This is a genomic window from Lysinibacillus sphaericus (assembly GCF_006864135.1).
In the GTDB taxonomy this organism is placed as follows: Bacteria; Bacillota; Bacilli; order Bacillales_A; family Planococcaceae; genus Lysinibacillus.
On sequence record NZ_SADV01000002.1, the window covers coordinates 173,014 to 230,684 of the forward strand.

Below are 57,671 nucleotides of genomic sequence, written 5' to 3' on the forward strand. Positions count from 1 at the left end.
GCCCTCTTTCGAACGAACGACACGGATCATTTCTTTCTTTGGTAGCATTTCTCCGGTTGCTACGCATTTTCGAAGAGGTACTTTTTTATTAATAGCCATAAGAATCACCTTTCCTCTCTGAAGCTTGTCGTAAGAGGTGGACTAGCCATGCACTACATTGTTATATATTCGGAATTAAACCATAATATTTTCCAATGTAGGCTCTGCCATTATTCAGTCGACGCAGCCCAACGCCCACTGAATAATGGCAGCTAACAAGTCACACGGGCTTTCTTACTTATTCTTCGTCGTCTTGATATAAGTCAACTGTCACATCATCAAAATCACTTTCTTCATCCTCAGCAGGTATGAAAGTGCTTGTTGCAGATGGATAAATGCCTAATTCACGTGCATCTGTTTCACTCTTAATATCAATTTTCCAGCCAGTTAGCTTAGCAGCTAAACGAGCATTTTGACCACGTTTACCAATTGCTAGTGATAGTTGATAGTCTGGCACAACAACAGTAGTAGATTTTTCTTCTTCATTGACTTGAACATCTAAAACTTTAGATGGGCTAAGAGCATTTGCTACAAATACAACCGGGTCTTCTGACCATTCAACGATATCGATTTTTTCGCCGTTTAATTCATTTACAATTGTTTGCACACGAGCGCCTTTTGCTCCTACACATGAACCTACTGGATCTACCTCTTCGTTATGTGCATAAACAGAAATTTTAGAACGATCTCCTGCTTCACGAGCAATTGATTTAATTTCTACAATACCTTCATAAATTTCAGGAACTTCCATTTCAAATAAGCGGCGTAATAAACCAGGATGTGTACGTGAAACAATAACTTGCGGTCCGCGCGTTGTACGTTCAACCTTTGTAATATAAACTTTGATGCGCTCGTGTGGATGGTATGTTTCACCTTGAATTTGTTCGTTTTGTGGTAATGCAGCCTCTACTTTTCCAAGACCTACGTAAATATTACGAGCATCTAGACGCTCAACTACACCCGTCACGATATCATCTTCACGGTCGACATATTGCTCGTAAATTAAACCACGTTCTGCTTCGCGAACACGTTGTGTTACAACTTGTTTCGCTGTCTGTGCAGCAATACGACCAAAGTTTCGAGGTGTTACTTCCTGCTCAACCACATCTTCCAACTGGTATGCAGGGTTGATAGCCTTAGCATCTTCTTCAGAGATTTGTAAACGGTCATCTTCTACTTCTTCAACAACATCTTTGCGTGAAAAGACACGAATAGAGCCCTTATCTAAATTTAAGTCAACACGAACATTTTGTGCTTGATTGAAGTTGCGTTTGTAAGCTGTAACTAATGCCGCTTCTATTGCTTCAATTAACACATCTCTTGAAATTCCTTTTTGTTCTTCTAGCGCATTTAGCGCATCTAACAAATCACTACTCATTTTTGTTTTCACTCCTAAATATGCATTATGCTTAAAAATCGATGGCTAGTCGTGCCAATGCGATTTTTTCTTGTTCAATTGTTACTGTAATTTTACGCGTTTTAATGCGTACTTCCATCACTAATGTATGTTCATCGTATGACGTTAAGTAGCCTTGGAATTCCTTCATGTCCTTGATGGGCTCATAGGTTTTAACATAAATAAATTTGCCAATCGCATTTTCAAAATCAGTATCTTTTTTTAATGGACGTTCTGCTCCAGGTGAAGAAACTTCTAAATAATAGTTTTGTGTAATTGGATCATTTTCATCCAATAGCAAACTTAGTCGTTCACTAACTTGAGCACATTGTTCAATGTCAATTCCACCTTCAGGTGTATCCACATAAACACGTAAAAACCAGTTACGTCCTTCTTTTACGAACTCGACATCTACAAGTTCAAGATTTAACTCTTCAACAATCGGTTTGGCGAGCTCTTCAATTAAAGATGGTACTTTGCTCATTATTTCCTCCTGTATCTATCAAATTCTGGCGTAATAAAACAGAAATTCCACCAGTAGCTTTGGTGAAATTTAACGGTCTTACCTGCTGTTAGTCAAAAATTTGTTTTGCTACGGTATAACAACAGAAAAGAGCGGGAAGGTCCCACTCTTTTGCTGGAAAAATATCAACAAATTATTACCATAAGGATAGCATAGTTTACAGCATAATGCAAATTTCCTTCAACTAGACAACATTTGTATATAGCCATTGATATGTCTGAAATTTGAATAGACACTTTATTTAGTCAAAAGAATTCACTTTATCCGTATTATTTGCATGAACATTATATCTGATACCTTAATTTAATCCCACATTCGATATTAGAAAAGCGTCAGCTGATTAGTATCAGTCATCCCCTCTAAGCAGCCTAGCCGATTCATGTATTCGATGATTAATGTTTTAGAGATACGACCTCGTTGCTATATATCTTTTCTATTAAAGTCAATAGTATTAATTTCTCCCTCTTCTCGTGCGAAATGATTGTTAATCCCAGGTAATATAATCTTTTAATTTTGCTTCTCGATGATAAAAAGAAACAGTAGATGCGTACATTACTCCGTCTGTTAGTTCTATACTAGCAAGATTTCATAAGCTGATTCAATTGCCCTTGACACGTAACTAAGTCTGCAGAGGAACTTGCTAACCCCTTCCTACAGGAATATCACTATTTCTAATGTACCTCCTATTGAGAGGTTATTATCTCTCATAGAAAATAATAAATGATAATTCCGAGATCTTCATTTTCCCCCTAACATTGACCGGAATTTAAAGGCCGATGATTTTTTGTAACTAGTTCATTTTCATATCTTGTAATATACAAAGCACACAATATTGGACATCATGTGAACCCTACTTGTTTTAAAATAAAAAGTTTGGGAGAGACACTTTATTTAAGCTAAATTTTCAGTTCAAACTTATATTTCCTGATTTAGTTTCAATTTTCATTTTATTTTCTCCATTACCCGAGGAACCTTTAAAACCTTTCTTTGTTTGTGTTTTTTCGCTTAGGGACAGGTTTACGGATTGTCTTCCACTGTTTGTAGCGATTTCCAAATTTAGATTAGGTTGCTTTTCATCAAAAGTTACTGAGGCATTGCCACTTGTAGTTGAAAGTTCTACGTCACCATTTATTTCTTTAACGTGGAGTTTAATATCACCACTGCTAGATCGTATGTCAATATTATTTTGAACGAGATCCTGTCCAGAAACATTGCCAGAGGATCCATCCAAAATTATTTTCCTCTTAAATTGATGAGGGATTCTAACCTCTAAAGTAGGTTTTTTTTTGAAATTGATTAAGCGTCTAATATCATTACTAAGATCAATTGATAACCGTTTTGATGACTTATCCAATGTTACACCTGGTCCGTTATCATAAGCCGTTAGATAGGTTTCTAATTCACTTTTTTCGCTTGGCCGGAAATTAACATCGGTACTTGCAAAATTTATAACTATTTCCTCAACATCTTCTATCGACTCTTTATTAACACTTACCTCTTTTTCCCCTGATGAACATCCTGCAAGAATGATTACTATACTAAAAACAAAATTAAAGCAAATTTTTTTAACATGAAATTTCCTCCTTATGCCAATTATATAAAATGACGTAAGGTCATTTTCAATCTTTACGCAGTATAATGTTTAAATTAGTTGAAAGTGACCTAGCGTCATCTTTTATACTGTTAATATACCTTTTACATCATTATCTATAGGAGGGGGAAATTTCCTTTGAAAAAAGAAGATATTGTTATTTATGCTTGCGTTATTATTGGTGCAGGTATAGCTTTTCAATTTGGTAATGGTATTATTGGGGTGCTTATTGGCCTGGGAGTAGGTTACTTATTTAAATCTCTATTTTTTAATACGACGAATAAAGAATAAGGAAGTAGGAATAACATTGTTACATATTAATGAAGTGAAAAAGATGAGTGGTGTGTCCGTTAGAACCTTAAGATATTATGACCAGATAGAACTGCTAAAACCTGCATCAAAAACTCAAGGAGGTCACAGATTATACTCAAATTCAGAGTTAAAAAAATTACAGCAAATACAATTCTTAAAAACGATAGGCTTTCAATTAAGTGAAATCAAAATTATGTTAGAGTCTGAAGAATGGGACTGGTCCATTAGTCTAATGAAACAACTATCTTATGTAATAAATGAAAAGGACCGACTCTCAAATATAGAAATTAATTTAAGAGAACTAATAAATGGGATAGCAATTGAAGGAGAGGAATTTAGAATTCAAAAAATTATGAGTTTATATACTAGGGATTCAAAAGATATTTTGACTCATAATAGTGATGAATTAAATATTAAAAATGCTGAAGTACTATATAGACTTCCGAATATGTCAAGTAGTGATCCTGATTCTTTAGAGTGGATTGCTCTACTTGGTCAATTAAAAAAACATATGCACCTTGGTTATAGTGCTACACGCATACAAAATATTATTAAAAGGATGGATGTGAAAAAAAGTGAAGATTTTGATGACGAAGATGCTTTTTTAGATACCCTTTGGAAAATTAGAATGTCACCTGAGGAGTCAAAAAAACATAACCTTTATCCTATTGATCAAGAGGTCCTCGATTTTATGGAAAAAGCTTATATTCATTACACCGCTAAGAAGTCATAGTTTTTTATCATAATCTATCGATGTGGAGGAATATATGGGAACAGATATTTTGGTTTATATAGGTGGCTTAGCGCTATTAGACACTTTAAGTCCTACAATAGTTGGTGTTACACTATACCTTATTTTAACAAATAAAAGAAATCTAACTTCAAGATTATTTTTATATCTATTTACAGTTGCACTATTGTATTTCTCATTAGGTGTAGCAATGATGTTAGGGTTACATTATATTATTGAAACCTTCTCTAACATATTTCAAAATAAAATATTCAGTTGGATTATTTTTATAGTAGGGGTTATTTTATTTGTGGGTAGCTTTTTTATCCCTACAAATAAAAAAAATAATATTCCCAAACCTAAAACTCAAAGTATATCCTCAATTATATTTATTGGTATTACAACTTTTTTAATTGAGGCAAGTGCAGCTTTTCCGTACTTTGCTGCTATTGGTTTATTAACAACAAATAATATACCGTCTTCTCAATGGTTGCCAATTATCGCCACGTATAACATTATTATGGTTTTACCAGCATTACTTATCTTTTTAGGATATAAATTATTTGGAAGTTGGATAAATTCTAAATTAGTTAATCTTCATCATAAACTATCAAACACTTCAAATTCCGCACTATCTTGGATAATGTGCATTGTTGGGTTAATATTAATTTTTAACACTCTAGATTATCTATAATCAAGTGAATCCACAGCCTAAGTTCTCCCTATGGAGAGTAGAAATAAAAAGAGCATTGACCGGTTGCCCCCGTTTTCAATATAGGAATCAAAAAACATTTAACAGCCAATTGCCGGGATTTGACCGGTGACGGCTGTTTAGTTTCGCTCGAATACATATATGGGATAACAATTTTCGGTAGTTTACACTTCGATGACCCTCTTAAGCGCTTCTCAACTTATCAAGATTTTTCAGACTTTAGCGAGGAATGAAACGATTCGATGGAGGCATTACCATTGGGTTGATACCAATTGAACAAAGAAAACGTTTTAACTCACTTCGAGGCTTACTTGATTCTGGCACCGGTTCAGCCATTGCAGGACTGCTGTTTACGATCGGAACACCTAATATGGCAATTTATTTGAATGCACAGCTTTATTTTTATCAGCGTTTCCGTCGCTTTGGTTCTTCTTTCCGTCGCTCTGATTTCTTTTCTTCGCTTCGATTTCTTTTCGTCACTCTAGCTGTTCTTTCCGCCGCTTTATCGGGGCTATCCACGATTTTGGCCACTCTATCCACGATTTTGACGATTCTATCCGTCACTTCGGCTCTTCTTTCCGTCACTCTATCTTTCCTGCTTGCCATAAGATACTATATCCGATTGTCTAATCACTAAAATTAAATGAAACAACCTGAGCCCTTACAATATAGAACCCAAGTTGATGAAATTTATTAATTCTTTCCTTTAACAAGATGCACTAATCCGGGACGGTAACACCGTTTAACTTTAATACATCTTCTGAAATGTATATGGATATGGCTTTTTTCTTACAGTTTAAAAATGTGACGCTTCCAATCATAACTTTGAGGTTGAAGTTGAGGTTTATCTGGAAAATCAATAATATAGGGTTGTTTATCCCAATCAGAAACTTCTAACACTCAAGCTCTTTAATGTAAGCGGACCTTCGTGATACAGCTTAAAAATTTCTAACCTCTCTTCTTTAGAAAAGGAATGCTTCCTCATAAAAACTCCCCATTTGATAAACAGATTTTATTTTTTAATCTGTCAACCAAATGAGGAGCATATCAAACTTTAGGGGTGCAGGACCTTTTTTTATTCTCTATTACTATTTTCATCTTTTTAAAAGTACTTTGGGTAATCAAAGCAATGTTTCTTATCTTTATCCTTCCGTTTTAGAAGGTAATATAGCTTTTTATCTTGTAAATAGAAATGATTACTAACCGAAAAGTTCTGTCAGTCTATAGCTATTCGTCTCTGGATCATATATACTTTTGCATCCGCATAAGTGACGCTTTTCTTAAAGCTTTTAGAAAAGTGATAATTGATTTGCATCAGGCATTCCTTCTAAACAACCCAATTGATCCATGTATTCAATTAATGTCTTGGATACTCGACCTCGTTGTTGTAAATCTTCCTTCGATAAAAATTCTCCGTCCTCACGTGCTGCCACAATTTGTTTAGCAACGTTTGTACCAAGTCCAGGAATCGCATCGAATGGTGGAATTAAAGAGTTCCCATCAATGATAAATTCACTAGCCTGCGAACGATATAAGTCTACCTTCTGGAAGCTCATGCCACGCTCACACATTTCAAGTGCTAGTTCCATCACAGTTAATAAGTTTTTTTCTTTTGTTGAAGCATCTAAGCCCTTTATATTGATTTCATCAATTTTTGCACGAATCATTTGCGAGCCCTGTACCATGGCAATTAAATCAAAATCATCTGCACGTACTGTAAAATACGCTGCATAATAAAGAATCGGGAAATGTACTTTAAACCATGCAATACGAACAGCCATTAACACATAAGCTGCTGCATGGGCTTTCGGGAACATATATTTTATCTTTTTACATGAATCGATATACCAACCTGGTACTTTATTCGCTAGCATTTCTGCCTCAAACTCTTCAGACAAACCTTTCCCTTTACGTACGGACTCCATAATTTTAAATGCCAGTGAAGGTTCTAGCCCTTGGTAAATTAAATACACCATAATATCATCACGACAGCCAATTACTTCTTTCAGCACACATGTACCGTTTTGAATTAATTCTTGCGCGTTACCAAGCCATACGTCTGTTCCGTGTGAAAGTCCTGAAATTTGCACAAGCTCTGAGAATGTTGATGGCTTCGTATCTTCAAGCATTTGACGTACAAAACGAGTACCGAACTCAGGAATACCGAGTGTCCCGGTCTTACAGCCGATTTGTTTTTCTGTTACACCTAAAGATTCTGGAGTACTAAAGATTTTCATAACGACAGGATCATCTGTTGGAATCGTTTTTGGATCTATCCCTGATAGATCCTGCAACATCCGAATCACAGTCGGGTCATCGTGCCCAAGAATATCAAGCTTTAAAATATTATCGTGAATGGAGTGGAAATCAAAGTGCGTTGTACGCCATTCTGCATCCTGTGCATCCGCAGGGAATTGCACTGGGGAGAAATCAAAAATATCCATATAATCTGGTACTACAATAATTCCTCCTGGGTGCTGTCCTGTTGTACGTTTTACGCCAGTACAGCCTTGCACTAACCGGTCTACCTCGGCACCGCGGAAATGTAAGTTGTTATCATTAGCATAGCCCTTTACGTAGCCATATGCTGTTTTCTCCGCTACTGTGCCGATTGTTCCGGCACGAAATACATAATCTTCACCGAATAATACCTTCGTATAGTTATGAGCTTGTGGTTGATATTCCCCAGAGAAATTCAAGTCGATATCAGGTACCTTATCCCCTTTAAAGCCAAGGAACGTTTCGAATGGGATATCTTGCCCATCTTTTTTATACGGTGTTCCACATTCTGTACAATCTTTATTTGGTAAGTCAAAGCCTGAGCTTACTGAACCATCATTAAAAAACTCGGAATGCTTACAATTTGGACAAATATAATGAGGTGGAAGTGGATTTACTTCAGTAATCTCCATAAAGGTCGCTACTAATGAAGATCCAACAGATCCACGAGAACCTACTAAATAGCCATCCGCTAATGATTTTTTCACAAGCTTCGCTGAAATTAAATAAATTACGCCGAAGCCATGGCCTAAAATTGACTTTAATTCCTTTTCAATTCGCGCCTTCACGATTTCTGGTAGCTCTTCTCCGTATATAAGATGTGCCATTTCATAGGTTAAATTTGTAACCTCATCATCTGAACCTTCAATTTTTGGTGTATATAAATCATCTTTAATCGGCTTAACATCACCAATCATATTTGCGACTTTTTGAGAATTGGTGACAACGACTTCCTTCGCAAGATCCGGTCCTAAAAAATCAAATTCTTCAAGCATTTCATTAGTCGTTCTAAAATGAACTTCAGGTAGCTTTGATCTATTTAAGATGTTGGCACCACCTTGAGAGCCAATTAGTATTTGTCTAAACATCCCATCTGTCGGATCTAAGTAATGGACATTACCGGTAGCTACAACTGGTTTATCAATTTTCTTCCCTAGCTTTACAAGCTTACGAATAATATCTTCAAGTGTCCATTCATCATGTATGACATTGCGCTCAATTAACGGTGCATACACTGCCTTTGGTTGAACTTCAATATAATCATAAAATCTTGCAACTTGCTCGGCTTCCTCTGGGGATTTATTCATCATCGTCTCGAATAATTCGCCATTACTACAACCTGATCCGACTAATAAACCTTCTCTATATTGCTCAAGAACCGCTCGTGTTACGCGAGGTACACGATAGAAAGTTTTTGTATGGGCGTGAGTGACTAATTTAAATAAATTTTTTAGTCCCGCATTATCAACTGCTAATATCGTGCAATGCATTGGTCGTCCTTTTTTATAAGCATCCCCACCGCCAACATGCTTGTTAAAGTCGTCGTGATATTTGATACCTAATTCATCCGCATCTTTTAACAGTTGTAAAAGTAAGAAGCCGGTTGCTTCTGTATCATAAATAGCTCGGTGATGCTGGGTTAAATCGATATTGAATTTTTTACAAAGCGTATTTAAACGATGATTTTTCATCGTTGGATACAGCATTCTCGCAAGCTCCAACGTATCAATAACTGGATGAATCGTTCCCTCAAGCCCATATTTTTTATAGCCTGTGTATAAAAAGCCCATATCGAACGATGCATTGTGGGCTACTACTATGCCATCTCCGATAAATTCATGGAACTCCTTAATGACTTGCTCTACTTCTGGCGCGTTACGTACCATATCATCTGTAATACCTGTCAGCTCAATGGTCGTTGCTGAAAGTGGATGATGTGGATTGGCAAAGCTTTCGTATTTGTCTATAACATTTCCATCTTGAATTTTAACTGCAGCAAGCTCAATGATCGTATCGTAAGCAGTAGATAGACCTGTCGTCTCTACGTCAAACACGACATAAGTAGTATCAGCTAATAATCGGTGCTCAGCTGCATAAGCAATCGGTACACCGTCATCTACTAAATTAGCCTCCAAGCCATAAATAACTTTTATACCATGCTTTTTCCCTGCTGAATACGCCTCTGGGAAGGATTGCACAACTGCATGGTCGGTAATAGCCACGGCTGGATGACCCCACTTTGCCGCCTGCGCAACAAGTCTATCAACTGGTGTCACAGCGTCCATTTGACTCATTGGTGTATGCAAATGTAATTCAACTCGTTTTTCTCCCTCTGACGCCTTATCCTGTCGTGTTTCTTTTTTGATTTCATTGATATCATTTGCCATAACGATTAAATCACGAATGAATGTGTCAGTTTGTACAGAGCCTCGGACTTTTACCCACATGCCTTTTTTCAAATGCTTCATAAGTTCTGCATCATCATTATCACGTGAGAACATTTTTACTACGATAGAATCCGTATAGTCGGTAATTTTAATTTGTAATAAAGAGCGACCACTTTTCAGCTCCCTAATTTCCGTATCAAAAACAAAACCTTCTATGATAACACGGCGTTCTTCCTCAACAATGCGTTTAATTTCCATCGTTTCATCATCTTTAATTAACATACCAAGCTGGAATGGACGGTCACCAAGGTTCGCAAGAGCTGGATTTTCTTTCTTCTCTTGCTCACGTTTTTGGTAATCTTGTACCGCTTGTTGGGCTAAAGCTGCTTCCTCTAAACGCCTCTGTTCCATGAAAGCTTCCTGTGCCGCGATCATTTCTTCCGTTTGATCTTGAAGCACAAAATCTATCACAATGTGTGGAAAGCCGAAGTGACTATAGCTTTCGGAAAGCTTTTCTGCATACTTTGTTTTCAACATCATAAATTCCAATTCTTGCATGCAGGATAAAGTGATTTTTTGCCCATTCCACATAGGCATTTGCGATACTAGACAATGTTTTAAAGGTGGCGCCATCTCATCTATTTGCTCTACTACTGTTAACCAATATTGTTGGACAAGTTCTTCCGTAACATTTTTCTCTACCGTATCAAAAGTTGTGTGGATTTGAGCGATAGCTGAAAATTTTTCAGTCAACCGAGTACGAAATAGTTGGTATAGTGGAAAAGGCAGTACATCTCGTAATTTAATGGTAAAATTCCATAGCCTGTTCTTTTTGTGTACAGTTAGGCGTGATAATTCACCTTCCTCAAAAAAGGACATATACACATCATCTGTTAACTCTAGTTGTTGCAAGAGCATTTGAAACTTCGTTCTTGCTTCTTGTTGCTGTTCCAATCTATTGACACCTACTTTCAGAAAGAGGCAGTCTTAAAAGCCCCTTGTTTTATTTCCTCACCAACGTTTACGAACTAAAGAAAAAATTCGCTCCCTTTCCGCGGGCGATTATCAAGCCTCACAAATCCTAAACGTCTATGAATTCATGCTTGGCTCGCTGTCCCCGAGAAGTGGCGCGAATCTTTATCTATTTAATGCCATTTCATCCTTTTTCGGACAAGCATTTCTAAAGGAAAATCAATTATGCCTCGGCATAATTGCGTCCGGAATCGGCCTTGTACTTAGGCCTACGTATGCAGGTCAGTTAGCCGTTATCGCATGGATGCGATGAATTTAGGCTAGCAACCTTAGCTCCATTCCAATTCCATGACATCCGCCGGAGGCTTTAGGCCATCACGAAGTTGGTCACTCAGTCGTTGCCACAGGATGTGGCGTTCTTTGACTGAGTTCCTCTATTTCAGCGGGTGCTTGGACACCCACTGAAAAGTAGTTCAAACCCGCATTCATCTCACCACCGTTGAAGTGTGAGACTTCAGCTAAAAAGAGTTAATTTTTGCGGAAAAATTCATTTAAGCGATCAATGACCTCTTCTTTTTTCCATTCGAACGTTTCACCTGTTTGACGGAATTTAACCTCAACAACACCTTCTGTTGCTTTTTTACCCACTGTTACTCGGACCGGTAAGCCAATTAAGTCAGCATCTGCGAATTTAACCCCAGCGCGCTCAGCACGATCATCTAATAACACATCATAACGGTATGATTTTAATAAGCCATATAGCTCATCAGCTAAGGCAACCTGTGTTTCATCCTTTGTATTAACAGGGACAACATGGATATCATAAGGCGTTAATTGTGTTGGCCAAACAAAACCATTTTCATCTTGGAAATGCTCTGCAACAGCAGCTAAAATACGTGATACACCAATACCATAGCATCCCATGATAAACGGTTGTGATTTACCTTGTTCGTCTAAGAAAGTACCATTCATTTTTGCAGAGTAAGTTGTTCCTAATTTGAAAATATGACCAACTTCGATACCTTCTGCAAATTTGATCATTCCTTGTCCATCTGGAGATGGATCACCCTCTTGAATAAAACGAATATCTAAGTATTCATTCACTGCAAAATCACGCTCTGGATTAACATTAACTAAATGGAAACCATCTTCATTTGCACCAGCTACACCGTTACGTATAGATTTAATAGCATTGTCAGCCACTACTTTTACGTCTACTGGTAATTTAACAGGACCGATTGAACCAACTCCACAGCCTAATAAATCACGGATTGCCGCTTCACTAGCTAGTTCAACAGAACCAGCATTAAGCGCATTTTTCAGCTTAATATCATTTATTTCGTGATCTCCACGAGCAAGTACAACAACTAATTCACCATCAACATCAAATACTAATGATTTAATGACATTTGAAGGCTCAATATTTAAGAAAGCTGATACTTCTTCAATTGTTTTTTGGTCTGGTGTTGCCACTTTTTCAAGCTCTTTTAATGCTTCATCTGATGGTTGATAGTCTACAAGAACTTCTGCCATTTCGATGTTTGCAGCATAATTAGACGTGTCAGAGTATGCAATTGTATCTTCCCCAATTTCAGAAAGCACCATAAATTCATGTGTACCTTTCCCACCAATTGAGCCAGCATCTGCAATAACTGCACGATAGTTTAAACCTAGACGAGAGAAAATATTTGAATAAGCACGATACATATCATCATATGTTTCATCCAAACTTTCACGTGATGCATGGAAAGAGTATGCATCTTTCATAATAAACTCTCTGCCTCGTAATAAACCAAAGCGAGGACGTTTTTCATCACGGAATTTAGTTTGAATTTGATAAAGTGTTAGCGGTAATTTTTTATAGGATTTAATTTCATCGCGTACTAAAGTTGTAATCACTTCTTCATGAGTTGGCCCTAATGCGAAATCACGATCATGACGGTCCTTTAAACGCATTAATTCTGGACCGTATTTTTCCCAGCGGCCTGATTCCTGCCAAAGTTCCGCAGATTGTAATGAAGGCATTAAAAGCTCAATAGAATTGATCGCTTCCATCTCTTCACGAATAATATTTTCTATTTTTGTTAACACACGTTTTGCAAGCGGTAAATACGAGTATACCCCACTTGTATTTTGACGAATAAACCCTGCACGTAGTAATTGCTTATGTGATTTTACCTCTGCATCAGCAGGTACTTCACGTAGCGTTGGGATAAATGTTTTACTTTGCTTCATTCAGTGTTCCACCTTTTTAATAGATAAGTTTTATACTCTAATTAGCATAAACAAATTTAGCTTTGAACGCAATGTTTCAAAAAAATTGCGCTCAAAGCTATGTTTTTTCAATCAATTTTCACCTTGGCATACTTGCCTTGGCATCTTCTAACTATGTTTCACTTGAAAAACTTAACTTAACTTCATTTATTTAGCTCAATTATACCTCTGCATAATTGCGTCCGGAATCGGCTTTGTGCTTAGGCCATGTTAGCCGTTATCGCATGGATGCAATGATTTTAGGTGACATCCGCTAGAGGCTTTAGGCCAACAAATGTTTTTCGCGCGAAAGCGAAGCGTCAGTGGCACCGAGGTTGGTCACTCAGTTGTTGCCATAGGACGTGGCGTTCTTAGACTGAGTTCCTCTATTTCAGCGGATGTTTGGCATCTGCTGAAATAAGTTAAAAGAAAAATCGTTGTATATCATTCCATGTAACTACGACCATTAAGATCATCAATAGTACGATACCGACAAAATGCACAAGACCCTCTTTTTGACGATCAATTGGTTTGCCTCTTACTGCTTCGAAGCCGAAGAACAATAGACGACCACCGTCAAGTGCTGGAAGCGGTAGTAAATTCATAATTCCAAGGTTAATACTTAACATCGCGGCCCAATTCATTAAATTGATGAATCCATATTGAGCTACTTGCTCTGTCGCTTTATAAATGCCTACTGGACCTGATAAAGCATCAATCGTAAATTTACCGGTAATTAACATACCAAGCAATTCAAATATTTTAGCAGTCATATTATACGTTTCTTGAGCGCCATAAACAACAGACTTTAACGGATTAAATTCACGTGGGCTCTCATACTTAACCCCTATTTGACCAAACTTTTCGCCATTTTGTTCAACTTCTTTTACCGTCATATTCAAGTTAACTTGCTGACCATTTCGTTCAACTGTAACAGCAATATCTTCACCTGGATGATCTTGTACAATGGCAGCTAAATCTTGCCATTTCTCAACCGCTTGTCCGCCAATGTTAACTACTCTATCCCCTGCAAGCATTCCTGCTTGTGCAGCTGGATCATTTTCTACTACTTCTGTGATGATTGGCTCATACGTAGGTACGCCATGAATTAATCCAATCAGCATATAAATAATAAACGCTAATATAAAGTTAAATAACGGGCCTGCAAAGATTGCCATAGCTCGTTGACCGACTGTCTTAGCGTTAAATTGACGATCGTATGGTGCAATTAACGTTTCTTTTCCGTTTTCTACGAGAATACAATCTCTTGCAACATTATAACGAACTAATTTTTCCTCTTCATCATAGCCTTCTACAAACAAATCCTTTTCTAAATCGGCATGCTCAACTTCTAAAAATAACAAATCTGGTAATTGCTTATTATTTTGATTAAAGATAATTTTCTTTACAACATTATCTTCATCTACAATAAGCCCTACTCGATAGCCCGGCTGTAATTCGGCGCCATCCATGTCCTCACCAGCCATACGCACGTAACCGCCGATTGGCAATAAACGTATTGTATAGATTGTTTCACCATGTGTTTTTCCATAAATTTTTGGTCCCATACCGATAGCAAATTCCCGAACCATAATTCCTGCTCGTTTCGCGAATAAGAAGTGACCAAATTCATGGAAGAATACAAGTAGGCCAAATATTAAAATAAATGCAATAGCTGTTTGCATAAAATCCCACCTTTAAAAGCGAATAGTTAACGATATCTTCTCTCTTTATTTTACCATGTCTAACACTGTTTTTCTCGTTTCACTGTCTACATGCAAAATTGTTGGCAAATCTGGCACTAATATGTTGTTATGTGCTTGCATTACACGCTCAATCGTTTCGTCAATTTCAAGGAATGTTATTTTCCCTTGTAAAAATGCCGCAACTGCAGCTTCATTCGCTGCATTCATCGCTGTTAAAATTGTACCGCCTGTACGCCCAGCCTCATATGCTAGTCGCAATGCTGGATAACGTTCAAAATCCATTTCTTTAAAATGTAGCTGACCAATTTGCGCTAAATTAAGTCGTTGTCCGTTATGTAGCGGCATACGATCTGGGTAACTTAATGCATATTGGATAGGTACACGCATGTCCGGCGTACCTAGCTGTGCAATGACACTAGTATCATGATACTCAACTAGGGAGTGAATAATACTTTCTCTATGCAAAAGTACATCAATTTTATCATAAGGCATATCAAATAACACATGTGCTTCAATGACTTCTAGCCCTTTATTCATCATTGTAGCTGAATCTATCGTAATTTTCGCACCCATTGACCAGTTCGGGTGATTTAGTGCATCTGCAACCGTTACATGCTTCAATTCCTCGCGTGTTTTGTCACGGAAGCTACCACCAGAAGCCGTAATAATTAATCGTTCAATATTTTTCGGATTCTCACCATTCATCGATTGAAAAATCGCAGAATGCTCACTATCAACCGGCAAAATTGCTGCGTTATATTTCTTAGCCTCTGCCATCACTAAATGTCCAGCGGTTACAAGTGTTTCTTTATTGGCAATGGCAATTGTTTTGCCCATGCGAATTGCAGCTAATGTCGATTCTAGTCCAACACTTCCAAGAACCGCGTTTACTAGCACTGTCGAATCAGGATGTGTAGCGACCTCTATGAGCCCTTTTGCACCAAACGTAAAGTGTACTTGTGGATATTCTTTAGCGAGCATAATGGCATCTTCTTCTAATTGAACAGATACAAGCTCAGGCTTTAAAGTTTCAATCATTTCACGAGTTTTTTCGATATTTTTTCCTGAAGAAAACGCTACTAAATGAAAGGCATCGCGTTGTTCTTTTAAAATATCATAGGTTTGCCAACCGATTGAACCAGTTGCACCAAGTAAACTAATTTTTTTCACGACGAGTTGTCCCCTTTTTCTATCTCAGCAAAAATGATATAGCACGATTATTACCACTCTGTTTAGAGGTAAATGCTATTGTTATGGCTCATCACCATAACGTAGAGTTGATTTTGTGGTTCCGACTAGACTCTTTCCAAGAGGAGTCCAACGAGCCGCTATTGTTCCTAGTTACCAAAAAGATGTAAAAAATGTAGTAAAGGCACGACAAATAATAGACTATCAAAGCGATCTAAAATACCGCCATGTCCAGGTAAGATATTGCCTGAATCCTTTACGTCAAAATGACGCTTGATAGCCGATTCCACTAAATCGCCCATTTGACCAATAATTGACGCAAAAATTGTGATGAAAATAAGTGAGACATAGCCGTTCGCAAACGGATAAATTGCCTGCATTCCAACAGCAAAGATTACAGCAATGACAATTCCCCCAAGAAAACCTTCCACGGTTTTCTTCGGTGAAATTTCGGGCCATAGCTTATTTTTGCCTAGTTTTCTTCCTACAAAATATGCACCTGAGTCAGTTGTCCAAACTACAAGTAAACAATATACGACAAACTCTAGACCATAGCTTCGTGTTTCGATTAAGTAATGGAAGCCTAACCCGACATAAAACGCACCTAATAATATAAATGCAACTTCATCGAATGTAATTTTATTTTTTACAAGGACTACATATATGAGTAATAGCATCATTAGACCATACACAACCATTAAATTGGAGGAATAGCCAATTGCATCTACTACCTTATTTGACCAGTCTGATGGTATAACAAGAAGTATTAATGTTAGTAACCCTAAAAAACCAGGTACAGAAAAAAGTGAAATACCTTTCATTTTTAGTATTTCATAAAAGCCGACAACAGCCATTGCAAGCACAAGTATTGTAAATGGCACTTTTCCATAAATAACAAATGGAATAAATAGTGCTGCTGCAATTATTGCTGTAATAATTCGTTGTTTCAAGTTGTTTCTTCTCCCTTCAACCCACCGTAACGGCGATTACGTTTCTGGTAGTTTTCCACCGCTGCCAGTAAGTTTTCCTCGCTAAAATCTGGCCACAATGTATCTGTAAACCAAAATTCTGTATAGGCGAGCTGCCATAACATAAAGTTGCTTAATCGCACTTCACCACTTGTACGAATTAATAAATCTGGCTCTGGCAAATGAGCCGTCATTAAATGAGATGTCAAGCATTCTTCTGTTATGTCTTGCATCGTTAATTGACCATCCTGCACCTTCTGAAGCATTATTTTCATGGCGTTAACCATTTCCGAACGACTTCCATAATTCAGAGCAAAATTTAGAATTAATCCTGTATTATGCTTCGTCTCCTCCATCGCTTCATACAACGCTTTTTGCGTATGTGCAGGTAATAAAGATGGATCTCCTATCATCTCAACACGTACATTGCGTTCCATCATTTCAGGTAAAAAGGAACCTAAAAATTCTACAGGTAAACGCATTAGGAAATCGACCTCTGGTTTTGGTCGCTTCCAATTTTCTGTAGAGAATGCGTACACCGTTAAAACTTTAATACCTAAATCTGACGCAAATCTAGTTACCTTTCGTACCGTCTTCATACCTTCATGGTGCCCAGCAACACGTGGCATGGCACGTTTCTTTGCCCAACGTCCATTTCCGTCCATAATAATCGCTACATGGGCAGGAATCGGCTCGTTTTTAGCAAGGGCAACACGTTCCTCCAATGATAGTGAATCTATATTTATTTGTTTACCTAATAGCTTTTTAAACATGCTAACTCCCCCACTACAACTAATCGGACGTATACTAACCTATCATAACAAACAAAAGCGCGTTTTGTCTTTTTTTTCCCTCTAAATTGACTATGTACGAACTACCTTATTTTAGAACTACACACATTTTAAGATATCACCATATGTTGAGTTAATTTTCGTTACAACTGAGTGTAGTCGAAACGAACATCAACTTATCATGACATATTCCAACCTAAGGTGATGAACTCTTTAGTAGAGGGGCTTTTAAGACTTTTATCACGCCCACTCAATTGAAGGGGTAATTGCTTCCCTTATTTTGTTCATAATAATGTATTTCAGTTCACGTAAAGAATAGTTCTTCTTAATCTTAAATGAAAGCAAAAATAGATGAAAGGTATTTCCCTTAAAACAATTAAAGATGCTCTGTCTCGGTAAGTGTTTGAATACCTGCCTGAATAAAGACCCTTTAACAGTAAAGAGAAAAGACGTCCTTTATATATATAGGACGCCTTCATCTCATCAAAAAGTTCCATCATAGATATGCAAAACGAGTTGCTTACACTTCTAGAATTTCTTTTTCTTTTTCTTTCGTCACTTGATCTACTTTAACGATGAAATCATCTGTTAATTTTTGAATATCTTCACCGTAGCCACGTAGATCATCTTCTGTGATTTCGCCAGCTTTTTCAAGTTTTTTTAGATCATCATTCGCATCGCGACGAACATTACGTACAGCGATTTTTGCATCCTCTGCTTCTTTTTTCACTTGCTTCACAAGATCTTTACGACGCTCTTCTGTTAAAGCCGGGATCATTAAACGAATGACAGATCCATCATTTGTTGGTGTAATACCAATATCTGATTTCATAATCGCTTTTTCGATTTCACCTAAGATTGTTTTATCGTAAGGTGTAATAACTAATAAACGCGCTTCTGGTACCGATACACCTCCAAGCTGATTAATCGGTGTTGGTGCACCATAATAATCAACCGTAATGCGGTCTAATAGAGAAGCATTTGCACGACCTGCACGGATTGAAGCTAGTTCACGTGAAAAAGCGGCAATTGTTTTGTTCATTTTGTCTTTAGCTTGTTCTAAAACTTGTTTAGCCATTATGCATTCCTCCTAACAACTGTTCCAATTTTCTCGCCTTGTACGGCACGTTTAATATTACCTGGTTCCGTAATTGAGAAGACAATTAACGGAATATCGTTATCCATACATAAAGTAGAAGCTGTTGAATCCATTACTTGTAAGCCCTGTTGAATAACGTCTAAGTATGTGAGTGTATCATATTTAACGGCAGTTGCATCTACTTTCGGATCTGCAGAATAAACACCATCTACATTATTTTTCGCCATTAAAATCGCATCTGCGTCGATTTCAGCCGCTCGTAACGCAGCTGTAGTATCTGTAGAGAAGAATGGGTTACCTGTACCTGCTGCAAAAATTACTACACGTTTTTTCTCTAGATGACGAACTGCTTTACGGCGAATATATGGCTCCGCTACTTGTGTCATTACGATAGATGATTGCACACGTGTTTCAATTCCTAATTTCTCCAGTGCATCTTGTAACGCTAAAGAGTTCATAACCGTTGCTAACATACCCATATAATCAGCTGCTGCACGATCCATCCCCATTTCGCTACCGATTTTTCCACGCCATATATTACCGCCACCTACAACAACAGCAACTTCTACATCAAGATCTACTACTTCTTTTACCTGTTCTGCAACAGACTTGATAATTTTTGGTGATAAACCGAAGCCCGCTTCCCCAGCTAACGCTTCACCACTTAATTTTATAACTACTCGTTTATATTGTGGCACACTCATTGTAAACCTCCGTCAGACTTTATTTAAAACATCTCTATTCCCTTTTCCATTATAGTATAAATAACAATAATTGCTAGTTGTGAATAAGGCAGAATAGGAAATTATATGGCTCATCACAATAACGTGTGGTTGATTTCCGATCCGGCTGGGCGCTTGTAGCTGACGCTTCGCTTTCGCGCAGAGCAGAGCTTCCTGGGGGCGTCCGATGAGCCGCTTGGGCCAACACGAAGTTGGTCACGAAGGCGTTATCACAGGACGTGATGCTCTTAGCCTTCGTTCCTCTGCCTGCTCGCTCCAGGGTCTCGGGCCAACAGGATGTTGGTCACAAAGGCGTTATCACAGGATGTGATGGTATTAGCCTTCGTTCCTCTATCGCTGATCCCCAAGGAGTCGCCAGCCTCCACTCCAATCAACGTATATACATAGCATACGTTTTAACAAATGTCATCCACAACTTTTGGTGATGAACCCTCATTTCGGAAAAATAGGGAACACGCTATGTTGTGTTCCCCATTTTTTTGTCTAGAAAATCTAGATATTATTTGATTAGGATCAAACGCAAGTAAATTAGTTACCTTTAACTTGGCTCATTACTTCTTCAGCAAAGTTATCTTCACGTTTTTCGATACCTTCACCTACAGCGTAACGTACGAAGCCGTTTACTGAACCGCCAGTTGAAGCAACGAAGTCACGTACTTTTTGATCTGAGTTTTTAACGAATGTTTGGTCAAGTAAGCAAACATCTTCGAAGTATTTACCAAGACGACCTTCAACCATTTTTGCTACGATGTTTTCTGGTTTACCTTCGTTAAGAGCTTGTTCAGTTAATACTTTACGCTCACGTTCAACTTCTTCAGCAGAAACTTCATCGCGAGAAACATAAGTAGGGTTAATAGCTGCGATATGCATAGCAACATCTTTAGCAGCTGAAGCATCTGTAGAACCTTCTAAAGAAACTAATACACCAATGCGGCCGCCCATGTGTAAGTAAGAACCGAATGCATCTGCATCAGTTTTTGTTTTCACTTCGAAACGACGAAGAGTAATTTTTTCACCGATAGTTGCAATTGCTGATGAAATTTGGTCAACAACTTTTACACCTTCAGCATTTGTAAGCTCTAATGCAGCTTCAATTGATGCAGGTTTAGCAGCAAGTAATTGTTCAGCTAGAGAAGCAACTAATACTTGGAATTTATCGTTTTTAGAAACGAAGTCAGTTTCAGCATTTACTTCAAGGATAATTGCTTCGTTACCTTGTTCTAAAATGTAAGTTGTACCTTCTGCAGCGATGCGGTCAGCTTTTTTAGCAGCTGAAGAAAGACCTTTTTCACGTAGGAAATCGATTGCAGCATCTAAATCGCCATCAGTTTGTACTAACGCTTTTTTACAATCCATCATTCCAGCGCCAGTTTTTTCACGTAATTCTTTTACTAATTGTGCAGTAATGTTTGCCATTTAGTGTTTCCTCCTCAAATTGGTTGTACAAATTTTAGTGATAGGTTCTAAAAAAGGTGATAAGGGTCCTGAGCCACTTATCACCTTTTTGTAAACGTGAATTACTCAGCAGCAGCTTCTACAGCTGGAGCTTCTTCTTCACCTTGTTTTGACTCGATTAAAGCGTCAGCCATTTTAGCAGTTAAAAGTTTAACAGCGCGAATAGCATCATCATTAGCAGGGATTACGTAGTCGATTTCATCTGGATCACAGTTTGTATCAACAATACCTACTAGAGGGATGTTTAATTTAATAGCTTCTGCAACAGCAATGCGTTCTTTACGTGGGTCAACCACGAACATTACGTCTGGAAGAGCGTGCATATCACGGATACCGCCTAAGAATTTGATTAGACGTTCGTGTTCTTTTTTAAGTTGGATTACTTCTTTTTTAGGTAGAACTTCAAAAGTTCCGTCTTCTTCCATTTTTTCGATTGCTTTCATACGTGCAACACGTTTTTGAATAGTACCGAAGTTTGTAAGAGTACCACCTAACCAACGTTGGTTGATGTAGTAGTTGCCTGAACGTTCAGCTTCATCTTTGATCGCTTCTTGTGCTTGTTTTTTCGTACCAACGAAAAGAACTTTACCACCGTCTTGACCAACTTGACGCATGAAGTCATAAGCTTCCTCTAATTTTTTAACAGTTTTTTGTAAGTCGATGATGTAAATCCCGTTACGCTCAACGAAGATATATTTCTTCATTTTTGGATTCCAACGACGAGTTTGGTGACCGAAATGTACACCAGCTTCAAGTAATTGTTTCATAGAAATTACTGACATGTGAATTTCCTCCTAGTATGTTTGGTTTTTATCCTCCGCATTTATCACTTGCAACAAGCTACCCTATACTTAGAGCACCACTTACTACATCAAAATGCGTGTGTATTAATAACACCATTTGCAACTATATCATAGCTTTATCCCATTCGCAACTGTTTTAGTGATGAAATTTCAATAAAAGCTCAATCTCTGTTTTTCCTTTTTGCAGCTGCTTGGCAATTTCTTCTGCTGTTTTACCTTGTTTCGCTAATTCAACAGCTTGTTGTTCTATTGTTAAGGGCTTCGCTTCTTCCTTTTTGGTTGCATTAGTTGGCTGCTGGGCCGAATGCACCACTTTAGCTTCTGTTTTAGCTTCAGTTTGCTGCTGACGTGAATAAGCATTGGCTACAATATTTTTGGGCACATAGAAACGCGGTTCATTATCTAGACTAGTAGAACCGTCTACTGTGCTTTCCTTTGGCAAAGAAGGCGATTGCTCCTGCTCCTTTTGTCTCTCAATCTGTTCTTCATGTTTCACAGCATTCGTTTGAGTTTCAGACTTTGAAACTCGTTGTAGCTCTTGAATTAGGCGATCATTTTCATCTTTCATCTCAGCTAAATAAACACTAATGGTGTCATCCATTTCACGCATTAAGCGCTCCTGCTTTTTTTCTAAGTCCTTAAATTTTGCTAGCTTCGTATTTAATATAATAAGGAAATAAAATGAAAGTAGCTGTAAAATAAAAAGAACCGCGATTAGTATGATTGTCATAGTAAGCTCCTATCCACTAAAATCCACAAAATTTCCTTTAAACGGATGCTGCGCTTGCGTTTCTCGCTTCTCGTTATCCTTATTTTTCTTTTTTCGAGTACCTTTGATATACTCGCCACCTGCTTCTTCATCTTCACTAATCTCATCCATACCCTCTGAAGTATTCACAACTTTTTGCTTGCGTTCTATTTCTTTTTTTAACGCGTCATTTGCATGTGCTTGCTGAGCCAAAGTTTGTTGTTGGGCCTGATCCGCCATTTTCCCTGCTTCAAATGTTTTTGGAATAGCTATTTGTAGTTCGACACCCTTTAAACTCATGTGACTCCCTCCTTCAACGATATGTATATAAGGATTATTATGCATTAATCATTTCATTAGATAATAATTTCCGTAGCTTTAATAGCGCCTTTGAGTGGATTTGTGAAATGCGCGATGTTGATAACCCAAGCATTTCTCCAATTTCTGTTAATGTTAATTCTTCAGTATAAAATAAACTAAGCACCAGCTGCTCCTTATCATTGAGCTTTTGGATATTTTCTGCTAAATCCCCAAGCAGTTCAGACTTAACGACAGCTTGCTCAGGTGTCGTTGTTGTATCATCACGAATAACAAATGACTTTCCATCAGTCTCATCTTGATCTTGCTGCTCATTAATGGAAAGAACATTTGAAAAGAAATGCTCCTGTACAGTTTGGTAAACTTCCTCAACAGGTAAAGTCATATGTTCCGCAAGTTCCTCAGGTGTTACATGACGCATATATTTTTGTTCTAACTGTTCAATCTGTGCATCTAATTTTTTTGCCTTCTCACGTGCGGAACGCGGCAACCAATCTTCCTTACGTAAACCATCAATAATTGCTCCTCTTACTCTAAAAGAAGCATATGTATCAAATTTTAAGTCTCTATTAATATCAAATTTATTTAATGCATCAAAAAGACCTACCATACCTAAGCTCGTTAAATCGTCTCGCGATACACTCTTTGGTAAGCTCGATCCAATGCGTTGTACATGATAAGATACTAGAGAAATATATTTTTTTATAAGTAAATCACCAGCATCTGGATCACGTTCATTTATCCAGCGGTTCCACAGCTTTTGTTCATCGTTCAGAATTGGTTGTGTCATGTAATCCACCTCTCTAAGAAAAACGCATTTACGCGCCTGTTTGCCACTGTCTTATATTACCTTGTTGTTTTCTGTTGTACTTCTTCCTAGGAAATTTAGTTATTTACAGAGGGTAACAAAGCGTTACTAGCTATCCAGCCTCTAACATAAAAACCAATGTAATTCTTTCCTATATTATAACAAGAATCGACTTTAATTTCATTTGTTTCTCAGACTCAATCACAGATTCTTTACATTTTTGTGTCAGGCATTTTTTAGTTTGGACATAGTCAAAACTAAAAAATGCACAAGAATTAAGATAACTATAAAAAGAGCCGCTACTCGCGACTCCTATTTTTTAAGCATTATTTAATTGCGGATCATCCTCACGAATCATCATTGTACGTACAACTTGAGCAATTTCTTCTGAGTTTTCATCTTGAAACTCAACGGTAGAGCTGGCCGTCGGTGTTTCTTGATTGTCTTCCTCACGATTGCCGGATTCGTTTTCTTCATGCTCACCTTCAACGACTTCTTCAGCATCCTCTGGTGTGAATAAAATGTAGGCAATTAAAAATCTTACAATATACATGATGAAAAACACAATTATTCCCGCCACAAATGACCCTATGATAATACGTAATGGTGTATAAGGTTTTAGAAAAGTACTAAAAAAATATATAGAAAAGGCAATTAATGCTCCCCATAGGTTATAAAAAATAGAACCAAACATTATATTTCGCTCACTCCTTGGTTAACCGTTCGAATATGTAATATCGAAGTCGCAGGACTAAATTCAATTGTTCTACCACTATTTCCGCCCGTGTCTTCGGCAACTAAACGAATTCCATGACGCTTTAGCTCATGCTTTACAGCTTCTACATTACGCGGGCCGATGCGCATGGAATCTTTATCTGAAGTAAATTGAAACATCTGCGCACCACCCGCAATTTTTGCCTTTAGCTTGAATTTTTGAACGCCTTCTAACTTTAATAAGTCAATCATTGCCGCAATGCCTGTGTCAGCAAATTTAGCCACATTTATTGACTCTTGTCTACCTAAACTCGAATCTGGCAACATCACATGAATTAAACCAGCTATTTTTTTTGATTCATCGTATAAAATAACACCTACACAAGATCCAAGACCTGATGTTCTTATCGTATTTGGTAACTTTACTACATCCATTTGTGCAATTCCAACTTTTATAACTTGCCCATTACCACTGTTTTGCATCATCTATGAAACTCCTAATGCTTTAAAAATAGCATCAAATGAGTCTGGATCTGGTAATAAAAAGAAATGCCCTCTTACTGTTTCCTGATCCTCTACACCGTCTTCAAAAATGGATGTGTTAATGACGATAACATTATCGCTAACGTGTGATAATTCAATCAAACCAATACTAATAATGGCACCAAACATGTCAACACTTAGTCCCGGCACAGTTGGATAAATTTTTAAATTTGTAAAGTCAGATAACGCCGATAAATAAGAGCCAGATAAAATATTACCCATCTCCTGCATAGCTGATAAACCTAACTCTGAAACAGGTCGTTTTTTAAAGTCGAATGATTCATCAAATATGAGACGACGAATAAAACGATTTGCTTGTTCAATTGGCAGAATAAAGAACATACTACCTTCAGCATCACCTTCAATGCGTAGATAGATTCCAACTACGACATTTTCAGATCCGCCAGCAAGCTCCATCATGTCATTAAATGAAACCATTTCAACCTTTGGTACCCGCATATCAATTTTTTTACCGAGTAAATTGGAAAGTGCTGTCGCCGCATGCGCAGCACCTATATTACCAATTTCCTTTAATACATCTAAATGTAGTGATGTAATCTTTTGATTATATGTCATTATCGATCCCTACTTTAGTGGATTTAGTACTTTTTCTAAATGCAATAAAATTAATAATCGTTTATCTATTTTAGCCACCCCTGAAATAAACTCTTCTTCCAATGAACCTACTACTTCGGGCTGTGGTTCAATAGAGTCAGCAGGGATGTCTAACACATCATTTGCAGAGTCTACGACGAAACCTACTTCCATATCTTCTAATGAAATAATGATAATACGCGTTGTTTCTTCGTGCTCAGAGATAGGTAATTCAAACCGTTCACGTAAATCTACAATTGGTGTTACGACACCACGTAGGTTAATAACACCTTTTACATATTTCGCCGTTTTCGGTACGCGCGTAATATGCATTAGTTTTTCAATTCCTTGTACATGTGACACCGGAATCGCATATTCTTTATCAGCTAGTTGAAAAACAATTACTTTAATACTTTCTTGTTCCACTGCATTTGTCATTGTTTACACCTCTCTTATTCATTCACCTTATTTAATAAGTGCGTTACAATCCACAATTAAGGCTACTTTTCCGTTACCTAAAATTGTTGCACCTGAAATTGCAAAAATATTCGTTAAGTAGTTTCCTAATGACTTCAGAACAATTTCTTGTTGGCCAATGAATGAATCCACAACTAAACCAGCAAGCTTCTCACCTTTTCGAACGATGACCACTGAATGGAATTCGTCACCCTGTGGTTCTTTGCGAGGTACCTCAAAGATTTCTTCTAAAAATACTAGTGGTACTACTTTGCCACGGAAGTCGATTACTTTTTGATTATGCGCATTCATAATTTCAGATGAACGGATAATGGAAGTTTCGATAATTGATGAAAGTGGAATTGCATAAATCTCTTTCTCTATTTCTATTAGCATGACAGAAATAATCGACAATGTCAGTGGTAATTGAATCGAGAATACTGATCCTACATCTTGTGTAGATTCAATTGAAATATTTCCACCCAATGATTCTATTGTTGTTTTAACAACGTCTAATCCAACGCCTCGGCCTGATACGTCAGAAATAACATCTGCCGTTGAGAAACCAGAAGCCAAAATAAGCTCATTGATTTGCTTATCTGACATTGAATATGATTGCTCTTGTGTAACAATACCTTTAGAAATAGCTTTCGCAAGTACTTTTTCACGGTTAATACCTGCTCCATCATCTTCAATTTCAATAAAGACATAGTTACCACTATGATAAGCACGCAGGACAACTGTTCCTTCTTCTGGTTTACCTTTTGCAAGACGAGCAGTCGGATTTTCAATACCGTGGTCAACAGAATTACGAATTAAATGAACAAGAGGATCCCCGATTTCATCGATTACGGTACGATCTAGTTCTGTTTCAGCACCAATAATTTCGAGGTTAATTTTCTTGTTTAGATCACGAGATAACTGACGAATCATTTTCGGGAAACGATTGAATACTGTTTCAACCGGAACCATACGCATTGTTAAAATAATAGTTTGTAAGTCACCCATGACGCGGCTCATACGTTCTACTGTTTCATTTAACTCTCCATGGTTAACCTCAGTTGCAATAGACTGTAGTCGTCCTCGATCGATAACAAGTTCTTCAAATAAGTTCATTAATATATCAAGTCGCTCGATATTTACACGAATTGTTTTATTACCAACAGGCGCATGACTTTTTTCAGCCTTAGCAGGCGCCGCTGCTTTTGCAGGTGTAGGTGTTGCAGTATTTGTTTTAGGTGCAGTAGCAGGTTGAGCCTCAACTTCTACCGTTGCTGTTGCCACTACTTCTTGAATTGCTTGTTCTTTTTCGCTATGGTGCTTTTGTTCGATCGTTGTGACAATCACTTCTTCGACTTCAGAAACTTTCATAATCTTTTTCTGTATATCTTCAGCAGATTCTTTTGTTACGAAGGCTACGTAAAATTGTTGGTCGAACTGTTCGTCTTCAAGCTTATCTACAGATGGATTTGATTTAATAACATCCCCATCTTTTTCCAATATTTCAAACACCATAAATACACGTGCTGCTTTCAAAAGACAGTCCTCACGTAATTTCACTGAAATTTCGAATGCATTGAAACCTTGTTCAGCAGATTGTGAAATAACTGTTTGTTCAAAGCCGTCATACTCTAACACACTTGCTACAGCAGTAGTTGGTGTCTCAATAGTTGCGACAATAACTTCTTCAACTTCTGAAACGCTCATAATCTTTTTCTGCATATCTTCAGCAGATTCTTTAGTTACGAAAGCTACGTAAAATTGTTGGTCGAACTGTCCGTCTTCAAGCTTTTCTACAGATGGAGTTGATTTAATAACTTCTCCATCTTTTTCTAAAATCTCAAACACCATAAATACTCGTGCTGCTTTTAAAAGACAGTCCTCACGTAATCGCACTGAAATTTCAAATGCATTGAAACCTTGTTCAGTAGATTGAGCAATAACTGTTTGTTCAAAGCCGTCATACTCTAACACACTTGCTACAGCTGTAGCTGGTGTCTCGGCAGTTACTACTACTTCAGGAATCGCTTCCTCACCTAATTCAATACGCTTTAATTGAGCAACAGTTGAAGATACATCACGTTTTCCATCTCCGCCATTTGCAATGTCCATTACCATTTCTTCTAGATGGTCAACAGACTCGAAGACAACATCTAAAATTTCAGGAGTTACATGGATTTTCTCATTGCGGATCGCATCCAACACATTTTCCATTTTATGAGTTAAATCTGCTAAATCTTCAAAGCCCATTGTCGCAGACATACCTTTTAATGTGTGCGCAGAGCGGAATATTTCTCCAACAATCGCCAAATCGTCTGGATTTTTTTCTAGTTCTAATAAATGTTCACTACACGCTTGTAAATGGTCTTTACTTTCTTCAATAAACATCTCTAAATATTGATTGACTTCCATAAGAGGACACCCCTTTAAGGCAAATATTTCATTATTGTTTGTGCAATATCATCTACATCTGCTACTTCATCGACAAGCTGCGTTTCCACTGCTGCTTTCGGCATACCATACACTATGCAAGTTTCAGCTGACTCAGCGATTGCAATCACATTTCCAGTACTTTTTAGTGCTTTTAGTCCATCAGAGCCGTCATGGCCCATACCTGTCATAATAACTGCCACTTTATCAAAATCATTAAATTGGCTGACATCTTCAAACATGACATCTACAGAAGGGCGATGTCCAGATTTAGGTGGTTCATTATTATCAAGAACTATGCCAAAGGAGGTACCTACTTTTCTAAGTTTTAAATGATACCCACCAGGTGCAATATACGCCGTGCCATTTTGAAGAATATCTCCTTGCTCAGCTTCCTTTACGGTAATCTCACTCAATTGATCCAAACGAGTTGCAAGAGATTTTGTAAATCCTGCTGGCATATGCTGGACAATTAAAATTGGTGCTTGAATTGATTTTGGGATTTTTGTTATTACTTCTTGTAATGCTCTAGGTCCGCCGGTAGAAGTCCCAATCAGTACAATTTTCCGCCCTACTTTATTCCATTCAACATGTGGCTTTGATAATTCTGCCCTTGCCGGAAAAACATTGACAGGAGGAGCCACTATGCCTTCACTAAAAGATTCTCGTCTAACAGTACTCGCTATTAATGAATGTTCTTGTTGTCTTTTACTACCAGAAGGTTTTTTTAATTTTGAAATAGGTACCAATGATGCTTGTTCAACCTTGTGAACAAGTTCGGTTTGGATTTTATGTAAATCAAGAGAAATTGTTCCGCTCGGCTTTGCGACAAAATCTACTGCACCAAGTTCAATTGCTGACAAGGCATTTTCTGCTCCTCGTTGAGTTGTACTTGAGAGCATGACAACAGGTACTGGACATATAGTCATAATTTCTTTTAAAGCATCAAGCCCATTCATTTCAGGCATTTCAATATCCATTGTCACAACTGTTGGCTGCAATGATTGAATCTTCTTTATCGCATCTTTCCCATTTCGTGCTGTTCCAACTACTTCAACCTTCGAGTTGCCAACAAAAAAGTCACTAATTAGCTTTCTCATAAAAGCAGAATCATCAACAACTAATAGCTTGCTTTTATGTAAAAAGTCCAATTAATCACGCCCTTTCGAAAAAATACTTCTTAATTTAGTTAAGAAATTACCCGCTGACTGATCATGTGCATGAACTTCCTCCACACGGTATTCCATAAAACGTGCCACTATAAGATGAAGCGTCTTTGTAATAAGCGCGTCTGGATAGGCAAGTGAAAAAGGCACTTGCTCACGCACAGCCTTACGCACAACAGAATCTTCAGGTAATGAGCCTAATATTGTAACCTCTTTGTCCAAAAAACGTTTCATCGTACGCTTCAGTCGTTCATTGGTTTCCAGTCCTTCTTCTTTACTATAAGCTCGATTACAGAGTATATAAAATTGCTTGTCTACATCTCTCGTATAAATATATTTCATCATTGAATAGGCATCTGTTATAGAAGTTGGCTCTGCTGTTGATAAAACAATGATTTCATCTATAGAAGTTAGTAAATCTAATGACCAGTTAGTTGCTCCTGCTCCCATATCAAATAAGATGTAATCAAAGCTTTTTTGAAGCTGCTCAAATGCATGAATGAGTCGATCAAACATAATCTCTGACCATTGTAAGACGCCCGACATACCAGACCCGCCTGAAATATACTTTAAATCGTAAGGACCTTCAAATATTACCTCATCTAGTAACTTATTTCCTTCTAAGTAATCTTTCAAACTATAGGATGCATTTTTTCCAATTAAAATATTGATATTTCCCATACCAATATCCATATCAACGATGACAACTTTTTTCCCTTTATTGGCCATTGTAATGGCAAAATTCATCGTGAAGTTACTTTTACCAACTCCACCTTTTCCACTTACAACCGCAATTGCCCTGCCTAATTCGCCTTGCTGTTTTAACATTTTCAAGCGTAATGTTTCAGCTTGGTCTCTCATTTTTCTTCACCTTGGAAAAATAAATTTAGTACTGCTTCTAGATCAGCTTCCTCAATATCTTCTGGTACTTCTTGACCATTCGTGTAGTAAGCAAGTCCTTTATTATATTTAATCATTAAATTAATCATTGTGCCAATAGAATTTGTTTCATCAATTTTTGTAAAAATGAATTTTTCAATTGGTAATTGCTTAAATTGCTCTACAATGTTTGCCATATCCTTTTCTTTCGTTGTCATAGCAAGTACTAAGAAGGACTCAGCCTGATCATCAAATTTTATGAGACGCTGTAAATCGTCTACATATTTTACCTCTTTATAATTGCGGCCAGCTGTATCTATAAACACTAAATCTAAATGGGACAAACGATGGATTGCTTGTTCAAAATCTGTTGCATTATAGGCAATTTCGACAGGAGCTTGTAACAGTCCAGCATACGTTTTTAATTGCTCAATTGCGGCAATACGGTAAGTATCTGTCGTGATAAATCCTATTTTTTTCTTTTTTTCTAAAACTGCTCTAGCTGCCATTTTAGCAATTGTCGTAGTCTTTCCGACACCTGTTGGACCTAGAACATTAATATATTTTTTGTCATAGGATAAGCCCCCGACTGGGAGATTCTCTAGCTCTTTGCGCAATAAATTTTTCGTAACCATCTTACATTGAGAAAAATTGATTTCTGATGCTTCTTTGAAATGCGTAAAAAGCTCATCACCAATCGTTGTGATGAGCTCCTCACTTAGCTCCTGCTGTCTTAAGTATTCAATGAAGGGTAAGAGTTCATCGGGATATTGATCTTGGATAGTCTTCTTATGCATAGAATGCATTAAAGATTTTAAATCTGCGATTTCCTTCCTCAAATCTTCAGAAATGCCAGTTTCCTCATGCAAGGGCACATCATTCTGTGGCTGTACTTGGTGCGTTTTAGCTTGCACAGCATTCGTAATCTCTTGTAACCTTACATTTTCTTTTTTAGCTGTTGTTATAGGTAAAGCTGCAGGTGCTGGAGCCACATTACCTGGCTCCATTGAATCAATCCCTGCAACAACCTCAAAACTTTTCTTTTTAATGATTCCAAAAAACTTTTTTGTAACGACTACTTTCGAATTCAAAATGACAGCGTCCTCACCTAATTCAGCACGTACAAGCTTCATCGCTTCTGGTATGGAGGATGCATAATATTTTTTCATTTTCATTCAACATTCACCACCCCAACACTTTGAATTTCAACTGTAGCATCAAGTTCATTGTATGATAGAACTGGAATTTGCGGGAAATAACGCTCCGTTAGTTGACGTAAATACATACGAACTGCTGGAGAGCATAAGATAATAGCAGATTGTTCCATAAAGGAAACGCGTTCTACTTCTGCAGCCATAGTCTCCAAGACAGTTTGAGAGTCTTGCGGATCCATCGCTAAGTAATTTCCGTGATCAGTTTGTTGAATACTATCAGCAATCATTTTCTCTACTTTACCCGAAACAGTTATAACCTTTAATGATGAGTTGTCTCCTACGTATTGAGAAGTAATCTGACGTGCCAATGATTGACGTACATACTCCGTTAATATATCGGTATCGCTCGTTAACTTTGCATAGTCTGCTAGCGTCTCAAAAATAATTGGTAAGTTTCGCACTGAAACATTTTCTCGTAAGAGTTTACCCAGTACTTTTTGAATTTCTCCAGTCGATAACGGTGTAGGAGTCAGCTCTTCGACTAAAATTGGATGTGTTTCACGTAAATGATCAATTAACTGCTTCGTCTCTTGACGACCGAGTAATTCATAAGCATTTGCTCGAATCATTTCGGTTAAGTGAGTCGACACTACGCTCGGTGGGTCAACAACTGTGTAGCCGAACATTTCGGCATCTTCTTTCACTTGCTCAGTAATCCATTTTGCAGGTAAACCAAATGACGGTTCAACTGTGTCAATTCCTTCGATGGAATCATCATCTCCTGGACTCATTGCTAAATAATGATCAAGTAGAAGTTCCCCACGTGCCATTTCGTTACCCTTTATTTTAATTCGATATTCATTCGGTTGTAATTGAATATTATCGCGAATACGGACAACCGGAATGACAATCCCTAATTCTAATGCTAACTGTCGACGTATCATAATGACTCGATCTAATAAATCTCCACCTTGAGCAGCATCTACTAACGGTATTAAACCATAGCCGAATTCAAACTCGATTGGGTCCACATTTAATAAATTCACAACATTTTCAGGGCTCTTCATGCCGTCTGTTGCCACTTCTTCCTCAATTTCAAGTAATTCTTCTTCATCCTCTGGTTTCTTATGATCCATCATATAAGCACCAGCAATTAGCGAACCACCAATTGGAAGCGTTATCCATAAAGGGATAGGTGTGAAAAATCCAAGTAAAAGTATTGTTCCACCAGCTACATAAAGCAGTTTCGCTTGAGCAAAAAGCTGCCCTGTAATATCTTCACCAAGACTTCCTTTAGAAGATGCACGTGTTACGACAATCCCTGTCGCAGTAGAGATAAGTAGCGCAGGAATTTGTGAGACAATACCATCCCCAACTGTTAACTTAGAAAAATGATTCGCTGCATCTGCAAATGGAAGACCCATCTGCACAACACCGATGATGATACCAAATAATAAGTTGATAATAACCATGACCATAGAGGCAATGGCATCCCCTTTTACGAATTTTGTGGCACCATCCATCGCTCCGTAAAAGTCCGCTTCACCCGCTACTTTTTCGCGTCGTTCACGTGCTTCCTTTTCAGAAATAACTCCTGCATTTAAATCAGCATCAATACTCATTTGTTTACCCGGCATCGCATCCAGTGTGAAACGTGCTGCTACTTCAGCTACACGCTCCGCTCCTTTTGTAATAACGATAAACTGAATTAACACAAGAATTAAGAATACAACTAAACCAACTAGTACATTCCCGCCGACTACAAAATCACCAAACGTTTCAACAACCGCACCAGCATCACCTTTGGCTAAAATGGCACGTGTTGTAGAAACGCTCAGTCCGAGTCGGAACAAAGTTAACAATAAAATAACTGAAGGAAAAATAGAAAAGTCTAACGCTTCCTTCATACTCATTGCTGTTAACAGTACGATTAATCCTAATGTAATATTAATGACGATTAAGAAACTTAACATCCACGGAGGAAGAGGAATGATGAGCATCGCAACGATTAAAATAACCGCACCTAAAACCCCTATATCGCGAACTTTCATTTGTGTCCCTCCTACAAAAAGCTTTAAATTTTCCGCTTAATTCGATAAACATAAGCAAGCACTTCGGCTATTGCTTTGAAAAACTCTTCTGGTACTTGATCACCGATTTCAACTTGATCGTACATTGCTCGTGCTAATGGCCTGTTTTCAACCATAATCACATCATGTTCTTTCGCAATCATTTTAATTTTTTGAGCGATAAAGTCTGTACCCTTGGCAACAATGCGTGGGGCTTCCATACTTTCCTCATCATATTTGAGGGCAATCGCATAGTGAGTTGGGTTAGTGATGACAACATCGGCGTTTGGAATCTCTGACATCATTCGACGCATCGCCATTTCGCGTTGGCGTTGCTTAATTTTCGATTTTATCAGCGGATCGCCCTCACTATTTTTATATTCATCTTTAATATCTTGCTTAGACATTTTAAGATTTTTTTCGTAATCAAATTTTTGATACATCCAGTCTAAAAGGGATACACATAGTAAGACAAGCGAAGCAGCAATCCCCATAATACCAACAAGCTTACCCACGGTAATAAGAGTTATCCATGGGCTTTTAAAGGATAACGCCAAAACTTTCGGTAAATTTGTCCAAACTATAATTGTCGTAACGCCACCGATGAAGCCAATCTTTAATACTGACTTTATAAGCTCTATAATGGCTTTAACAGAAAATATTTTTTTCAACCCTTTGATCGGGTCCATTTTTTTCAAATCAAACTTCATTGGTTCTAATGTAAATAGAAAACCGAACTGTAGAAAGTTACCTGCCAACGCTCCAACAAATGCAATTCCCATAATTGGACCAATAACAAAAGCCATTTGCGCCAATGTTTCTGTAAATAAGCGCATCACACTATCAATTGTTAGTGTTTCTACGCGTATGTTATGAATAAAAGTTTGCTTAAAAAAAGCTAAAAGATCGTCTAGCATTGAACCTGCAAAGAAATATAAAAAGATAAATACCATGAGCATGACAATTGCACTGGAAATATCCTGACTCTTGATAACCTGACCTTTTTTTCGAGCATCTTGTCGTTTTTTGGGCGTTGCCTTTTCCGTTTTTTCTCCCGCAAAATACTGTAAATCTAGATCCAGTAGTAGCAACATTTTACCCACCACCTAAAATAGCCATTACATCACGCATCGCATAAATCATAATTGTAATAAGCTTTTGTATCACTTGAACCATTACAGCCATCATTGTGAATAACACTAGAAAACTAACACCAATTTTAATAGGAAAACCAACAACAAAAATATTTAATTGCGGTACAGTTTTCGCCGTGATTCCTAGTGCCAAGTCGACTAAAAATAAAGTAGCTACTACTGGAGCAGCCATTTGAAAGGCAATCGCAAAAACAGCTGTAAATTTTGTGATGATAAACTCTATATAATTATCATTTGCGAAATTAGGAAATCCTTGATCCATCGGTAAAAATTGATAACTATAATAAATTCCATCGAGAATCATATGATGTCCATTTATAGCTAGTAGAAAAAGTAATGCTAGCGTATTAAAAAACTGTCCTATCAATGGACTTTGTGCACCTGTTTGCGGGTCAATAATATTGGCAATGGCAAAACCCATTTGAAAATCTATAAAGCTTCCGGCAATTTGAATTGCCGACATGATGATATAGCCTACTAAACCGAGTAACAGTCCAATGAGTGCTTCTTTCATCACTAAAAGTATGTAATCACCATTAAATACAAATGGTTCGACGTCAATTGTGTAATACATCATCCAAGCTAAAACTAATGCGAGCGTTATTTTAACTTGTGGCGGAATCGTTCTGTACGAGAAAAAAGGCACCGTGACAAAAAATGCCGATACGCGCACAAGCACTAATAAGAAAACCGTAAAATGCGGGATTAATTCATTCATCTACTCACCCTATATAACGCGTTAAATTCTCAAAAATGTCTCTCGCATAGCTAGTCACTTGTGATAACATCCAAGGACCGAAAAATACGATGGCTGCTAATACAGCGATGATTTTTGGCACGAATGCTAAAGTTTGCTCTTGAATCGATGTAGTTGCCTGAAAAATACTTACCGCTAAACCAGAGATTAAAGCAACTAATAGTAGCGGACCGCTTGTTAGAAGGATAACCATAATGGCACGCTCTGCAATGGAAATAACCAATTCACCTGTCATACTGTATCATCCCCTAAAAACTTTGTAGTAATGATTTCATCACAAGATACCAACCATCAACGAGTACAAATAATAAAATCTTAAACGGCAATGAAATCATAACCGGTGGTAACATCATCATCCCCATCGACATTAGCGTACTTGCGACAATCATGTCGATCACTAGGAATGGAATAAAAATCATAAAGCCAATTTCAAATGCTGTTTTAATCTCACTCAATGCGAAAGCAGGTACTAGCATTGTCAGTGGAATTTCTTCTACAGATGCTGGTGTTTCTGCTTTATTATACTTTAAAAATAAATTAAGATCCTTTGGCCTTGTATACTTACTCATAAACTCTTTAAACGGCACACTGGCTCGATCATACGCTTCTTCAATGCCAATTTCCTCAGAAAATAATGGCTGTAATGCCTCTTTATTGACCTCTTGAAATGTTGGGGCCATGATAAAGAAAGTTAAAAACAAGGCAAGGCCTACAATGACCTGGTTCGGTGGCATTTGCTGTGTCGCCAACGCAGTACGAACAAACGATAATACGATAACTATTCGTGTGAACGATGTCATCAAAATTAAAATACTAGGTGCCAGTGAAAGAACTGTTAACATCAAGAGAAGCTTCACTGCGCTAGAGACATTTGTCGGGTCGCTGTTGGAAAAAACACTGATTACATCATTCATTTATCATCATTCTCCTTTTGCTTCCATTTCTCCAGTTCTTCACTGCGCTCCTGTTTAATTTCGGAAATCTTTTTTTCGAACAGCTCACCAAAAGAGTTTTGTTTTTGTTGTACTGTTGAACTTTCATTATTTTTTTTCTTAAACTTAGATAATACTTCTGCAATATACGGTGATGTTGCTGCAAGTTCTTGTCGTTCATTATATAGCGCTAAAAGTGTTGCAATTTCATCCGGATCAGTAATTTCACGTAATAGCTGGACATCCTCACCGACCCCAACTAAATAGAGTGTTTTACCTACTTGTAATAGTTGTACCGACTTTTGGGCACCTAACGATAAACCGCCTAAATTTTGTACTAATTGATTACGTTGAAAGTTTAAATTTCTTCTATTTAAAAACTTCATTAATCCATAAAATAAAGCTACAACAAAAATAAGCGCCAACACCATTTTTATGTATTCCCACGTAGATACACCTCCAGCCGCTTGTGAATCTGAATCTTTCTTAGCAGCTGGAGTACTATCTTCTTCACAATCTCCTTTTTTGATGCAGTCGCTCACAGAATTCGTGTTAGATTCTGCATATACAGAAGTCGTTGTAGGGTACAAAAACAGGAAGGATACAAGAAATGCGAAAATCATCGTTAGACGAAATGATTTTAACATTTGCATTCAATCATCCTAGAGCTTTTTGAATCGCTTCAATTACACGATCAGCTTGGAAAGGTTTCACAATAAAGTCTTTCGCACCAGCTTGAATTGCATCGATTACCATTGCTTGTTGTCCCATTGCCGAACACATAATGACAGTTGCATTTGGATCTGAACCTTTAATTGCTTTAAGCGCTGCAATACCGTCCATCTCTGGCATCGTAATATCCATTGTTACTAGATCTGGCTTTAATTCGTTGTACTTTTCAACGGCCTGTAAACCATCAGCAGCCTCTCCAACAACTTCAAACCCATTTTTCGATAAAATATCCTTGATCATCATGCGCATGAATGCGGCATCATCTACAATCAAAATTCTTTTAGACATGGTTAACTCCTCCAATTGAAACTATCTTAAATTATTTAAACGCTCTGCTTGACTTAAAACATCTGTAATACGGACACCGAAGTTTTCATCAATAACAACGACTTCACCTTTAGCGATTAAACGACTATTTACTAAAATATCAACTGGTTCACCAGCCAATTTATCTAGTTCAATAATCGAACCACTAGATAGTTCTAATATCTCTTTTACAGAACGCTTTGTACGTCCTAACTCTACAGTAACTTGCAACGGAATATCAAGTAGCATATTTAAATTTCTAGCTTCAGATTGCGAGATAACATTTGGATCAAAACTAGCAAACTGTGCTTGTTGAACATTGACCGGTTGCATAGGTCTTGTTGCTTGAGGAATCTGTTGTTGCTCTTGATACATTGGTTGCTGCACAGGAGCTGTCTGCTGTTGATATATTGGCTGTTCAGGCTGTGGTGCTACGGGCGCTTGTGGTTGTACAGGCGCAGGAGCTACTGGCGCTTCAGGTGCTATTGTTGCAGCCACAGGTTCACCGATTGATTCTGTTTCTCCTAACAGAGATTTTACAATGTTTTGACTAAATTTCAGCGGCAATAATTGCATTAGATTCGAATCAATTAAATTACCAATTTTCAATCTAAACGATACTTTTACGAGTAAATCATCTTCAGGAATATTTTCTCGTCCTTCGTTTTGAGAAATATTCATTAAATCAATAGTAGGTGGAGAAATATCCACTTTTTTATTAAATACTGTCGACATTGAAGTAGCCGCGGAACCCATCATTTGATTCATAGCTTCTTGCACGGCACTTAGCTGAATTTCACCTAAATCTGGTTTCGGATTTAAGCCATCTCCACCTAACATTAAATCAGCAATAATCGCTGCATCGGATTGCTTAATAACAAGCAAATTCATACCTGTTAACCCGATTGTATATTCAACCTGTACGGCTACATAAGGATGAGGAAATTCCTCTTCTAATTTATTTCGGTTAATCATTGAAATACTTGGGGTAGTAATATCTACTTTTTGACCTAGTAACGCTGAAAGCGCCGTTGCAGAGCTACCAAAAGATATATTTCCTACCTCACCTAACGCATCTTGGGCAAACGAATCGAGGTAATCCTCTACTTTTAAATCATTAATTTCCTCATCTGTAGAAGCTTCAGTGCCGCTGTTTTTATCTTCCAACGTTTCGCCCCTTAATAACGCTTCAATTTCTTCTTGGGAGAGCATTTCATCACTCATCTTCGTCTCCTCCTTTCAAAGGGTCGATAATCTGGATTGCTAATTTTTTGCCTTGTTTTCCTGGTTGAACTGTAAATTTCGGTAATGTCCCTACTTTTAACAGTAGTGGATCTTCAATTTTTTGTTCTAATTGAATAACATCTCCAACTTGCATTGTGAGGAAATCCTCAATGGTAATGTCTGTAATACCTAGTTCAACGGAAACAGGTAGTTGTGCTTGTTTCACACGTGTTTCAAGCATTTTTGTTTGCTCTGGAGACATCTCTTTTGTATTAGTCTGCATCCAGTAACGAACAGAAAGATTTGGAACTATTGGCTCCAATACAACATGCGGGATACAAATATTAATCATACCGCTTGTCTCACCGATGATCGTATTTAAGGAAATAACGACAACTGTTTCATTTGGTGAAATCATTTGTAAAAATTGAGGGTTGACCTCAAGTTCTACTAAAATTGGATCAATTTCCGCAACATTTTCCCATGCCTCGCGTAAATTGTCGAATGAACGTTCAAAAAGGTTTGTCATAATTTTAGTTTCAATTTCTGTTAAGTTATCCACATTACTATGACTCGCCCCACTACCGCCCATTAAACGATCTAACATCGAGTAGGCGATGTTTGGGTTTATTTCCATCAATATATTACCATCTAATGGTGGCACTTCAAACACATTAATGAGTGTCATATTCGGAATCGAACGTACAAACTCTTCAAATGGTATTTGGTCCACTGATGCAACAGTAATCTGCACATAGCTTCTTAGCTGTGCAGAAAAGAAGGTTGTCAGTAATCGTGCAAAATTTTCATGTATTCGGGTCAAACTTCGGATTTGATCTTTTGAGAAACGAAGTGCTCGTTTAAAGTCATACACTTTAACCTTGCGCCCCTCGTCCTCTTTTTTCATGTCGTCCGCTGACATTTCCCCGGTTGATATTGCGGAAAGCAGCGCATCTATCTCGGATTGAGATAACACATCTCCTGCCATTTGCCCACCTCCATTTCAAGCAGTTTCTTTAATTATTGGGTGATGAAGGAGGTAAAATAAACTTCCTGAACTTCTCCCTCTTGCATCAATTCATTAATTTTTGTTTTTAATGATTTTTGGAAAACTTGTTTTCCTTGCTTACCTTCTAAATCTTTTTGCTCCATTTCGGAAAGCTCTTGAATAACAATATTTTTCACTTGGAAATCACGCTTCGTTAATTCAGCAGCAGCATCTTTACTTGATGTTTGAATTTTTAACGAAAAGCGTACAACTTTGTTATCAGCTAGATTTGTAGTAATTTCCGGAATTTCAACAGAAGCTTCTACGATTTCATCAATAGTAGGCTCAAGAGTCTTTGCTGGCTTATTAAATTGGGTAAACAATGCAAAGCAAATACCCCCGATAAGTATGATTGCTACTAGTACGATGATAATCATCGTTAACATTTTGTTATTCTTCATCTTCTTCACCTCGTAGATGCGGGTTTGATAGTATTTGTATATTTTTATAAAAGGCTGTTACCTTTTGTCGCACCTCATCTTCACTCTGTAAAACAATGATTTTGGTTCCAGTCGTTAATGTAATGGTCGTATCTGGAAAAGATTCGACCGTTTCTATGTATAAAGCATTCAATGTAAATGCTTTGCCATTTAAACGTGTTAGTTCAATCATTGAAATAGGGCCGGGTCTAACACGAGAGCCGGCCCGACCCTCCCTCATATGAAATTATGTTTTAGTTTTGAGCACTTTGTAATCTAACTAGTATTTTCTTTACCTGTATGACTATATGAAGTATATATCTCTTACTAAAATCTACTTTATAAAACTTAGCGTTTTAAATTCACAAGCTCCTGAAGAATTTCATCAGAAGTTGTGATAATACGTGTATTGGCTTGGAAACCACGTTGCGCCACAATCATTTCTGTGAACTCTTCAGAAAGATCGACGTTAGACATTTCTACCGCTCCCGCAACAACTTTGCCCATACCTGCTACAGTTGCTACTTGTGCATATGCTACGCCTGAGTTTGTAGTTTGTTGATAGTAATTACCGCCTACTTTAGCAAGACCACCAGCGTTCGGGAATTTAGCCATTACCAGCTGTCCAGCCCACTGTAGATCACCGTTTAAATCTGTATAAGTAATAGTACCATCAGTTCCGATATTTACTTCTTTAGCTGATGTAGGGATACGAATAGGTCCTACAGTACCATTAGCAGGTGTTAACACTCCTGCATCATCAAATAAATTAGCACCTTCATCACCAGATGCATTTGGTGCATCATCCGCTAAAATACCTTTATCATCCTTCTCGGTAACAATATCTCCACCCGCAGTGACCCCAACTAAATATTTCCCATCTGCATTTACTAAGTAGCCATTGTTGTCCATGTAGAAAATACCATTACGTGTAAATAACGTATTATTGAATCCAGCTTCATTAATAAATCCAGTAGTCTCGTCTGGAGCGCCATTCGCATCAGCCACCATAAAGAAACCATCGCCTTCAATAGCTAAATCTAGTCCACGGTTTGTACCCTGTAAAGATCCACCACCGTGGATAGTATCGATAGCAGCTAATTGTGAACCTAAACCTACTTGTTTTGGGTTGACACCTCCACGCGTTGCAGTAGATCCAGCTGCGCCTGCTGTTGTTTGAGACATTAAATCTTTAAAATTAACACGTCCTTTTTTAAAACCAACTGTATTAACGTTAGCAATATTATTACCAATAACGTCCAGTTTTGTTTGGAAGTTTTTAAGACCTGAAATACCTGAATACATAGAACGTAACATAATGTCGTTCTCCCTTCATTTATATTGTGTGCCTCTATCAATCAGCACACCTAGGCTTCCTTTCAAAGGTCCAGCCCTTAAAGCACGATAGTGCCATCTATATTTGTAAATATTTGCTGCTTTGCTTCCATGCGGTCCATCGCTGTAATGACAGTTGCGTTTTTAGCACTGACAATTAGAGCTGCTTGATCCATCAAGACTAATGGTTGTTTGACACCTTTTGAGTGTGCTTCAAATACCTTGTCCGATACAACCTGCCATTCTTGTTCAGAAATCGCGATTTTACGCTCCATAATACGTTCATGGGCATGTTTGCTCACTTTTAACTCTTGTTGATTTGTAGCTTCTTGCAAATGAGCTTTAAACGATTGCTGTGCGTTTATTGGCTTAGGTTGTGTCTGGCGAATAGATGGATGCAATGGTACACGATGTATTGAAAATTTATCCATCATTGTTCTCCACCTTTATTCGCTGATTACGGTAAATTCTTTAGCTGTTAATTTTTTGTCATTGTCCAAGACATATTGAATTACGCCATCTTTATTCGTTACAGAAACGATACGTCCTTGTAGTTCTTGCTCGCCGTCCATATACGTAACATTTTTACCAATTAGTTTGCTAGCTTGTACAAGTGGAGATTCTGATTCTGTTACTGCATTATCACTCGAACCACCTAAAATAGCTGAAATATTACCAGGCGTTAATTCTTTACCATCTGCTAGTTCAAACACTGCATTACCATCTACAAACTTCACCGATTTAATTGTGCCTGTTCCTTCATTAATAACAGGTTTGCCTTTGTCATCTAGCTTATCCGTTACCTCATGCCATTTTACTTCCTTACCAACAAATGATGTATAATTCATAAGCTGTGTTTGCTGCTGTGAGGCAAGTAATGATTCCATCGCTTTTGTCATATTTTGCATTTGCTCTAGCGAAGAGAATTGGGCCATTTGAGAAATGAATTCTCGGTCGTCCATTGGATTTGTTGGATCTTGGTGTTGTAATTGCGTAATTAATAATTTTAGGAACGCATCCTTGCCAAGGTCACTATTACCCGTTTGCTTCGTTGGCTTCTTATAGTTGGAATAATAAAAGTCATCTGTTACATTTGTACTTACTGGTTTTGTATTAGACGTTGCATCTGCCATCTTTACACCTCCTCACCTATTAAAAAATCACTAAATGATTTACCTTCATCATCATCGTCGTTTTTTTGCTCTTGCTCTTCTTGCTGTTGTTGCTTAAAGAAATTATTGAAGAAGCTTTGGTCGCGTTGTTGGCGATCTGCGTCTTGCAATGATTGAGCAATATCGAGTCGATCAACTTGAATATTTTGCTGTACAAAGGCTTGCTTTAATTGATGTGCCTGACTATCAAGTAATTCACGTCCTTGAGCTGTTGAAGCGAGTAGTCTTGCTGTCAGGACACCGTCATTTTGCACAAGCTCGATACGTATTGTTCCTAGATTTTCTGGATACAATTTCAATGTTAAGCGCGTAATACCTTGTGCATTCGAGATTTGGGCTCTATTGATGATTGCTTGCATCTCTTTCAAAAATGCCTCAGACTGTGCTGGCTTTGCTGCTGGCAGTGTCACTTGGAACGTGTCTGCTTTTGTTTGGACTGTATTAGAAGTCACCATTTCATTAGCACTTGTATCTGTCTGCTTTGTAACCTGAACTTGTTGAACGACTTTTTGGAAGACTTGCAACGGAAGCGTTACTGTTGTTTTAGTTGTTACTTGCTGTTCAGATAGAGTCGTTTCTACTTGTGTTTGAATCGTTGTCAAAAGACTTTTTATGTCAGTTAGCAAGTTTTCTTGTGATGCTGTTAAGTCCGTTTTTTGCCCAACTAATTGTGCTAACTTTATCACTTGAAGTAATGGCGCTGCTTCCTTTGGCGTCACTTGTCCTTCACCTTGTAAAGCTGCTACGATTTGCGTTTGAAGCATTGGTGCCTGAGCGTCTACTAGTGCTAAAAGCTCCCAAACATCTTTTGCTTCTTTATCTTCTCCTAGCAACTGTTGTACTAATTTTTGAAGCTGCTCGGCATCAATCCCCAATGCATCCATTAGGTTATTTAGATTTAACATTTCATCTATTGCAACAGCTTTGCCTTCATCACCAATTTGAAGCATTAACAAACCATCGTCGTGTGGAATCCCCAGTAAGTCTAGTACGTCTTCTATAGATTCAGCATTTAAAACTGCTGTCAAATCAGAGGTATCTTTTGTATCTGCTGACTGTGTAGGCTGCTGTATTTGATTTGAAGAAGAAATAATCTGTCCAAAAACAGACCCAAACTTGTTCGACGGTCCATTAGCTTTAATATTGGAATCGCCTGATGTTGTAGGTTTTGTAGCCGCTGCTTTAGTTGGCATAGGCTTAGACATCATTTGCATCATTGCTACATCCATTTTTTCACCTCCCTTCAGATTTTCTTATTGTTTAGCCATCATTTCTGTATATTTCGCTGCATTTTGTGGATCCATTTTTTCTAAAATCGCGGCTAATTTATCTGGTTTTAAGTTTGTTAAAATACGAAGTGCTTCCGTATCGCTCATTTTAATAAGAACTGGCGCTGCTGCTTTAGGGGACATCTTATCAAATGTTTTTAAAATATCAGTAAAGTCACGCTTTACGTCACTTTGCTCCCTATTTAATTTCTCCATTTCAAATTTTAACTGTTCATTTTCTGTCGTTAACTTTTCTTTTTCAGTTGTTGCCGTATCCATCTTTTTTTGAAGCTGTACGATTTCTGCTTCTTTTTCTTGTATTTCGGCCTGTAACTTCACAACTTTTGAATCATTATTAACAACAGCATCTTTTGCTTGTTGTTCTTCTGAAGGAACGAATGGTAAGCTTTGAACTGCCTTCTTCCCTAAATCAAAGACATTCGTATTCATAAGGGTTGCAACAACAAGTAGAACTGCCGCTACGAACATGATAGGTATTACAAACCACGTAAAAACCTTTCGCAAGCCTCCTGATTTACGTTTAGGCGGTTGTTCTACTAATTCTGCTTTAAGTCGATTGTCTGTTTTCGCCATGAAATCACCTGATTTCTCTCTTGTTATACGTCAGCGATGAAATCTCATCTAAAAAAATGCCTTCGATACGATCCTGTTCCTGTTGAAACACTTTAAAATCTTTCTCTCGCATTTTTTCAAATTTACGTACTTCCAAGTTTTTTTCTAATAATTTTTCTTCGTGCCAAGTCATTTTTGCACGAGCTTGAACAACTTTTTGCTGTACATCAACAATTGTTTTTTCGAGGCTATCAATAAACCGTGCATAGTGATGAACTTCTTCTATTGATGAACCTACAGCTAAACGCTCCTGCTGAAACTCTATTAAATCTTCTTTCTTTTTTAACAAGTCATATAGCTTAGTTGCAATTTCTTCAAAAGAACGTACAGATTCTTTATAGGCAATTTCTGTTTCATTTTTTTCTTGCTCTCGAATGGTTAACACTTTTTCAAAACGATATATATAGCTTACCACCCTATTTTCCACCACCGATCGATAATGAAATTAACTCATTCTTGCTTTCCTCTAAGGTAACCTTATCTAAATAGCCCTGCTTTAAATAAGCGGTAATGAGCGGTTCATAGTAAATGGCTTCATCAATTTCTTTTGATGTTCCTGTCTTATAGGCACCGATATTAATTAAATCCTCGGACTTGTCATATGTATAATAGAGCTCCCTTAATCGTTCTGCAGCCTTTTTGTGCTCTGGCTCTGCCACATGATTCATCAAACGGCTGACACTTTTTAATACATTAATAGCTGGATATTGACCTTTATTAGCAAGGTTTCGATCAAGGACTATATGACCATCTAAAATCCCTCGTACCGTATCTGCTATCGGCTCATTCATATCATCACCATCTACTAACACTGTATAAAAGGCAGTAATAGAGCCTTTCTCATTCGTACCTGTACGTTCTAATAGTTTAGGTAGAATGGCAAATACAGATGGTGTATATCCTTTTTGAGCTGGTGGTTCACCTGTCGCAAGACCGATTTCACGCTGCGCCATAGCAACACGAGTCACAGAGTCCATCATCAACATGACATTTAAGCCGCGATTTCTAAAATATTCGGCAATCGCTGTTGCGGTAAAGGCACCTTTAATTCGCATTAGTGCAGGCTGGTCAGAGGTAGCAGCTACTACTATAGATCGACTTAAACCCTCTGGTCCTAAATCACGCTCTATAAACTCACGAACCTCACGACCACGTTCCCCAATTAGCGCAATTACATTTAAATCTGCTTGGGTATTTCGCGCAATCATACCGAGCAATGTACTTTTCCCGACCCCAGAACCAGCGAAAATACCAACACGTTGTCCATTACCCACTGTTAGCATGCCATCAATTGCTTTAACACCTACTTCAAGTCTTTCATTAATAGGTGGGCGCGTTAGCGGATTCGGTGGATCCTGCTCTGTCGGAACTGTCATTAATCCTTTCGGTAATACAGTTCCATCTATTGGATTTCCCATAGAATCAAGTACCTTACCGATTAGCTCAGGGCCCACTTTTACCTCAAGCGGTGCCCCTGTACCTTCGACTAGGCAGCCAATTGATATTTCCCGAAGAGAAGTAAAAGGCATTAAGACGACAATTTCATCTTTGAAGCCTACAACCTCTGCTAAGATGATTTGATGGCCGTTTTTAGAAGTTTCCACATGAATTTTACAAACATCACCAATGGAACTATCTGGACCTTGTGACTCAATCATCAAGCCGACAACTCTAGTTACTCTACCAAATTTTTTAAAGGTTGGTATTTGAGGAATTTGTTCGATTAATTGAGCCGTTTTCATCTAGATCATTCCTTACTTTCTAATATTTCATGTAGCTTTAATCTTAGTTCATTCAATTGCTCATCAATACTTACAACAATACGGCCATGATTTGTTTCAATATAACAATCTGTTTCATTTTCTAACTCCTCATTTACAAAAATCATAAATGGTACGTCAGTTGGGAACATTTCAGCTAGTTCATCCCGATTAGCAGTAATTAACGCATAGTAGGTTGGCGAAACGTAAATTTTTATTTCCTTCATTTCTCTCGCTTCTTTAAGTCCTCTGTGAACGATTGAAACAAACAATTCGTTGTCTCGCTCTAAAGATGCATCAATAATTCGCTCTGCTGCAGTTAAACCAAGCTCTAAAATAATCGATTCTTGATCTTCAATATATTTCCGAGCATTTTCCCTCGCATGAATGATTATTTCATTGGCCGTTTGGAGAGATTGTGCCATCGCTTCAGAAGCTTTGTTTATCCCATCCTCATAGCCTTGACCAAATCCTTCATCATAAGCTTCTTGCACTCGATTAGGTCGTTCCTCTTCCCAACTTTGCTTTAAAACCTCAATTTCCTGAAAGAACATTTGCTTTTCTTGTTCAAAAGCTTCACGTTCAGCCTGTAAAGTAGCTCTGGCCTCTGCAAATAAACGTTCGCGCTCTTCTAGCACTTCTTCCATAGTCATTTGTTTTTGAAGTGAATTTTCTCCTTCATCTATCTCTTGCATCTCAAACATGTCACGAATTTGAATTTTTTTGACATGATCGCCATTGGACTGTGTGTATACAGAACGGATGATTCTAGACAATGACGTCATCTCCTCCACCACGTGCAATAATAATCTCGCCAGCATCCTCTAAGCGACGAATGACAGCAACAATTCGAGATTGCGCTTCCTCTACATCACGCAAACGTACAGGTCCCATAATTTCCATTTCTTCCTTAAATGTCTCAGCCATACGTTGTGACATATTGCGGAAAATAATATCTTTTACTTCTTCACTTGAAACTTTCATTGAAAGCAATAAGTCTTCATTTTCACAATCACGAATAACACGTTGAATCGAACGGTTGTCAAGTGTAACAATATCCTCGAATACAAACATACGTTTTTTGATTTCTTCAGCAAGCTCTGGATCTTGAATTTCGAGTGCATCGAGAATCGTTTTTTCCGTTTGTCGGTCTACACCATTTAACACTTCAACAACTGCGTCAACGCCACCCGTTTCCGTGTAATCCTGTGTAACAGTTGATGATAGCTTACGCTCTAAAACTGATTCAATTTCACTAATAACTTCTGGTGAAGTGGATTCCATTACAGCAATACGTTTAGCAATATCAGCTTGTACTTCCTGTGGTAATGAAGATAAAATAACACCCGCTTGCCCTGCTTCTAAATAAGATAGAATAAGGGCAATTGTTTGTGGATGTTCATTTTGAATAAAGTTAAAAATTTGTGCTGGATCAGCTCTACGCGCAAAGTCAAATGGACGCACTTGTAAAGAAGATGTTAGACGATTAATAATTGTTTGCGCCTGTTCTACACCAAGTGCTTTTTCCAATACTGTCTTCGCGTAACCAATACCACCCTGTGTAATATAATCTTGAGCAAGTGCAATATTGTGGAATTCTTCAATAATTTCCTCTTTAACATTTGCTTCTACTTTTTTAACACTTGAAATCTCTAAAGTTAAACGTTCAATTTCTTCTTCTGTTAAATGTTTATAGACAGAGGCTGAAACCTCAGGCCCTAATGAAATTAACAAGAGAGCGGCCTTTTGTTTTCCGGTTAATTCCTTATCTTTCTTGGACACAGCCTAACCTCCTAGTTAGTCTTCCGCAATCCAACTACGCAGTAACTTCGCAAAATCGTCTGGCTTATCTTTTGCCATTTTTTCAAGCTGCTTACGACGCATTGTAGCTTCCGTTTCAATTTCTTCATTAATATCTTCAATCATTAATTCTTCTTGTTCATCTAGGATACTAAGTTCTTCTTCTTCCTGCGCACGTTTACGTGAACGGATAATGAAGAATGCAAGCAATAATATTACTGCTAGTAATATGCCACCGATTACCCAAACCCACCATGGAATAACAGATTTTTCACTAGCTGTCTCTGTTGCTTTACCATTCAAAGGTTGCACTGAAACAGCTACTTTTTCATCGATTTGCTGTTGTGTAAGTTCAGCTGCTACATCTTTAGAAATCGTCGTACGAACAATAGTACTTAAAATTTTCTGGATATCCTCTTGAACCCCATTTGGTAACGTTCCCGCGTCAGTTCCTGTCGGTGGTTCAACAATTACTTGGATCCCCATATCTTGAATTTTATATGGTGCCTCTTGGATATCTTTTCGTATACGATTTACTTCACTATTAATTGTTTCTTCAGTACGTTCGGATTCTCCATTACCATTTACACCTTCGTTATAAGTTGTGAAGTTATCTGTCGTCGTTTCAGCTTCAGGTGTACCAGTAGCTGCAGCCCCTCCAGAATATTGCTCTGTAATACGTTGAGCACTAATTTCTATTCCTGCCATATTCTCTTCGTCAACTGGCGTAACTAGTTTTTCTTCACGATTTTCTTTTTTGAAATCAATGTCTGTTGTCACAGAAACTACTACTTTGTCTTGTCCCATAAGCGTACCTAGCATATTTTGAACTTGACGCTGTAGGTCACGCTCAACTAATTTCTTCGCTTGTAACTGACCTTCTGCGGTCGTTGTTGAAGCTCCATCAGTAGTCGCAGCATTCAGATCAAAGTAATCAGAAAATTGGTTAGAAATAACAATATTATCCGTTTTTAAATTTGGAACACTTTTTGCTACTAAATTGTACATAGTGGCAATTTGTTGCTCTGTAAATTTATAGCCAGGGTCTGTACTTAAAACAATAGATGCTGTCGCTTCCTCTTTAACATCCTTTAAGAAAACTCCTTCTTCTGGAATGTTAATCATTACCTTTGCATCTTTTACACCATCTAGATTTTTAATGAGCTTTGCAACTTCTGTTTCAGTTGCCGCTTTTTTCAAGAGGTTAAACTCATTATCTGTCATACCAAATCCAGAGCTATTTGCAAAAGAGTAATCAATCGACCCTGTTTGCGGATATCCTTCCGATGCCAACGACACTAACAATGAGTCTACTTGGTCTTCAGGTACTGAAATCGATGTCCCTCCCGGTTCAATTTCATACTTTACACCTTTAGCGTCTAGCGCTTCTTTCACTTGTCCGATTTCTCTTGTCGATAAATCTTTATAAAGTGGTACATATGTAGTTTTTGTAGCAAAAATTGTAATAACTATAGCAAGTGCTACAACCCCTACTAAAGAACCGATCATTACAACTTTTTGTTTTTTACTACGACTTGTCCAAAATTGGCTGGTGTCGTTTTTTATTTTCGTCAATCGTTCATTCATTATGATCCTCCGGTTATAGTGAATAACCTATCCATCTAATAATTCGCGAAAACAGTGGTATCCCATAACATTCAATCAATATCATCACCATAACGGATTGATTTCCGTTTCGATTAGTCTTTTTCCTAGGAGCGTCCGATGAGCCACTATTGGCAATCATGGTTTGGTCACGAAGGCATTATCACAAGACTTGATGCTTTTAAACTTCATCACTTCTGTCTCCAGGGTATTATTTGTAACGTAATCCTTAAGGAGTCGTCAATCCTCTACATCTTTCATTCATTCATTTAAATAAGGATAAATTATGGGATATATTCTTTACTTCAATAGTGATTGTAATCACTTGTTCAAATAAAGTTAGACACTCATTCGCATTATTTCTTGGTAAGCTTCAATCACCTTATTGCGAACTTCAATTGTTGCATTTAATGTAATGCTCGCTTTTTGTGATGCAATCATCACTTCGTGCAACTCTACATCTCCTCCATTAATTAACTTTTGAGTAAGATTGTCAGAAGTAATTTGTTGATCATTTACTTTCGATATTGCTTCTTTTAACGAGTTCGCAAAGCTCTGTTGTGCTTCATAAGGTGTCGTTTTAAGTTTATTTGTTTCATTTACAACCTGCGTAGGTGTCATTTGTGAAACGGACGAAATTGTCATTATGTATCTTCCTTTCTTCTTATTTATCTTCCAATCTCTAAAGCCTTTGTCAGCATGGATTTATTTGCATTCAATACAGTTACGTTTGCTTCGTAGGAACGAGTGGCTGACATTAAATCTACCATTTCTTTTAATGGATCTACATTTGGCATATTTACATAGCCATCTGCATTTGCATCGGGGTGAGTTGGATCATACACAAGTTTGAAAGGTGTTTCTGTATCCTCTTTTATTTGTGTAACTTTTACGCCGTTACCAACGCCGCTTTTTGCGTTTTTACCAAGTGCTACATTAAAGAACTTTGAAAACTGTCCCTCTTGCGCTGTAAATGTCACAGACTTCCGACGGTATGGCTCCCACTCCCCATTCACTTGTTTAGCTCGCGTTGTATCCATGCCAGCCATATTTGAAGAAATGACATCCATTCGTAAACGCTGTGCTGTTAAAGCTGAGGCAGTGGTATTCATTCCATGAAAAATAGACATCTATTACCTACCTCCTTTAATAACAGTATTTAATGTGTTTAACTTACCGTTCATACGTTCAATTAATGCGTTGTAATAAATTTGATTTTCCGCTAGTTTCGCCTGTTCAGCATCCATATCTACGGCATTACCGTTATTCCGATAACGTAAGCCATTAATATTATTCACACCAGGTGTTGATTGTCGAATCTCGAAATCATAATGTCTACTATCAGTACGATATGCCGACAGGGACATTTGTTGTTCTTTCTCCAACATATCTTTAAAACTTACACTTTTCGCCTTATAGTTCGGCGTATCGACATTCGCAATGTTATTAGCGATTGTTTTATGATTCAAAGTTGCATAAGAAAGTCCGTTTTCCAGGCTACTAATAGTTCCTCCAAACAAATCCAAAACATTCACCTCATTTATGTATTTCTTTTTTTATCCAATAACCCAATTGTAATTAAGATGATACCTAGTGTCTATTGTCTTTTGTCCCTTTTTGATAGTAAATCAGACCTATTTTTATTCACGAACAACCAGGACAATACTTCTGCACCCCTTGCTACGACAGGCTTCATGGGACACAACACGTATCTAGTTAATTTACACTACTTGGATAGTGTTTACGGTTTTAGGATTGATTTTTTTCCTTTTTCTTACAAAACATCGGTAGACACAATGTCTAAATTAGAGTTCCTTTTTACTATTCAAGCCCACGCTACCGAGATTGCGAAAAATTCAGAATAGTTATTCTAGACTGTCTTATAAGTAACAATTGGAGCATCTATTTTTTTCATTTATGCAAATAGTAATGCGCACTCAAAAAATCTAATTTAGGGAGAAAGCAATGATAATTGCGTCTATAAAGGTCGAAAACTTACCTATAAGAAATGAGAAAAAGAATTAAAACATAGATTATTTCTCCTCCCTATTTAGTACTATATCACAGTTCGACTTAATTAGAGCATTGTAAATCAGCTGAAAATTTCGTCGAATCCTTGTCGAATTACGAAAAAGTTTAAAAAGGCATCCGGAACATAATTATTCCTGATGCCTTCATGTTACTATTAAGTTTTAGATGTCATATTATATCTTTTTGCAAAGCGAGGGGATGCTTTCCGTTCCGCCGAGCGCTTACCAAGGGGCGTCCGAGGAGCCGCTTTTTTATCTGCGCAAAAGAGGAAGCATAGCGACAAGTTCAGGTGTTTGGGCCCCATTGAAAAGTAACTTAAATCCGCATTAAACTCACCATCTATGGAGGTAGGAGACTTCTGTAACTGCCGTTTCACTTACGTTACAAAAGACATTTGATGAAAGAAGTTAAAAGGCATCTAGAAAATTCATTCCAGATGCCTGACACCGTTCCGAAAGAACGTTTTATTATTTCATTTTAATTTCAGCTAATGCGTTTAAGAATTTACCGTTTAGTACTTTAATGTAAGTACCTTTCATACCTAGAGAGCGAGATTCGATTACACCTGCAGATTCTAGTTTACGTAATGCGTTTACGATTACTGAACGTGTAATGCCAACTCGGTCTGCAATTTTTGAAGCAACAAGTAAGCCTTCATGGCCGTCAAGCTCTTCAAAGATATGTTCAATAGCTTCTAACTCACTGTATGAAAGAGAATTAATTGCCATTTGTACAACAGCTTTGCTACGAGCTTCCTCTTCAATTTCCTCAGATTTTTCACGTAAAATTTCCATACCAACTACTGTTGCACCATACTCAGCTAAAATTAAATCATCATCCTCAAATTGTGAAGATAAACGAGCAAGGATTAATGTACCTAGACGCTCACCACCACCAACAATTGGAACAATCGTTGTTAATGCATTTTTGAATAGCTCTTTGTTTTCAACAGGGAAAGCAGTATGTTCGTCATTAATATCTAAGTTTGAAGATGTTCCAGAAATTGTAAATAAACTATGTGTATACGCTTCTGGGAATTGACGCTCTTCGAACATCTTTTTCATACGTTCGTTTTCAATTTGTTGATGAATTGAAATGCCTAATAGCTTCCCTTTACGGCTTACAATATAAACATTACTGTCTATAATATCTCCTAAAGTATCTGCCATTTCTTTAAAGTTTACTGGCTTACCAGCAGATGCTTGAAGCATCGAGTTAATTTTACGCGTTTTTTCTAATAAATTCATTATATGTTCCTCCTATAAATAATCCGAAGAGTATTTACTTAATATTCTAAAGTTTTTTACAACTGAATGAAACTATTCAGCCTTATATTACAATATAAACTGTGACAAATCTTTGTTTTTTACTATACCCGCAAGTTTTTGATCTACGTACGCAGCATTAATCGGAATATTTGCAGGCGCAATTTCTGCAGCTTCAAACGATAATTCTTCCAATAAACGCTCTAAAATCGTGTGTAAACGTCGAGCTCCAATATTATCGGTCGCTTGATTGACCTCGGTTGCAATTTCTGCAATTCGTTCAATCGCGTCTTCCGTAAAGTTTATTTCCACACCTTCTGTTTCTAATAATGCCTTGTATTGCAAAATAAGTGATTGGTCAGGCTCTTTCAAAATACGTACAAAATCTTGTTTCGTTAATTTTTCAAGCTCTACTCGGATAGGGAATCGGCCTTGTAACTCAGGAATTAAATCTGATGGTTTTGACATATGAAATGCTCCAGCAGCAATGAACAGCATAAAGTCTGTTTTTACAGCACCGTACTTCGTCGTTACAGTAGAACCTTCAACGATTGGCAGAATATCACGTTGCACACCCTCACGCGATACATTCGCAGAGGAGTTACTATCCTTACTAGCGATTTTATCAATCTCATCAATAAAAATAATACCTGACTGTTCAGCTCTCGAAATAGCTTCTTGGGCAACTTCATCTGCATCTATGAGCTTATTCGCTTCCTCTATTGTTAAAATACGGCGCGCGTCTTTCACTTGTACACGGCGTTTCTTTTGCTTTTTAGGCATCAAATTAGATAACATATCCTGCATGCCACTGTTAGCTGACATATCCATGCCCGTTCCTTGTAACGCATCGAAAATAGAAGGATTTTGTTCCGTTACTTCAACTGTAACCCATTCATTTTCTAATTTACCATTACGTAAATCGATAGCGATTTGCGCACGTTTGGAGCGTACTTCAGTTTCTTCAGAGGAATCGTCATTGGCTTGCGGTTCTTTCCCACCAAATAACATTTCAAATGGGTTTTGCATAGATTGTTTTTTCCGTAAGGAAGGAACCAATAGCTTAACGATGGCTTCGTTTGCCAATTCTTCTGCTTGGTCCTTTACAGACTCCATCATTTCTTCTTTTACAAGACGATGAGAAGCTTCTACTACATCACGTACCATTGACTCTACGTCGCGTCCAACGTACCCTACTTCGGTAAACTTTGTTGCTTCTACCTTCACAAAAGGTGCATTCGTTAGCTTTGCAATTCTTCGTGCAATTTCTGTTTTCCCGACACCTGTAGGTCCAATCATCAAAATATTTTTTGGAATTACCTCAGCCTTCATCTCATCACTTAACAATGAGCGACGATATCGATTACGTAACGCAATAGCTACCGCTCGCTTCGCTTCATTTTGTCCAACGATATAACGATCCAAATGCTCAGTAATTTGTCTTGGCGTTAAATTATTTTTTGTCATTAGTTAAGCGCCTCCACGATAATATTATGATTCGTAAACACACAGATTTCAGCAGCGGTTTCTAATGCCGCTTCGGCAATTTCGCGAGCAGACATTGTATCACCCGCATATTTTTTCAAAGCACGACCTGCTGATAGTGCATAATTACCCCCAGAACCAATTGCCAAAACTCCATCATCCGGTTCAATTACTTCTCCAGTACCTGAAACAAGAAGGAGCGTACTTTTATCCATTACAAGTAGCATCGCCTCTAATTGACGTAGCATTTTATCACCGCGCCATTGCTTAGCTACTTCAACTGCTGCACGTTGTAAGTTGCCATTGTATTCATTTAACTTTCCTTCAAACATTTCAAAAAGTGTAAATGCATCGGCAACCGATCCGGCAAATCCGGCAAGTACCTGCCCATTAAACAGACGTCTGACCTTCCTTGCTGTACCCTTCATCACAACCGCATTCCCTAGGGTTACTTGACCATCACCTGCCATTGCGCAAGCTCCATTATGATGAACCGCAAATATCGTTGTCGCATGAATTTGTCCCATTTGCCTTCCTCCTTAGCTTATTATGCCCTTGGATGAGCATTCATATATGTTTGACGAAGATGCTCTTTTGTTACATGTGTGTAAACTTGTGTAGAAGTTAAATGAGCGTGACCTAATAACTCCTGCACCGTACGTAAATCTGCGCCATTATTCAATAAATGCGTGGCAAAAGTATGGCGAAGCATATGTGGATATATTTTCGTATGGAGCGAGGCCTTGTCAATCATTTCAGTTAAAATATGACGTACACCTCGAGGAGTAAGTTCCCCACCGCGCATGTTGACAAACAATTGCTGATGACTTGTGTTTTTCATCAATCGAGGACGAGCTTGTTCTATGTAATCTAGCATAGCTAAACTCGCAAATTGCCCGAATGGAATGATACGTTCTTTTCGCCCTTTTCCCATTACTCTAATAATTGAATAATGGAAATCAATATCTTTTACTTGAATAGAGGTAAGCTCACTTACACGAATACCTGTCGCATATAACAGCTCTAATATAGCCGTATTTCTTAATGATTTCAAATCATCGCCAACATTCGCATCAAATAGCTGCTTCAACTCTTCTTCATAGAAAAAACTAGGTAAGCGTGATTCTTTTTTGGGATGATAAAGTGATCGAAATGCCCCATCATCAAATCCGTACTGTCTATTTAGGAAGCGATAGAAGGAGCGTATTGAGGAGATTTTCCTTGATACCGATGATCTTGCTCTCTTTTCATCGTACAACTTCGTCACATAAAGACGTGCATGTATATACTCAACACTAGCTAAATCATTTACGCCCTCCGCCTGCAAAAACGCTAAAAAATCTAGTAGATCCGATTCATACTCCCGCACTGTATGAACAGAGAAGTTTTTTTCAATTTGAATATAAAGCATAAACTGCTCAAGTGCATCTTGGGACGAAACTAACATTAAAAGATTCACCACCAACGAATTATTATAAACCTTTTGTATATTACGGCTCATTACCATAACGTGGGATTGGTTTTTTTGTTCGGGCTAGTCGCTTTCCCGAGGGCGTCCAGTCTGAACAGGAAACCAATATTTATACATAGCATACGTTTCAACGTCATCCCTAACGTTTGGTGATGAACCCAAATACTTACACCTTGCTATTAAAAATGTACAATTTCGTGTATCTCTTTAGTTTGTCATGTTGGGTATCGTTAATGTAGAAAACATACATATTGACACTATACCTATCTTCATCATATAGCAAGTGGAAATGTTTATATTTTGAGAAAATCTCCATACAAAATAATAAAATACGTGTAAATTAGCATTTTACCTACAAAAAAGAAAAAGCCTCTAAGAGTATATCAACTTTTAGAGGCTTTTTGCAATCAAATTGTTTGTGAATTCACAAAATTACGAATTGTACTTATTGCACGTGTAGCATGCATCTCTGCACGCTCTGGTTTTGAACGACGTCCTGGTGGTAGTTCAGGGAAAATTCCAAAGTTAACGTTCATTGGCTGGAAGTTTTTCGATTGTGCTTCTGTTATATAACGCGCCATACTTCCTAATGCCGTTTCAAATGGGAAGATAAGTTGTTCTTGTCCTAATGCTAAACGAGCCGCATTAATACCAGCAATTAAACCACTACCAGCAGATTCAACATATCCTTCGACACCTGTCATTTGACCAGCGAAGAAAATATTTTTTCGCTCGCGAAGCTGATAAGTTTTCTCTAGAACTTTTGGTGAATTAATGAACGTATTTCTATGCATAACTCCATAACGAACGATTTCAACATTCTCTAATCCCGGAATTAATTGCAGTACTTCTTTCTGTGGTCCCCATTTTAAATGAGTTTGGAAGCCAACGATATTGTAAAGAGTTCCTGCTGCATCATCTTGACGTAATTGAACAACAGCATAAGGTCGTTTCCCTGTTTTTGGATCTTCTAGACCTACTGGTTTCATCGGTCCAAATAACATTGTTTTCTCCCCACGAGCAGCCATTACTTCGATAGGCATACAACCTTCAAAGTAAATTTCCTTTTCAAATTCTTTTAATGGCACAACCTCTGCTTCGATTAACGCTTGACGGAAACGATCAAATTCTTCCTTTGTCATAGGACAGTTTAAATAAGCTGCTTCCCCTTTATCGTAACGAGATTTTAAATAAACCTTTTCCATATCGATGCTGTCTTTTTCAATAATTGGTGCTGCTGCATCATAGAAATATAAATAATCTAAACCTGTTAAGCCCTGAATTTTTTCAGCTAAATCTTTCGATGTTAGTGGTCCTGTGGCAATCACAGTAATGCCTTCTGGAATTTCAGTGACTTCTTCATGAATTACTTCGACAAGAGGATGATTTTTCACAGAGTCTGTCACATAGCCCGCAAACTCATGACGATCCACTGCTAATGCACCGC

The 57,671-nt window shown here is 37.7% G+C and carries 57 protein-coding genes and 1 pseudogene (2 of these 58 only partly in view); 4 read left to right on the forward strand and 54 right to left on the reverse strand.

What is annotated here, in order from left to right; genetic code table 11:
• The 4 genes from rnpM to C7Y47_RS03140 all read right to left on the reverse strand — a co-directional run.
• A protein-coding gene (gene rnpM / locus C7Y47_RS03125) for an RNase P modulator RnpM (RefSeq protein ID WP_068983119.1) crosses the window boundary here: on the reverse strand, nucleotides 1-99 show its 5' portion. Its footprint begins 180 nt before the window's first position; 99 of the gene's 279 nt are visible here — the first part of the coding sequence; the start codon lies at nucleotides 97-99; the stop codon falls past the left edge of the window.
• Nucleotides 100-277: 178 nt separating this feature from the next.
• Nucleotides 278-1,417: a transcription termination factor NusA gene (gene nusA, locus C7Y47_RS03130; protein WP_142507438.1), complete on the reverse strand. Its 1,140-nt coding sequence runs from the start codon at nucleotides 1,415-1,417 to the stop codon at nucleotides 278-280.
• A gap of 31 nt (nucleotides 1,418-1,448) precedes the next feature.
• Nucleotides 1,449-1,919: a ribosome maturation factor RimP gene (rimP, locus tag C7Y47_RS03135; protein ID WP_142507439.1), complete on the reverse strand. Its 471-nt coding sequence runs from the start codon at nucleotides 1,917-1,919 to the stop codon at nucleotides 1,449-1,451.
• A 943-nt stretch (nucleotides 1,920-2,862) separates the two neighbouring features.
• Nucleotides 2,863-3,582 (reverse strand): DUF4097 family beta strand repeat-containing protein, encoded by a 720-nt coding sequence (locus C7Y47_RS03140; RefSeq protein ID WP_366151248.1) that lies wholly within the window; start codon nucleotides 3,580-3,582, stop codon nucleotides 2,863-2,865.
• Nucleotides 3,583-3,687: 105 nt separating this feature from the next.
• Between C7Y47_RS03140 and C7Y47_RS24815 the strand changes: the two genes are divergently transcribed.
• From C7Y47_RS24815 to C7Y47_RS03155, 4 genes and pseudogenes are all read left to right on the forward strand, one after another.
• Nucleotides 3,688-3,840 (forward strand): hypothetical protein, encoded by a 153-nt coding sequence (locus C7Y47_RS24815; protein ID WP_185903380.1) that lies wholly within the window; start codon nucleotides 3,688-3,690, stop codon nucleotides 3,838-3,840.
• Between the two features lie 16 nt (nucleotides 3,841-3,856).
• Nucleotides 3,857-4,594: a MerR family transcriptional regulator gene (locus C7Y47_RS03145; RefSeq protein ID WP_142507441.1), complete on the forward strand. Its 738-nt coding sequence runs from the start codon at nucleotides 3,857-3,859 to the stop codon at nucleotides 4,592-4,594.
• A gap of 34 nt (nucleotides 4,595-4,628) precedes the next feature.
• Nucleotides 4,629-5,285 carry a GAP family protein gene (locus C7Y47_RS03150; RefSeq protein ID WP_142507442.1) on the forward strand — a complete coding sequence of 219 codons (657 nt, stop codon included), beginning with the start codon at nucleotides 4,629-4,631 and terminating at the stop codon, nucleotides 5,283-5,285.
• A gap of 280 nt (nucleotides 5,286-5,565) precedes the next feature.
• Nucleotides 5,566-5,714: pseudogene (locus C7Y47_RS03155) on the forward strand (MFS transporter); the annotation flags it as partial.
• 878 nt (nucleotides 5,715-6,592) lie between these two features.
• On the opposite strand, the gene C7Y47_RS03160 reads toward C7Y47_RS03155, so the two are convergent.
• The 50 genes from C7Y47_RS03160 to trmFO form a co-directional block, all read right to left on the reverse strand.
• Nucleotides 6,593-10,924: a PolC-type DNA polymerase III gene (locus C7Y47_RS03160; RefSeq protein ID WP_142507443.1), complete on the reverse strand. Its 4,332-nt coding sequence runs from the start codon at nucleotides 10,922-10,924 to the stop codon at nucleotides 6,593-6,595.
• Between the two features lie 546 nt (nucleotides 10,925-11,470).
• A complete protein-coding gene (locus C7Y47_RS03165; protein WP_142507444.1) occupies nucleotides 11,471-13,177 on the reverse strand; it encodes a proline--tRNA ligase in 1,707 nt (568 codons plus the stop codon).
• A 440-nt stretch (nucleotides 13,178-13,617) separates the two neighbouring features.
• Entirely contained in the window at nucleotides 13,618-14,880 is a 1,263-nt protein-coding gene (rseP, locus tag C7Y47_RS03170; RefSeq protein WP_142507445.1) for an RIP metalloprotease RseP, read from the reverse strand.
• Nucleotides 14,881-14,925: 45 nt separating this feature from the next.
• Nucleotides 14,926-16,071, reverse strand: coding sequence for a 1-deoxy-D-xylulose-5-phosphate reductoisomerase (gene dxr / locus C7Y47_RS03175; protein WP_142507446.1), 1,146 nt, complete (start codon nucleotides 16,069-16,071; stop codon nucleotides 14,926-14,928).
• A gap of 167 nt (nucleotides 16,072-16,238) precedes the next feature.
• Nucleotides 16,239-17,039 (reverse strand): phosphatidate cytidylyltransferase, encoded by an 801-nt coding sequence (locus C7Y47_RS03180; protein WP_142507447.1) that lies wholly within the window; start codon nucleotides 17,037-17,039, stop codon nucleotides 16,239-16,241.
• Entirely contained in the window at nucleotides 17,036-17,830 is a 795-nt protein-coding gene (locus C7Y47_RS03185; RefSeq protein ID WP_142507448.1) for an isoprenyl transferase, read from the reverse strand. Before C7Y47_RS03185 ends, C7Y47_RS03180 begins: the two co-directional genes overlap by 4 nt.
• A gap of 538 nt (nucleotides 17,831-18,368) precedes the next feature.
• Nucleotides 18,369-18,926, reverse strand: coding sequence for a ribosome recycling factor (gene frr / locus C7Y47_RS03190; RefSeq protein ID WP_142507449.1), 558 nt, complete (start codon nucleotides 18,924-18,926; stop codon nucleotides 18,369-18,371).
• On the reverse strand, nucleotides 18,926-19,651 hold the full coding sequence (gene pyrH, locus C7Y47_RS03195) for a UMP kinase (protein ID WP_142507450.1): 726 nt from the start codon (nucleotides 19,649-19,651) through the stop codon (nucleotides 18,926-18,928). The genes frr and pyrH overlap by 1 nt, the downstream gene beginning before the upstream one ends.
• Before the next feature lie 567 nt (nucleotides 19,652-20,218).
• Entirely contained in the window at nucleotides 20,219-21,106 is an 888-nt protein-coding gene (gene tsf / locus C7Y47_RS03200; protein WP_142507451.1) for a translation elongation factor Ts, read from the reverse strand.
• A gap of 101 nt (nucleotides 21,107-21,207) precedes the next feature.
• Nucleotides 21,208-21,927, reverse strand: coding sequence for a 30S ribosomal protein S2 (gene rpsB, locus C7Y47_RS03205; protein ID WP_049668466.1), 720 nt, complete (start codon nucleotides 21,925-21,927; stop codon nucleotides 21,208-21,210).
• A gap of 157 nt (nucleotides 21,928-22,084) precedes the next feature.
• On the reverse strand, nucleotides 22,085-22,678 hold the full coding sequence (locus C7Y47_RS03210) for a hypothetical protein (RefSeq protein WP_142507452.1): 594 nt from the start codon (nucleotides 22,676-22,678) through the stop codon (nucleotides 22,085-22,087).
• Between the two features lie 9 nt (nucleotides 22,679-22,687).
• On the reverse strand, nucleotides 22,688-22,996 hold the full coding sequence (locus tag C7Y47_RS03215) for an RNA polymerase subunit sigma (RefSeq protein ID WP_132357417.1): 309 nt from the start codon (nucleotides 22,994-22,996) through the stop codon (nucleotides 22,688-22,690).
• Nucleotides 22,997-23,033: 37 nt separating this feature from the next.
• On the reverse strand, nucleotides 23,034-23,804 hold the full coding sequence (locus tag C7Y47_RS03220; protein ID WP_132357418.1) for a FliA/WhiG family RNA polymerase sigma factor: 771 nt from the start codon (nucleotides 23,802-23,804) through the stop codon (nucleotides 23,034-23,036).
• 337 nt (nucleotides 23,805-24,141) lie between these two features.
• On the reverse strand, nucleotides 24,142-24,516 hold the full coding sequence (locus C7Y47_RS03225; RefSeq protein WP_142507453.1) for a hypothetical protein: 375 nt from the start codon (nucleotides 24,514-24,516) through the stop codon (nucleotides 24,142-24,144).
• A complete protein-coding gene (locus C7Y47_RS03230) occupies nucleotides 24,516-25,022 on the reverse strand; it encodes a chemotaxis protein CheD (RefSeq protein ID WP_142507454.1) in 507 nt (168 codons plus the stop codon). Before C7Y47_RS03230 ends, C7Y47_RS03225 begins: the two co-directional genes overlap by 1 nt.
• Nucleotides 25,023-25,655, reverse strand: coding sequence for a chemotaxis protein CheC (locus tag C7Y47_RS03235; RefSeq protein WP_132357421.1), 633 nt, complete (start codon nucleotides 25,653-25,655; stop codon nucleotides 25,023-25,025). It abuts the gene before it with no gap.
• Between the two features lie 9 nt (nucleotides 25,656-25,664).
• Complete coding sequence (locus tag C7Y47_RS03240; RefSeq protein ID WP_132357422.1) at nucleotides 25,665-26,111, reverse strand: chemotaxis protein CheW; 447 nt, start codon at nucleotides 26,109-26,111, stop codon at nucleotides 25,665-25,667.
• A gap of 27 nt (nucleotides 26,112-26,138) precedes the next feature.
• Entirely contained in the window at nucleotides 26,139-28,541 is a 2,403-nt protein-coding gene (locus C7Y47_RS03245; protein WP_255504988.1) for a chemotaxis protein CheW, read from the reverse strand.
• Nucleotides 28,542-28,555: 14 nt separating this feature from the next.
• Nucleotides 28,556-29,710 carry a protein-glutamate methylesterase/protein-glutamine glutaminase gene (locus tag C7Y47_RS03250; protein ID WP_142507455.1) on the reverse strand — a complete coding sequence of 385 codons (1,155 nt, stop codon included), beginning with the start codon at nucleotides 29,708-29,710 and terminating at the stop codon, nucleotides 28,556-28,558.
• Nucleotides 29,711-30,586, reverse strand: coding sequence for a MinD/ParA family protein (locus C7Y47_RS03255; protein ID WP_142507456.1), 876 nt, complete (start codon nucleotides 30,584-30,586; stop codon nucleotides 29,711-29,713).
• Nucleotides 30,583-31,779, reverse strand: a complete 1,197-nt coding sequence (gene flhF / locus C7Y47_RS03260) for a flagellar biosynthesis protein FlhF (RefSeq protein WP_142507457.1) — start codon at nucleotides 31,777-31,779, stop codon at nucleotides 30,583-30,585. The genes C7Y47_RS03255 and flhF overlap by 4 nt, the downstream gene beginning before the upstream one ends.
• Nucleotides 31,776-33,809, reverse strand: coding sequence for a flagellar biosynthesis protein FlhA (gene flhA / locus C7Y47_RS03265; RefSeq protein ID WP_142507458.1), 2,034 nt, complete (start codon nucleotides 33,807-33,809; stop codon nucleotides 31,776-31,778). The genes flhF and flhA overlap by 4 nt, the downstream gene beginning before the upstream one ends.
• Nucleotides 33,810-33,832: 23 nt before the next feature.
• Complete coding sequence (gene flhB, locus C7Y47_RS03270; protein ID WP_142507459.1) at nucleotides 33,833-34,921, reverse strand: flagellar biosynthesis protein FlhB; 1,089 nt, start codon at nucleotides 34,919-34,921, stop codon at nucleotides 33,833-33,835.
• Between the two features lies 1 nt (nucleotide 34,922).
• The gene (fliR, locus tag C7Y47_RS03275) at nucleotides 34,923-35,699 is read right to left on the reverse strand and encodes a flagellar biosynthetic protein FliR (protein ID WP_142507460.1); all 777 of its coding nucleotides are present in this window, start codon (nucleotides 35,697-35,699) and stop codon (nucleotides 34,923-34,925) included.
• A 4-nt stretch (nucleotides 35,700-35,703) separates the two neighbouring features.
• A complete protein-coding gene (gene fliQ / locus C7Y47_RS03280) occupies nucleotides 35,704-35,973 on the reverse strand; it encodes a flagellar biosynthesis protein FliQ (RefSeq protein WP_142507461.1) in 270 nt (89 codons plus the stop codon).
• Between the two features lie 13 nt (nucleotides 35,974-35,986).
• Nucleotides 35,987-36,652, reverse strand: coding sequence for a flagellar type III secretion system pore protein FliP (gene fliP, locus C7Y47_RS03285; protein WP_142507462.1), 666 nt, complete (start codon nucleotides 36,650-36,652; stop codon nucleotides 35,987-35,989).
• On the reverse strand, nucleotides 36,649-37,317 hold the full coding sequence (locus C7Y47_RS03290) for a flagellar biosynthetic protein FliO (RefSeq protein ID WP_255504989.1): 669 nt from the start codon (nucleotides 37,315-37,317) through the stop codon (nucleotides 36,649-36,651). The genes fliP and C7Y47_RS03290 overlap by 4 nt, the downstream gene beginning before the upstream one ends.
• Before the next feature lie 10 nt (nucleotides 37,318-37,327).
• Nucleotides 37,328-37,690: a response regulator gene (locus C7Y47_RS03295; RefSeq protein ID WP_049668450.1), complete on the reverse strand. Its 363-nt coding sequence runs from the start codon at nucleotides 37,688-37,690 to the stop codon at nucleotides 37,328-37,330.
• A 21-nt stretch (nucleotides 37,691-37,711) separates the two neighbouring features.
• A complete protein-coding gene (gene fliY, locus C7Y47_RS03300; RefSeq protein WP_142507464.1) occupies nucleotides 37,712-38,932 on the reverse strand; it encodes a flagellar motor switch phosphatase FliY in 1,221 nt (406 codons plus the stop codon).
• Nucleotides 38,925-39,920 (reverse strand): flagellar motor switch protein FliM, encoded by a 996-nt coding sequence (gene fliM / locus C7Y47_RS03305; protein WP_049668449.1) that lies wholly within the window; start codon nucleotides 39,918-39,920, stop codon nucleotides 38,925-38,927. Before fliM ends, fliY begins: the two co-directional genes overlap by 8 nt.
• Before the next feature lie 32 nt (nucleotides 39,921-39,952).
• The gene (gene fliL, locus C7Y47_RS03310; RefSeq protein WP_142507465.1) at nucleotides 39,953-40,381 is read right to left on the reverse strand and encodes a flagellar basal body-associated protein FliL; all 429 of its coding nucleotides are present in this window, start codon (nucleotides 40,379-40,381) and stop codon (nucleotides 39,953-39,955) included.
• Nucleotides 40,371-40,592 carry a flagellar FlbD family protein gene (locus C7Y47_RS03315; RefSeq protein WP_049668748.1) on the reverse strand — a complete coding sequence of 74 codons (222 nt, stop codon included), beginning with the start codon at nucleotides 40,590-40,592 and terminating at the stop codon, nucleotides 40,371-40,373. Before C7Y47_RS03315 ends, fliL begins: the two co-directional genes overlap by 11 nt.
• Nucleotides 40,593-40,747: 155 nt before the next feature.
• Nucleotides 40,748-41,716 (reverse strand): flagellar basal body rod protein FlgG, encoded by a 969-nt coding sequence (flgG, locus tag C7Y47_RS03320; protein WP_142507466.1) that lies wholly within the window; start codon nucleotides 41,714-41,716, stop codon nucleotides 40,748-40,750.
• 77 nt (nucleotides 41,717-41,793) lie between these two features.
• The gene (locus tag C7Y47_RS03325) at nucleotides 41,794-42,165 is read right to left on the reverse strand and encodes a TIGR02530 family flagellar biosynthesis protein (RefSeq protein WP_142507628.1); all 372 of its coding nucleotides are present in this window, start codon (nucleotides 42,163-42,165) and stop codon (nucleotides 41,794-41,796) included.
• A 15-nt stretch (nucleotides 42,166-42,180) separates the two neighbouring features.
• Nucleotides 42,181-42,867 carry a flagellar hook assembly protein FlgD gene (gene flgD / locus C7Y47_RS03330; protein ID WP_142507467.1) on the reverse strand — a complete coding sequence of 229 codons (687 nt, stop codon included), beginning with the start codon at nucleotides 42,865-42,867 and terminating at the stop codon, nucleotides 42,181-42,183.
• Between the two features lie 2 nt (nucleotides 42,868-42,869).
• Nucleotides 42,870-44,135: a flagellar hook-length control protein FliK gene (locus tag C7Y47_RS03335; RefSeq protein WP_142507468.1), complete on the reverse strand. Its 1,266-nt coding sequence runs from the start codon at nucleotides 44,133-44,135 to the stop codon at nucleotides 42,870-42,872.
• Nucleotides 44,136-44,159: 24 nt separating this feature from the next.
• The gene (locus tag C7Y47_RS03340; RefSeq protein WP_142507469.1) at nucleotides 44,160-44,768 is read right to left on the reverse strand and encodes a MotE family protein; all 609 of its coding nucleotides are present in this window, start codon (nucleotides 44,766-44,768) and stop codon (nucleotides 44,160-44,162) included.
• A 4-nt stretch (nucleotides 44,769-44,772) separates the two neighbouring features.
• A complete protein-coding gene (fliJ, locus tag C7Y47_RS03345; protein ID WP_142507470.1) occupies nucleotides 44,773-45,222 on the reverse strand; it encodes a flagellar export protein FliJ in 450 nt (149 codons plus the stop codon).
• Nucleotide 45,223: 1 nt separating this feature from the next.
• A complete protein-coding gene (fliI, locus tag C7Y47_RS03350) occupies nucleotides 45,224-46,549 on the reverse strand; it encodes a flagellar protein export ATPase FliI (protein WP_132357440.1) in 1,326 nt (441 codons plus the stop codon).
• 5 nt (nucleotides 46,550-46,554) lie between these two features.
• Nucleotides 46,555-47,343: a flagellar assembly protein FliH gene (gene fliH / locus C7Y47_RS03355; protein WP_142507471.1), complete on the reverse strand. Its 789-nt coding sequence runs from the start codon at nucleotides 47,341-47,343 to the stop codon at nucleotides 46,555-46,557.
• The gene (fliG, locus tag C7Y47_RS03360) at nucleotides 47,336-48,349 is read right to left on the reverse strand and encodes a flagellar motor switch protein FliG (RefSeq protein WP_053483301.1); all 1,014 of its coding nucleotides are present in this window, start codon (nucleotides 48,347-48,349) and stop codon (nucleotides 47,336-47,338) included. Before fliG ends, fliH begins: the two co-directional genes overlap by 8 nt.
• Nucleotides 48,350-48,364: 15 nt before the next feature.
• On the reverse strand, nucleotides 48,365-49,954 hold the full coding sequence (gene fliF / locus C7Y47_RS03365; protein WP_142507472.1) for a flagellar basal-body MS-ring/collar protein FliF: 1,590 nt from the start codon (nucleotides 49,952-49,954) through the stop codon (nucleotides 48,365-48,367).
• A 357-nt stretch (nucleotides 49,955-50,311) separates the two neighbouring features.
• Nucleotides 50,312-50,617 carry a flagellar hook-basal body complex protein FliE gene (gene fliE, locus C7Y47_RS03370; protein ID WP_132357443.1) on the reverse strand — a complete coding sequence of 102 codons (306 nt, stop codon included), beginning with the start codon at nucleotides 50,615-50,617 and terminating at the stop codon, nucleotides 50,312-50,314.
• Nucleotides 50,618-50,640: 23 nt separating this feature from the next.
• Nucleotides 50,641-51,102 carry a flagellar basal body rod protein FlgC gene (gene flgC, locus C7Y47_RS03375; protein WP_142507473.1) on the reverse strand — a complete coding sequence of 154 codons (462 nt, stop codon included), beginning with the start codon at nucleotides 51,100-51,102 and terminating at the stop codon, nucleotides 50,641-50,643.
• 3 nt (nucleotides 51,103-51,105) lie between these two features.
• Nucleotides 51,106-51,498, reverse strand: a complete 393-nt coding sequence (flgB, locus tag C7Y47_RS03380; RefSeq protein WP_142507474.1) for a flagellar basal body rod protein FlgB — start codon at nucleotides 51,496-51,498, stop codon at nucleotides 51,106-51,108.
• 972 nt (nucleotides 51,499-52,470) lie between these two features.
• Nucleotides 52,471-53,250 carry a GTP-sensing pleiotropic transcriptional regulator CodY gene (codY, locus tag C7Y47_RS03385; RefSeq protein WP_142507475.1) on the reverse strand — a complete coding sequence of 260 codons (780 nt, stop codon included), beginning with the start codon at nucleotides 53,248-53,250 and terminating at the stop codon, nucleotides 52,471-52,473.
• An 87-nt stretch (nucleotides 53,251-53,337) separates the two neighbouring features.
• Complete coding sequence (hslU, locus tag C7Y47_RS03390; RefSeq protein ID WP_142507476.1) at nucleotides 53,338-54,735, reverse strand: ATP-dependent protease ATPase subunit HslU; 1,398 nt, start codon at nucleotides 54,733-54,735, stop codon at nucleotides 53,338-53,340.
• The gene (gene hslV, locus C7Y47_RS03395) at nucleotides 54,735-55,280 is read right to left on the reverse strand and encodes an ATP-dependent protease subunit HslV (protein ID WP_132357448.1); all 546 of its coding nucleotides are present in this window, start codon (nucleotides 55,278-55,280) and stop codon (nucleotides 54,735-54,737) included. Before hslV ends, hslU begins: the two co-directional genes overlap by 1 nt.
• Nucleotides 55,281-55,300: 20 nt before the next feature.
• Nucleotides 55,301-56,200, reverse strand: coding sequence for a tyrosine recombinase XerC (gene xerC, locus C7Y47_RS03400; protein ID WP_142507477.1), 900 nt, complete (start codon nucleotides 56,198-56,200; stop codon nucleotides 55,301-55,303).
• Nucleotides 56,201-56,631: 431 nt separating this feature from the next.
• On the reverse strand, nucleotides 56,632-57,671 hold the 3' portion of the coding sequence (gene trmFO, locus C7Y47_RS03405) for an FADH(2)-oxidizing methylenetetrahydrofolate--tRNA-(uracil(54)-C(5))-methyltransferase TrmFO (protein WP_142507478.1). It continues 274 nt past the right edge of the window; only the last 1,040 of its 1,314 coding nucleotides appear in the window; its start codon lies beyond the right edge, outside the window — the gene reads right to left on this strand; its stop codon occupies nucleotides 56,632-56,634.

Coding starts and splice junctions, on each gene's coding strand:
- C7Y47_RS03255 (WP_142507456.1), bottom strand. CDS start 30,586: ATGAGAGACCAAGCTGAAACATTACGCTTGAAAATGTTAAAACAGCAA.
- C7Y47_RS03215 (WP_132357417.1), bottom strand. CDS start 22,996: ATGAGTTTAAAGGGTGTCGAACTACAAATAGCTATTCCAAAAACATTT.
- pyrH (WP_142507450.1), bottom strand. CDS start 19,651: ATGAGTGTGCCACAATATAAACGAGTAGTTATAAAATTAAGTGGTGAA.
- xerC (WP_142507477.1), bottom strand. CDS start 56,200: ATGTTAGTTTCGTCCCAAGATGCACTTGAGCAGTTTATGCTTTATATT.
- fliR (WP_142507460.1), bottom strand. CDS start 35,699: ATGAATGAATTAATCCCGCATTTTACGGTTTTCTTATTAGTGCTTGTG.
- C7Y47_RS03150 (WP_142507442.1), top strand. CDS start 4,629: ATGGGAACAGATATTTTGGTTTATATAGGTGGCTTAGCGCTATTAGAC.
- C7Y47_RS03335 (WP_142507468.1), bottom strand. CDS start 44,135: ATGGATGTAGCAATGATGCAAATGATGTCTAAGCCTATGCCAACTAAA.
- fliE (WP_132357443.1), bottom strand. CDS start 50,617: ATGACAATTTCGTCCGTTTCACAAATGACACCTACGCAGGTTGTAAAT.
- C7Y47_RS03340 (WP_142507469.1), bottom strand. CDS start 44,768: ATGGCGAAAACAGACAATCGACTTAAAGCAGAATTAGTAGAACAACCG.
- C7Y47_RS03230 (WP_142507454.1), bottom strand. CDS start 25,022: ATGATGCAAAACAGTGGTAATGGGCAAGTTATAAAAGTTGGAATTGCA.
- C7Y47_RS03220 (WP_132357418.1), bottom strand. CDS start 23,804: ATGACACAACCAATTCTGAACGATGAACAAAAGCTGTGGAACCGCTGG.
- nusA (WP_142507438.1), bottom strand. CDS start 1,417: ATGAGTAGTGATTTGTTAGATGCGCTAAATGCGCTAGAAGAACAAAAA.
- C7Y47_RS03185 (WP_142507448.1), bottom strand. CDS start 17,830: ATGTTTAAAAAGCTATTAGGTAAACAAATAAATATAGATTCACTATCA.
- C7Y47_RS03315 (WP_049668748.1), bottom strand. CDS start 40,592: ATGATTGAACTAACACGTTTAAATGGCAAAGCATTTACATTGAATGCT.
- tsf (WP_142507451.1), bottom strand. CDS start 21,106: ATGGCAAACATTACTGCACAATTAGTAAAAGAATTACGTGAAAAAACT.
- flhF (WP_142507457.1), bottom strand. CDS start 31,779: ATGAAAATGAAAAAATATTATGCATCCTCCATACCAGAAGCGATGAAG.
- flhA (WP_142507458.1), bottom strand. CDS start 33,809: ATGAAAGTTCGCGATATAGGGGTTTTAGGTGCGGTTATTTTAATCGTT.
- fliF (WP_142507472.1), bottom strand. CDS start 49,954: ATGAATGAACGATTGACGAAAATAAAAAACGACACCAGCCAATTTTGG.
- flgC (WP_142507473.1), bottom strand. CDS start 51,102: ATGTCTATTTTTCATGGAATGAATACCACTGCCTCAGCTTTAACAGCA.
- hslU (WP_142507476.1), bottom strand. CDS start 54,735: ATGACAAAAAATAATTTAACGCCAAGACAAATTACTGAGCATTTGGAT.
- fliL (WP_142507465.1), bottom strand. CDS start 40,381: ATGAAGAATAACAAAATGTTAACGATGATTATCATCGTACTAGTAGCA.
- rpsB (WP_049668466.1), bottom strand. CDS start 21,927: ATGTCAGTAATTTCTATGAAACAATTACTTGAAGCTGGTGTACATTTC.
- C7Y47_RS03290 (WP_255504989.1), bottom strand. CDS start 37,317: ATGTTAAAATCATTTCGTCTAACGATGATTTTCGCATTTCTTGTATCC.
- C7Y47_RS03245 (WP_255504988.1), bottom strand. CDS start 28,541: ATGGAAGTCAATCAATATTTAGAGATGTTTATTGAAGAAAGTAAAGAC.
- hslV (WP_132357448.1), bottom strand. CDS start 55,280: ATGGGACAAATTCATGCGACAACGATATTTGCGGTTCATCATAATGGA.
- rseP (WP_142507445.1), bottom strand. CDS start 14,880: ATGCAAACAGCTATTGCATTTATTTTAATATTTGGCCTACTTGTATTC.
- flgD (WP_142507467.1), bottom strand. CDS start 42,867: ATGGCAGATGCAACGTCTAATACAAAACCAGTAAGTACAAATGTAACA.
- fliM (WP_049668449.1), bottom strand. CDS start 39,920: ATGGCAGGAGATGTGTTATCTCAATCCGAGATAGATGCGCTGCTTTCC.
- C7Y47_RS03240 (WP_132357422.1), bottom strand. CDS start 26,111: ATGACAAATGCAGTGGAACAAGAAAGTATTAAAGTAATTGTTTTTCAA.
- flgG (WP_142507466.1), bottom strand. CDS start 41,716: ATGTTACGTTCTATGTATTCAGGTATTTCAGGTCTTAAAAACTTCCAA.
- C7Y47_RS03325 (WP_142507628.1), bottom strand. CDS start 42,165: ATGGATAAATTTTCAATACATCGTGTACCATTGCATCCATCTATTCGC.
- C7Y47_RS03295 (WP_049668450.1), bottom strand. CDS start 37,690: ATGTCTAAAAGAATTTTGATTGTAGATGATGCCGCATTCATGCGCATG.
- frr (WP_142507449.1), bottom strand. CDS start 18,926: ATGGCTAAACAAGTTTTAGAACAAGCTAAAGACAAAATGAACAAAACA.
- flhB (WP_142507459.1), bottom strand. CDS start 34,921: ATGTTGCTACTACTGGATCTAGATTTACAGTATTTTGCGGGAGAAAAA.
- fliY (WP_142507464.1), bottom strand. CDS start 38,932: ATGAGTGATGAAATGCTCTCCCAAGAAGAAATTGAAGCGTTATTAAGG.
- C7Y47_RS03210 (WP_142507452.1), bottom strand. CDS start 22,678: ATGACAATCATACTAATCGCGGTTCTTTTTATTTTACAGCTACTTTCA.
- fliQ (WP_142507461.1), bottom strand. CDS start 35,973: ATGACAGGTGAATTGGTTATTTCCATTGCAGAGCGTGCCATTATGGTT.
- fliP (WP_142507462.1), bottom strand. CDS start 36,652: ATGAATGATGTAATCAGTGTTTTTTCCAACAGCGACCCGACAAATGTC.
- C7Y47_RS03225 (WP_142507453.1), bottom strand. CDS start 24,516: ATGTTTGGTTCTATTTTTTATAACCTATGGGGAGCATTAATTGCCTTT.
- fliI (WP_132357440.1), bottom strand. CDS start 46,549: ATGAAAACGGCTCAATTAATCGAACAAATTCCTCAAATACCAACCTTT.
- C7Y47_RS03235 (WP_132357421.1), bottom strand. CDS start 25,655: ATGACATATAATCAAAAGATTACATCACTACATTTAGATGTATTAAAG.
- rimP (WP_142507439.1), bottom strand. CDS start 1,919: ATGAGCAAAGTACCATCTTTAATTGAAGAGCTCGCCAAACCGATTGTT.
- codY (WP_142507475.1), bottom strand. CDS start 53,250: ATGAATTTATTAGAAAAAACGCGTAAAATTAACTCGATGCTTCAAGCA.
- C7Y47_RS03165 (WP_142507444.1), bottom strand. CDS start 13,177: ATGAAGCAAAGTAAAACATTTATCCCAACGCTACGTGAAGTACCTGCT.